The sequence below is a fragment of the Streptomyces sp. NPDC046925 genome (assembly GCF_040644915.1).
In the GTDB taxonomy this organism is placed as follows: Bacteria; Actinomycetota; Actinomycetes; order Streptomycetales; family Streptomycetaceae; genus Streptomyces.
In genome coordinates, this window is sequence record NZ_JBEYWZ010000004.1 from 385,144 (window position 1) to 441,429 (window position 56,286).

Annotated in this window: 53 protein-coding genes and 1 pseudogene (2 of these 54 cut by a window edge); 27 read left to right on the forward strand and 27 right to left on the reverse strand. The window is 70.2% G+C overall.

From position 1 onward, the window contains the following. The 6 genes from ABZ906_RS20200 to ABZ906_RS20225 form a co-directional block, all read left to right on the forward strand. A protein-coding gene (locus ABZ906_RS20200; RefSeq protein WP_361384231.1) for an ABC transporter substrate-binding protein crosses the window boundary here: on the forward strand, positions 1-1,521 show its 3' portion. The gene continues 138 nt to the left of window position 1, outside the view; 1,521 of the gene's 1,659 nt are visible here — the last part of the coding sequence; its start codon lies off the left edge, out of view; the stop codon is at positions 1,519-1,521. Next, positions 1,518-2,477 carry an ABC transporter permease gene (locus tag ABZ906_RS20205; protein ID WP_361384234.1) on the forward strand — a complete coding sequence of 320 codons (960 nt, stop codon included), beginning with the start codon at positions 1,518-1,520 and terminating at the stop codon, positions 2,475-2,477. The genes ABZ906_RS20200 and ABZ906_RS20205 overlap by 4 nt, the downstream gene beginning before the upstream one ends. After that, entirely contained in the window at positions 2,474-3,328 is an 855-nt protein-coding gene (locus tag ABZ906_RS20210; protein WP_361384237.1) for an ABC transporter permease, read from the forward strand. The genes ABZ906_RS20205 and ABZ906_RS20210 overlap by 4 nt, the downstream gene beginning before the upstream one ends. After that, entirely contained in the window at positions 3,325-4,311 is a 987-nt protein-coding gene (locus ABZ906_RS20215) for an ABC transporter ATP-binding protein (protein ID WP_361384240.1), read from the forward strand. The genes ABZ906_RS20210 and ABZ906_RS20215 overlap by 4 nt, the downstream gene beginning before the upstream one ends. Next, complete coding sequence (locus ABZ906_RS20220) at positions 4,304-5,101, forward strand: ABC transporter ATP-binding protein (RefSeq protein ID WP_361384243.1); 798 nt, start codon at positions 4,304-4,306, stop codon at positions 5,099-5,101. Before ABZ906_RS20215 ends, ABZ906_RS20220 begins: the two co-directional genes overlap by 8 nt. A gap of 100 nt (positions 5,102-5,201) precedes the next feature. Then, positions 5,202-6,347 (forward strand): agmatine deiminase family protein, encoded by a 1,146-nt coding sequence (locus ABZ906_RS20225; RefSeq protein ID WP_361384246.1) that lies wholly within the window; start codon positions 5,202-5,204, stop codon positions 6,345-6,347. 13 nt (positions 6,348-6,360) lie between these two features. On the opposite strand, the gene ABZ906_RS20230 is transcribed toward ABZ906_RS20225, so the two are convergent. Both ABZ906_RS20230 and ABZ906_RS20235 read right to left on the reverse strand, forming a co-directional pair. Next, positions 6,361-7,236, reverse strand: coding sequence for a DUF4436 domain-containing protein (locus ABZ906_RS20230; RefSeq protein ID WP_361384859.1), 876 nt, complete (start codon positions 7,234-7,236; stop codon positions 6,361-6,363). A 65-nt stretch (positions 7,237-7,301) separates the two neighbouring features. Next, the gene (locus tag ABZ906_RS20235; protein WP_361384249.1) at positions 7,302-8,450 is read right to left on the reverse strand and encodes an agmatine deiminase family protein; all 1,149 of its coding nucleotides are present in this window, start codon (positions 8,448-8,450) and stop codon (positions 7,302-7,304) included. Positions 8,451-8,771: 321 nt separating this feature from the next. Here ABZ906_RS20235 and ABZ906_RS20240 point away from each other — a divergent pair, with 321 nt between their 5' ends. Next, positions 8,772-10,421, forward strand: a complete 1,650-nt coding sequence (locus ABZ906_RS20240; protein WP_361384252.1) for a serine/threonine-protein kinase — start codon at positions 8,772-8,774, stop codon at positions 10,419-10,421. A gap of 21 nt (positions 10,422-10,442) precedes the next feature. Here the strand turns inward: ABZ906_RS20240 and ABZ906_RS20245 are convergent. From ABZ906_RS20245 to ABZ906_RS20255, 3 genes and pseudogenes are all read right to left on the reverse strand, one after another. Further along, positions 10,443-11,405, reverse strand: a pseudogene (locus ABZ906_RS20245) (pirin family protein). 162 nt (positions 11,406-11,567) lie between these two features. Beyond that, positions 11,568-11,873, reverse strand: a complete 306-nt coding sequence (locus tag ABZ906_RS20250) for a GNAT family N-acetyltransferase (RefSeq protein ID WP_361187132.1) — start codon at positions 11,871-11,873, stop codon at positions 11,568-11,570. A 319-nt stretch (positions 11,874-12,192) separates the two neighbouring features. Further along, complete coding sequence (locus ABZ906_RS20255; RefSeq protein ID WP_361384255.1) at positions 12,193-12,660, reverse strand: MarR family winged helix-turn-helix transcriptional regulator; 468 nt, start codon at positions 12,658-12,660, stop codon at positions 12,193-12,195. Between the two features lie 466 nt (positions 12,661-13,126). On the opposite strand from ABZ906_RS20255, the gene ABZ906_RS20260 reads away from it, so the two are divergent. The 3 genes from ABZ906_RS20260 to ABZ906_RS20270 all read left to right on the forward strand — a co-directional run bounded on the left by ABZ906_RS20260 (position 13,127) and on the right by ABZ906_RS20270 (position 15,312). After that, positions 13,127-13,783, forward strand: a complete 657-nt coding sequence (locus ABZ906_RS20260; protein WP_361384862.1) for a hydrolase — start codon at positions 13,127-13,129, stop codon at positions 13,781-13,783. A gap of 291 nt (positions 13,784-14,074) precedes the next feature. Beyond that, entirely contained in the window at positions 14,075-14,383 is a 309-nt protein-coding gene (locus ABZ906_RS20265; protein WP_361384258.1) for a GNAT family N-acetyltransferase, read from the forward strand. 89 nt (positions 14,384-14,472) lie between these two features. Further along, positions 14,473-15,312 carry an alpha/beta hydrolase gene (locus ABZ906_RS20270; protein WP_361187122.1) on the forward strand — a complete coding sequence of 280 codons (840 nt, stop codon included), beginning with the start codon at positions 14,473-14,475 and terminating at the stop codon, positions 15,310-15,312. 56 nt (positions 15,313-15,368) lie between these two features. Here ABZ906_RS20270 and ABZ906_RS20275 read toward each other — a convergent pair whose 3' ends face one another. The 4 genes from ABZ906_RS20275 to ABZ906_RS20290 form a co-directional block, all read right to left on the reverse strand. Beyond that, positions 15,369-15,569 (reverse strand): hypothetical protein, encoded by a 201-nt coding sequence (locus ABZ906_RS20275; protein WP_361384261.1) that lies wholly within the window; start codon positions 15,567-15,569, stop codon positions 15,369-15,371. A 427-nt stretch (positions 15,570-15,996) separates the two neighbouring features. Further along, positions 15,997-16,764 (reverse strand): SDR family oxidoreductase, encoded by a 768-nt coding sequence (locus ABZ906_RS20280; RefSeq protein WP_361384264.1) that lies wholly within the window; start codon positions 16,762-16,764, stop codon positions 15,997-15,999. Positions 16,765-16,966: 202 nt separating this feature from the next. Further along, complete coding sequence (locus tag ABZ906_RS20285) at positions 16,967-17,956, reverse strand: AraC family transcriptional regulator (RefSeq protein WP_361384267.1); 990 nt, start codon at positions 17,954-17,956, stop codon at positions 16,967-16,969. A 97-nt stretch (positions 17,957-18,053) separates the two neighbouring features. Next, positions 18,054-18,854, reverse strand: a complete 801-nt coding sequence (locus ABZ906_RS20290) for an NADPH-dependent F420 reductase (protein ID WP_361187111.1) — start codon at positions 18,852-18,854, stop codon at positions 18,054-18,056. Positions 18,855-19,024: 170 nt separating this feature from the next. Here ABZ906_RS20290 and ABZ906_RS20295 point away from each other — a divergent pair, with 170 nt between their 5' ends. Beyond that, positions 19,025-19,876, forward strand: coding sequence for a helix-turn-helix transcriptional regulator (locus tag ABZ906_RS20295; RefSeq protein WP_361384269.1), 852 nt, complete (start codon positions 19,025-19,027; stop codon positions 19,874-19,876). 56 nt (positions 19,877-19,932) lie between these two features. Then, positions 19,933-20,832: an LLM class F420-dependent oxidoreductase gene (locus ABZ906_RS20300; protein ID WP_361384272.1), complete on the forward strand. Its 900-nt coding sequence runs from the start codon at positions 19,933-19,935 to the stop codon at positions 20,830-20,832. A 21-nt stretch (positions 20,833-20,853) separates the two neighbouring features. Here the strand turns inward: ABZ906_RS20300 and ABZ906_RS20305 are convergent, their stop codons facing one another. Continuing rightward, positions 20,854-21,363, reverse strand: a complete 510-nt coding sequence (locus ABZ906_RS20305; protein ID WP_361187104.1) for a nucleoside deaminase — start codon at positions 21,361-21,363, stop codon at positions 20,854-20,856. Positions 21,364-21,499: 136 nt separating this feature from the next. On the opposite strand from ABZ906_RS20305, the gene cynR reads away from it, so the two are divergent. After that, positions 21,500-22,417, forward strand: coding sequence for a transcriptional regulator CynR (gene cynR, locus ABZ906_RS20310; RefSeq protein ID WP_361384275.1), 918 nt, complete (start codon positions 21,500-21,502; stop codon positions 22,415-22,417). Positions 22,418-22,476: 59 nt separating this feature from the next. Here the strand turns inward: cynR and ABZ906_RS20315 are convergent, their stop codons facing one another. The 5 genes from ABZ906_RS20315 to ABZ906_RS20335 form a co-directional block, all read right to left on the reverse strand. Beyond that, the gene (locus ABZ906_RS20315; protein ID WP_361384278.1) at positions 22,477-23,703 is read right to left on the reverse strand and encodes an FAD-dependent monooxygenase; all 1,227 of its coding nucleotides are present in this window, start codon (positions 23,701-23,703) and stop codon (positions 22,477-22,479) included. 137 nt (positions 23,704-23,840) lie between these two features. Beyond that, a complete protein-coding gene (locus tag ABZ906_RS20320) occupies positions 23,841-24,944 on the reverse strand; it encodes an FAD-dependent oxidoreductase (RefSeq protein WP_361384281.1) in 1,104 nt (367 codons plus the stop codon). Positions 24,945-25,169: 225 nt separating this feature from the next. Beyond that, on the reverse strand, positions 25,170-26,447 hold the full coding sequence (locus ABZ906_RS20325) for a PAS domain-containing protein (RefSeq protein ID WP_361384284.1): 1,278 nt from the start codon (positions 26,445-26,447) through the stop codon (positions 25,170-25,172). Between the two features lie 227 nt (positions 26,448-26,674). Next, on the reverse strand, positions 26,675-27,145 hold the full coding sequence (locus ABZ906_RS20330) for a hypothetical protein (RefSeq protein ID WP_361384287.1): 471 nt from the start codon (positions 27,143-27,145) through the stop codon (positions 26,675-26,677). A gap of 96 nt (positions 27,146-27,241) precedes the next feature. After that, positions 27,242-28,084: an IclR family transcriptional regulator gene (locus ABZ906_RS20335; RefSeq protein ID WP_361384290.1), complete on the reverse strand. Its 843-nt coding sequence runs from the start codon at positions 28,082-28,084 to the stop codon at positions 27,242-27,244. 71 nt (positions 28,085-28,155) lie between these two features. Between ABZ906_RS20335 and ABZ906_RS20340 the strand changes: the two genes are divergently transcribed. Together ABZ906_RS20340 and ABZ906_RS20345 are read left to right on the forward strand one after the other, a co-directional pair. Then, a complete protein-coding gene (locus tag ABZ906_RS20340) occupies positions 28,156-29,106 on the forward strand; it encodes an amidohydrolase family protein (protein WP_361384292.1) in 951 nt (316 codons plus the stop codon). 46 nt (positions 29,107-29,152) lie between these two features. Next, entirely contained in the window at positions 29,153-30,598 is a 1,446-nt protein-coding gene (locus ABZ906_RS20345; RefSeq protein ID WP_361384295.1) for an amidohydrolase family protein, read from the forward strand. 29 nt (positions 30,599-30,627) lie between these two features. On the opposite strand, the gene ABZ906_RS20350 is transcribed toward ABZ906_RS20345, so the two are convergent. Next, positions 30,628-31,053 carry an FKBP-type peptidyl-prolyl cis-trans isomerase gene (locus tag ABZ906_RS20350; RefSeq protein WP_361187080.1) on the reverse strand — a complete coding sequence of 142 codons (426 nt, stop codon included), beginning with the start codon at positions 31,051-31,053 and terminating at the stop codon, positions 30,628-30,630. A 124-nt stretch (positions 31,054-31,177) separates the two neighbouring features. Continuing rightward, a complete protein-coding gene (locus tag ABZ906_RS20355; RefSeq protein WP_361384298.1) occupies positions 31,178-31,774 on the reverse strand; it encodes a TetR/AcrR family transcriptional regulator in 597 nt (198 codons plus the stop codon). Between the two features lie 169 nt (positions 31,775-31,943). Here ABZ906_RS20355 and ABZ906_RS20360 point away from each other — a divergent pair, with 169 nt between their 5' ends. Continuing rightward, the gene (locus tag ABZ906_RS20360; RefSeq protein WP_361384301.1) at positions 31,944-32,897 is read left to right on the forward strand and encodes an alpha/beta hydrolase; all 954 of its coding nucleotides are present in this window, start codon (positions 31,944-31,946) and stop codon (positions 32,895-32,897) included. Here the strand turns inward: ABZ906_RS20360 and ABZ906_RS20365 are convergent. From ABZ906_RS20365 to ABZ906_RS20385, 5 genes are all read right to left on the reverse strand, one after another. Continuing rightward, positions 32,868-35,102, reverse strand: coding sequence for a M20/M25/M40 family metallo-hydrolase (locus tag ABZ906_RS20365; protein WP_361187073.1), 2,235 nt, complete (start codon positions 35,100-35,102; stop codon positions 32,868-32,870). The two genes, ABZ906_RS20360 and ABZ906_RS20365, sit on opposite strands and share 30 nt — an antisense overlap. Further along, positions 35,099-35,947 carry an SDR family oxidoreductase gene (locus ABZ906_RS20370; RefSeq protein ID WP_361187071.1) on the reverse strand — a complete coding sequence of 283 codons (849 nt, stop codon included), beginning with the start codon at positions 35,945-35,947 and terminating at the stop codon, positions 35,099-35,101. Before ABZ906_RS20370 ends, ABZ906_RS20365 begins: the two co-directional genes overlap by 4 nt. After that, positions 35,947-37,242 carry an MFS transporter gene (locus ABZ906_RS20375; RefSeq protein WP_361187987.1) on the reverse strand — a complete coding sequence of 432 codons (1,296 nt, stop codon included), beginning with the start codon at positions 37,240-37,242 and terminating at the stop codon, positions 35,947-35,949. The genes ABZ906_RS20370 and ABZ906_RS20375 overlap by 1 nt, the downstream gene beginning before the upstream one ends. A gap of 29 nt (positions 37,243-37,271) precedes the next feature. Then, positions 37,272-38,228, reverse strand: a complete 957-nt coding sequence (locus ABZ906_RS20380) for a polysaccharide deacetylase (protein ID WP_361384304.1) — start codon at positions 38,226-38,228, stop codon at positions 37,272-37,274. A 112-nt stretch (positions 38,229-38,340) separates the two neighbouring features. After that, complete coding sequence (locus ABZ906_RS20385; protein ID WP_361384307.1) at positions 38,341-39,348, reverse strand: Lrp/AsnC family transcriptional regulator; 1,008 nt, start codon at positions 39,346-39,348, stop codon at positions 38,341-38,343. Between the two features lie 255 nt (positions 39,349-39,603). On the opposite strand from ABZ906_RS20385, the gene ABZ906_RS20390 reads away from it, so the two are divergent. Together ABZ906_RS20390 and ABZ906_RS20395 are read left to right on the forward strand one after the other, a co-directional pair. Beyond that, positions 39,604-39,978, forward strand: a complete 375-nt coding sequence (locus tag ABZ906_RS20390) for a VOC family protein (RefSeq protein ID WP_361384310.1) — start codon at positions 39,604-39,606, stop codon at positions 39,976-39,978. 112 nt (positions 39,979-40,090) lie between these two features. Continuing rightward, complete coding sequence (locus ABZ906_RS20395; protein ID WP_361384313.1) at positions 40,091-40,957, forward strand: GNAT family N-acetyltransferase; 867 nt, start codon at positions 40,091-40,093, stop codon at positions 40,955-40,957. A gap of 447 nt (positions 40,958-41,404) precedes the next feature. Here the strand turns inward: ABZ906_RS20395 and ABZ906_RS20400 are convergent, their stop codons facing one another. Next, positions 41,405-42,544: a helix-turn-helix domain-containing protein gene (locus tag ABZ906_RS20400; RefSeq protein ID WP_361187058.1), complete on the reverse strand. Its 1,140-nt coding sequence runs from the start codon at positions 42,542-42,544 to the stop codon at positions 41,405-41,407. Between the two features lie 132 nt (positions 42,545-42,676). Here ABZ906_RS20400 and ABZ906_RS20405 point away from each other — a divergent pair, with 132 nt between their 5' ends. Beyond that, positions 42,677-43,687, forward strand: coding sequence for a ferredoxin reductase (locus ABZ906_RS20405; protein WP_361384865.1), 1,011 nt, complete (start codon positions 42,677-42,679; stop codon positions 43,685-43,687). A gap of 7 nt (positions 43,688-43,694) precedes the next feature. Further along, the gene (locus ABZ906_RS20410) at positions 43,695-44,822 is read left to right on the forward strand and encodes an acyl-CoA desaturase (RefSeq protein WP_361384316.1); all 1,128 of its coding nucleotides are present in this window, start codon (positions 43,695-43,697) and stop codon (positions 44,820-44,822) included. Here ABZ906_RS20410 and ABZ906_RS20415 read toward each other — a convergent pair. Continuing rightward, positions 44,782-45,024 (reverse strand): hypothetical protein, encoded by a 243-nt coding sequence (locus ABZ906_RS20415; protein WP_361384319.1) that lies wholly within the window; start codon positions 45,022-45,024, stop codon positions 44,782-44,784. The genes ABZ906_RS20410 and ABZ906_RS20415 overlap by 41 nt on opposite strands. Before the next feature lie 46 nt (positions 45,025-45,070). Further along, the gene (locus tag ABZ906_RS20420; RefSeq protein WP_361384322.1) at positions 45,071-45,751 is read right to left on the reverse strand and encodes a GntR family transcriptional regulator; all 681 of its coding nucleotides are present in this window, start codon (positions 45,749-45,751) and stop codon (positions 45,071-45,073) included. 168 nt (positions 45,752-45,919) lie between these two features. On the opposite strand from ABZ906_RS20420, the gene ABZ906_RS20425 reads away from it, so the two are divergent. The 7 genes from ABZ906_RS20425 to ABZ906_RS20455 all read left to right on the forward strand — a co-directional run bounded on the left by ABZ906_RS20425 (position 45,920) and on the right by ABZ906_RS20455 (position 54,814). After that, positions 45,920-47,116, forward strand: a complete 1,197-nt coding sequence (locus ABZ906_RS20425; protein WP_361384325.1) for a 4-oxalomesaconate tautomerase — start codon at positions 45,920-45,922, stop codon at positions 47,114-47,116. Further along, positions 47,113-48,138 carry an amidohydrolase family protein gene (locus tag ABZ906_RS20430; protein ID WP_361384328.1) on the forward strand — a complete coding sequence of 342 codons (1,026 nt, stop codon included), beginning with the start codon at positions 47,113-47,115 and terminating at the stop codon, positions 48,136-48,138. The genes ABZ906_RS20425 and ABZ906_RS20430 overlap by 4 nt, the downstream gene beginning before the upstream one ends. Before the next feature lie 81 nt (positions 48,139-48,219). Beyond that, positions 48,220-48,903 (forward strand): 4-carboxy-4-hydroxy-2-oxoadipate aldolase/oxaloacetate decarboxylase, encoded by a 684-nt coding sequence (gene ligK, locus ABZ906_RS20435; RefSeq protein ID WP_361384331.1) that lies wholly within the window; start codon positions 48,220-48,222, stop codon positions 48,901-48,903. Positions 48,904-48,929: 26 nt separating this feature from the next. After that, on the forward strand, positions 48,930-49,859 hold the full coding sequence (locus tag ABZ906_RS20440; RefSeq protein ID WP_361384333.1) for an amidohydrolase family protein: 930 nt from the start codon (positions 48,930-48,932) through the stop codon (positions 49,857-49,859). A 53-nt stretch (positions 49,860-49,912) separates the two neighbouring features. Next, positions 49,913-51,295: an MFS transporter gene (locus tag ABZ906_RS20445; protein WP_361384336.1), complete on the forward strand. Its 1,383-nt coding sequence runs from the start codon at positions 49,913-49,915 to the stop codon at positions 51,293-51,295. Between the two features lie 254 nt (positions 51,296-51,549). Continuing rightward, entirely contained in the window at positions 51,550-52,494 is a 945-nt protein-coding gene (locus ABZ906_RS20450; protein ID WP_361384339.1) for a hypothetical protein, read from the forward strand. A gap of 217 nt (positions 52,495-52,711) precedes the next feature. Further along, entirely contained in the window at positions 52,712-54,814 is a 2,103-nt protein-coding gene (locus tag ABZ906_RS20455; protein ID WP_361384342.1) for a PQQ-dependent sugar dehydrogenase, read from the forward strand. An 81-nt stretch (positions 54,815-54,895) separates the two neighbouring features. On the opposite strand, the gene pepE is transcribed toward ABZ906_RS20455, so the two are convergent. Together pepE and ABZ906_RS20465 are read right to left on the reverse strand one after the other, a co-directional pair. After that, a complete protein-coding gene (gene pepE, locus ABZ906_RS20460) occupies positions 54,896-55,627 on the reverse strand; it encodes a dipeptidase PepE (RefSeq protein ID WP_361384345.1) in 732 nt (243 codons plus the stop codon). 56 nt (positions 55,628-55,683) lie between these two features. After that, a protein-coding gene (locus ABZ906_RS20465; RefSeq protein ID WP_361384348.1) for an IclR family transcriptional regulator crosses the window boundary here: on the reverse strand, positions 55,684-56,286 show its 3' portion. 189 nt of this gene lie beyond the right edge of the window; the window shows 603 of its 792 coding nt (coding positions 190-792); the start codon falls outside the window, past its right edge; its stop codon occupies positions 55,684-55,686.

Sequence of the window (56,286 nt, forward strand, 5' to 3'; positions counted from 1 at the left end):
AGGGTCAAGCTCTCGGCTTCCACACCCCCGGCCCGCGGCGAGATCGACTCCTTCACCTGGGCCGTCTACGCCGAACCGCCCACCCTCGACTACACGATGGCGTTCGACTACCCGCAGAACACCATCCTGTCCAATGTGTGCGAGAGCCTGATGCGCTGGACACCAGGGCTCACCACCCGGCCGGGCTTGGCGAAGAAGGCATCCAACCCCGACCCCCGGACCTGGGTCTACGACCTGCGCGAGGGCGTGCGCTTCCACAACGGCGAAACGATGACCGCCGACGACGCGGTGTTCAGCCTGGAGAGGCAGCGGGACCCGGACAACGCCGCCGCCTGGGCGCAGGTGTTCCAGAACGTCGCCTCCGTGAAGAAGACCGGCACGCTCCAGGTCACCGTCAAACTGAAGCAGCCCGACTCCCAGTTCCCGCAGTACATGGCGACCGCCGCGGGCGTGGTCGCCTCGAAGACCGGCGTCAGGGCGGTGGGCAAGGACTACGGAACCAGCGGTGACCTCGCCTGCACCGGGCCGTTCAAGCTCGGCGCGTGGGACAAGGGCCAGTCGATCCGACTCGACCGCTTCGACGGCTACTGGGGAAGGAAGGCCAAGGCCGAGAAGGCCGTCTTCCGGATCCTCACCGACCCGTCATCACGCACCAACGCCATGCTCAGCGGGGAGGCGGACGGCGGCTATCTGATCCCCACCGAGAGCTACGGCCGCCTGCGCGAAAGCGGCGCGGGCAAGCTGTACTTCGGCGAGGGACTGACCACGGTCAACGTCAACGTCACCAACATGAAGGGCCCGCTCGGTGACGTCCGCGTACGCCGCGCGCTGTCCCTGGCCCTGGACCGCTCCGGGTTCGTCAAGGCCGGACTCGCCGGTGCGGGCACCCCCACCACCTCGCTCACCCCGCGCGCCGCCTGGGCCGGAGCCTCCGCACACACCCGCAAGGCAGCCTTCGGCGCGCTGGCGCCCACCAAGCGGGACATCGAGCAGGCCACCAAACTCGTCAAGCAGGCCGGTGCCACCGGTAAGACGCTGACCGTCGCCACCAGTTCCATCGGCCAGGATGTCTCGCTCCTGGCCACCGCGGTCCAGGCAGCGGGCACCCAGATCGGCCTGGACATCCGCCTCAAGTCCATCGCGCCGAACGCCTTCACCGCGCTGTTCACCGACGCCGAGGCACGCCAGGGCATCGACCTGTTCCCGTACACCTCGTACCAGAACATCACCGACCCGCTCGACCTGCTGGCGAACTTCAAGACCGGCGCCTACCTGAACTTCGCCGGGTACAGCGACAAGGGCTACGACCGCCTCGTGGACCGGGCCACCGCCGTCTACGAGCCGGACAAGCGGACGCGGATCGAGGCCGAACTGCAGAAACACGCGGCCGAGCAGGTCCTGTGGATCCCCGTCGCGGAGTGGCCCACCGCGGTGTTCCTCAACAAGAGGGTCACCGGCGCCCCCACCACCATCTCGTACATGTACTACCCGTGGGCCGCCGACGTGGGGGCCGCGCAGTGAACTTCCTGAGATTCGCCGCCCGCCGGATGGCGGAGATGGCCGCGACCCTGCTCGCCGCGTCGTTCGTGGTGTTCGGCGCCATGTACCTGGCGCCGGGCAGCCCAGCGGGATTCCTGCTCTCGGGACGTTCGGCCTCGCCGGAGGCCGTCGCCTCCATCAAAGCCCAGTACCACCTGGACGATCCCTTCTTCGTCCGGTACCTCAGCTGGCTCGGCGACATGGTCCGGGGCGACTTCGGACGGTCCATCACCTACCGCACCGACGTCTCACGGCTCCTCGCCGACCGCCTGCCCACCACCCTGCTGCTCGTCGTGATGGCCCTGGTCGCGGTCGCCGTCATCGGCCTGCTCCTCGGATGCGTCGGCGCCGTACGGGGCGGTGCCACCGACTCCGCCATCCTGGTCGCCACCACGTTCGCCGTCGGCACCCCCTCCTTCGTCGCGGCCGTGCTTCTCCAGGGCCTGTTCGCCGTCAGACTCGGCTGGTTCCCCAGCAGCGGAGCCGGCGACGGCTTCGGCGACATGCTCTGGCACCTGACCCTCCCCGCGATCGCCCTCGCGCTCTATCTGATCGGCATGCTCGCCCGGGTCACCCGCTCGGCCATGCTCGAAGCCCTCGACAGCGAGCACGTCACCGTCGCCCGCAGCCGCGGCGTCCCCGAACGCCAGGTCATCCGCCGCCACGTGCTCCGCAACTCCCTGGGCACGATCCTGACCACCGGAGGCCTGATCATCTCCACGCTCCTGGTCTGCACGATCCTCGTGGAGACCGCCTTCAGCATCGGCGGCATCGGCCAGCTCCTCGAACTGTCCACCACCACCAAGGACTTCCCGACCGTCCAGGCGATCTCACTGATCATCGTCGCCCTGTTCATGGCCGTGAACCTCGTCGTCGACCTGCTCCTCCCGCTGGTCGACCCGAGGATCACACTCGGCACGAGGGGGGCCGCCGCATGACCGCCGTCCTCACCCGCCGCCCCGGCCTCGCCAAGATCCGCACCGCCGGGTCCCCGCTGTATCTGCTCTGCCTCGGCTTCGTCGCCCTCATCACCGCCGCGGCGCTCCTCGCACCGTGGGCGGTGCCCCACGACCCCAACACGGTCGACCTCGGCAACGCGCTGGCCGCTCCGTCCGCGGAGCACCTGTTCGGTGTCGACGCCGCCGGGCGCGACACCCTCTCCCGACTGCTCCTCGGTGCCCGCACCTCGCTCCTGGGGCCCCTCGGGGTCGTGGCCTTCTCCACGATCGCCGGTGTCGCGGTCGGCATGACCGCGGCCTGGCGGAGTGGCTGGCTCGACTCCGTCCTGTCACGCAGCACCGAACTCGTCTTCGCCTTCCCCGGCATGCTCCTCGCGATCCTGATCATCTCGGTCTACGGCGAAGGACTGCTCGCCCCCGTCATCGCGCTCTCCATCGCCTACCTGCCCTACGTCAGCAGGCTCACCCGCTCCCTCGTCCTGGCCGAACGCGAACGCCCCTACGTCAGCGCCTACCAGGTCCAGGGCCACTCGGCGCTCCAGATCTGCCTGCGCCACATTCTGCCCAACATCGCCCCCGTCGTCCTCGCCCAGTCCACCATCAACTTCGGCTACGCACTCATGGACCTCGCCAGCCTGTCCTTCCTGGGCCTCGGGGTACCCGCGCTCACCCCCGACTGGGGCCGCATGGTCTTCGACGGACAGACGGCCATCCAGCACGGCTACCCGCTCTCGGCGATCCTGCCCTGCGTGTTCATCGTGCTGACCGTCGTCGCCTTCAACGTGGTCGGCGAACGCTGGGCCGACCGCGTAGCCCGGAGGGACCGATGAATCCTCTGCCCGCACTCGATGTCCAAGGCCTGCGCATCACCCTGCACGGCACCGCACGTCCCGTCCTCGACGGCGTCGACCTCCACGTCGGCGCCCGCGAGACCGTCGCCCTCGTCGGCGAGTCCGGCTCGGGCAAGACCCTCACCTCGCGCAGCGCGCTGAACCTGCTGCCGCCCGGCGCCGCCGTCGAGGGCGCCGTACGCGTCAGCGGCCAGGACGTGCTCACCCTGAACGCCGCCCAGTTGCGCGCCGTGCGCACCGGCACGGTCGCCATGATCTTCCAGGACCCGCGGGCCGCCCTCAACCCGCTGCGCCGCATCGGCGATTTCCTCACCGAGAGCGTCACCCTGACCAAGAGCATGAGCCGGGCGGACGCCACCGCACGGGCCACCCAACTCCTCCAGGCCGTCGGCCTCGACGACTCAGCCCTGCACAAGTACCCCGGCCAGGTCTCCGGGGGCATGCTCCAGCGCGTCATGATCGCGGCCGCGCTGATGGGGGAGCCCGCCCTCCTCCTCGCCGACGAACCGACCACCGCCCTGGATGTCACCACCCAGGCCGAGGTCATCGCCCTCCTGGCCCGACTCCGCGAACGCTTCGGCACAGGCCTGCTGTTCGTCACCCACGACCTCGACCTCGCCGCCGTCATCAGCGACCGCGTCTACGTCATGTACGCCGGGCGGATCGTGGAAAGCGGACCGGCGAAAGCTCTCTTCGCGCGGCCCCGGCACCCCTACACCGCGGCGCTGCTTGCCTCCACGCCCCGCCTGGAAGCGCCGCAGGGCAGGCTTGCCGCCATCGAGGGCCAGCCCCCCGATCTGCGCGAGGAACTGCACGGCTGCCCGTTTGCCGCCCGCTGCCCCCTGGCCACGGAGATCTGCGGCCGGCGGGCCCCCGAGGCGCTGCCCGCCCCCGGCCTTCCGCACCACCGGGCCGCCTGCCATCACACCGACCGCCTGGAGGGGAGCCCCGTCGATGCCTGAGCACGCACTGGAGGCCGTCGGCCTGCACCGCACCTTCGGACATGTCCGCGCCGTCGACGACGTGTCCTTCACTCTGCCCGAAGGCGGATCCCTGGGCATCGTCGGTGAATCCGGGTCGGGCAAGACCACCGCCGCCCGGATCGTCGTCGGCCTGGAACGGGCCGACGCCGGGCAAGTCCTCGTACGCGGAAAGGTCCGCGGCGCGCGAAGCCGTGGCCGGGCCGAGCGCCTGGCACGGGCGCGCGAGGTCCAGATGGTCTTCCAGGACCCGTATCTCTCCCTCGATCCCCGCACCAGCGTCGAGGGGGTCCTGAGCGAAACCCTGCGCCTGCACTTCCCCGGCACGGACCACGACCGGCGCGTCAGCGAACTCCTCGACCAGGTCGGCCTGGGCACCCGCGCCGCCGAAGCACGGCCGCGGCAGCTCTCCGGCGGACAGCGCCAGCGCGTCGCCATCGCCAGGGCGCTCGCCGTGGAACCGGCCGTCCTCGTCCTGGACGAGGCGGTCGCCGCGCTCGATGTCTCCGTGCAGGCCCAGATCCTCAATCTGCTCGCCGACATCCGCGAGCAGACCCGGATCGGCTACCTCTTCATCACCCACGACCTCGGCGTGGTCCGCTGCGTCACCGACGACGTCATCGTCATGCGCACGGGCCGCATCGTCGAGTCGGGCCGCACGGCGGAGGTGCTCGCCGCGCCCCAACACCCCTATACGCGCCTGCTGCTGGAGTCCGTGCCCCGCCCCGGCTGGGACCCCGAGGCGATCGCCGCCGCCCGCCGGGCACTCTGACGCCCCGGGACGGGGCCGGACACCCGCGTCGAACGGCGCGGCATTCATGCCGCTTGCCAACCCCCACATGGCTAGAGCCAGTTGACACAGGAGGTCAACCATGAACGAGCGCACCACCGGCCGTCACGCTCGCCGGTTTCTGAACCGGCGAGCATTCCTCGCGGCGGCCGCAGCGACCGCCGCAGGGGCCGCCGTCGCAACGACCGCACAGGGATGGGCCGGCGACAACAAGGCCGCCGGTACCTTGCGGGTCCCGATCGAGGACGTCCGGCACACCCGTACGTGGATGGCGTGGCCGGACCGCACCGCGATCTGGGGCCGCGACCTGAGCGGCGTCCAGGCGAACATCGCCCTGATCGCCCGCACGATCGCGACGTATGAGCCGGTCGTCATGTGCGCCAACGCAGCGAGCGCCGCCAAGGCCCGCTCGATGTGCGGCTCCTCGGTCACTGTCATCGACTCCATCCCCGTCGACGACTGCTGGATGCGCGACACCGGCCCGGTGTTCCGCACCGACGGGGCCGGCGGCCTGGACGCCGTGGGCCTCGGCTTCAACGGGTGGGGCGACAAGCAGGCCCACGCCAGGGACGCCCGCGTCGCCGAGGGGATCGCCTCCTACGCCGAGGTGCCCTTCACCCGGGCCGACTTCGTGGGCGAGGGCGGCGCGATCGAGCAGGACGGCGCGGGCACCCTGATGGCCACCCGCAGCAGCCTGGTGAACAAGAACCGCAACCCCGGCGTGTCCGAGGGTGAACTGGAGAAGGCGATGTGCGCCGCATACGGCGCCTCCAAGGTCATCTGGTTCGACGGCGTCTACGGCCAGGACATCACCGACGATCACGTCGACGCCACGTCGCGCTTCCTGGCTCCCGGCAAGGCGCTCGTCCAGATGCCCCTGGCGTCGGACAACGACGCGTACGCGAAGGACGCGCGACAGCAGTACCAGATCCTGTCCACGTCCACGACGGCCGACGGCAGCGCGATGACGGCGGAGAAGCTCCAAGGCCCCGACTACAGCAAGATCCGCTCCACCGACGAGAACTTCCTCGCCGCGTACGCCAACTACTACCTCTGCAACGGCGCCGTCATCTCCGCCCACTTCGGCGACCGGGACGCGGACGCGGCAGCCAAGGCGACCCTGGCCCGCCTCTACCCGGACCGCGTCATCGAACAGCTCGACATCGACAGCCTGGGCACCGGAGGCGGCGGCATCCACTGCGTCACCCAGCAGCAGCCCGTGGCCTGACGGCAGCCGGCGTTCACGGCGATCCCTGAGACGCCTCCGACGGGTGGGCCTCCTGGCGCATGCCCATGACGACCACGGTGATGAGGCAGAACGCGATGAGCGACTCGGCCCACAGGAAGGCGATGTAGTCGAGGAGGGAGCCGATGGGTGGTGTGCCCGGTGCGGTGTTGCGGAAGGCCGCGAGGGCGAACAGGGTGGCGGCCATCCAGCCCAGGGCGGGCCATGTCAGGCCCTTGCGGCGGGTGATCAGGAACCAGGCCCCGATCAGTACGGCCACGGCGAGCGCCCACATGGCGGCCATCATGAACACGGCGAAGATGAGGACGCTGGTGGAGCGCTCCAGGTCGATGCCGAACACCGCGGCGCCGTCCGCCTGGTACGCGTCGACCGTGGCAGCGAAGAGCGCGTCGCTGTTCGTGAGGGTCATACGGACGGGGACGGGCTCGTCGCCCTGTACGGCACCGAATTCGAGTGCCGCCTCGTAGGCATCGAAGGGGTAGTCGGTGATCGAGCCCGCGGTGAGGGCGACGGGTACGTCCACGGTGGCGATCCGGCTGTGGGCCGGGAAGGTCAGATCGCCGCGGACCGAGGGCGAGGTCTGCAGCGTGAGGGTCCGCGTGGGGGAGATGCCGCCCGCTTCCCCCAGGCTGCCGCGTGGGGTGACCAGGACGCGCAGCACCAGCTCCCTGCCCGCCGCGTCGACACGCTGGACGGACGCGGTGATGTCCACCCGGTCCGCGGCGGAGGTGCCGCCCGCCCGGTAGCGGGTGTCCAGGGCCTGGCGCTCGCCGAACTGGAGCCAGATCCCCACGGCTGCGGCCGATGCGACGGCGAGGAGCACCAGCCCCGCGGCCAGCAATCTGGCGCGGGAAACGGGGAGGCGCCGCATCGTGACCACAGCCGTTTCGTCCGTTCCGTTCGATACGTTTTCCCGGTCAGCGAGGGCCGGTCGGGTCAGTCGACCGGCTTGCCGGGCTCGTCGTGCGTGGAGCAGTGGATGCCGCCGCCGCCGGAGGCGACGGTGTCGATGTTGACCGGCACGATGTCGCGCTTGGGGAAGTGCTCTTGGAGGATGCTCTTGGCGCGCTTGTCGGCCTTGCGGTCGCCGAACTTGGGCATGAAGACCGAGTCGTTGGCGACGTAGAAGTTGGCGTACGTCGACACGAAGTCGTCGCCCTCGCCGGTGATCTCGTACAGATCGGGCTGCGGCAGGTCGATGATTTCGAAGGGGCGGCCCTTGGCGTCGGTCGCCTCGCTGAGTACGGCTTTAGCCTGGTCGGCGGCGCGGGACCAGGAGTCGGCGGGGGTGTCGGGGTGTGCCCGGTCCAGGAGCACCACGCCGGGCGCGGTGAAGCGTACGAGGCTGTCCACGTGCGCGTCGGTGATGTCCTGGCCGCGTACGCCCTTCAGCCAGATGACCTTCTTGATGCCGAGCGTCTTCTTGATCTCGGCCTCGAGCTGGTCCCGGCTCTTCCCGCGGTTGCGGTTGTCGTTGACGATCGAGCTCTCGGTGATGAGGAGGGTGCCTTCGCCGTCGGTCTCGAAGGAGCCGCCCTCGGCGACGAAGGGGGCCTTCCGGCGGGGGAGGCCGTACTCGGCGAGCAGGGTGCGGCCGACCTTGGCGTCGTTGGTGTGGGTCTGCTTGTTGCCCCAGCCGTTGAAGTTGAGGTCGACGCCGGTGACCTTGCCGTCGTCCTCGACGAAGACGGGGACGGTGTCGCGGGCCCACAGGTCGTCGACGGCAAGCGGGATGACCTCGACGTCGCGCCCGCACGCCTTCTGGGCTGCCTTGACCTGGTCGGGCCTCGCCATCATCACGACGTACTCGTACTCGCCGATGGCGCGGGCGATGCGCGCGATGTCCTCGCGCACGTAGCGGAGGTCCTCTGCCCATACGGATTCCAGCGCGGGCCAGGACATGAACGTGCGCGCGTGGCTCTCCCACTCAGCGCCCATGCGCAGCCCCTTCGCCGCCGTGTCCTCGTTGCCGGACGCGTTCATCAGATCGTCTCCGGGGCCGCAGGCCGATGCGCCCAGGACGACGGCGCCGATTCCGCCGAGGGTGCGCAGGGCCGAGCGGCGGGTGGGAAGGAGTGGGGGCACGGTGAGCTCCGATCGTGGTGGGGTCAACGTATTCGTCCGCATGGCGTGACGCCCGACGGGCGCGGCGACGGAGTGACGCGGTCACGGGCGCCGAGCGTCACGGGTGCGATGCGGAGGAAACCGGTCGGTGACTCGACTCTGGCACAAACTGAAAATTCAGTCAAAGATGGGGTGGGCGCGCACCTGCCGGCTTCGGCTTTGCGGCGGTGCTGCTGGCGAGGCCGGTTCGAAGGTCACATTGACTGAAACTTTAGTTAGCGCCACGATCGTCTCCCAGGGGCGGGCCCGCGCCCCGGCCCCTCACGCCGAAAGAGTCACCGCATGCCCACTCAGCCTCCCGGGGCGCAGTCCGCCCACGCCCTCCTGTCGGCCGACGACCCCCGCGAGATCGGCGGCTACCGACTGCACGCCCGGCTCGGCGCCGGCGGGATGGGGATCGTGTACCTGGCCCATACGCCGGGTGGGCGGCCCATCGCTTTGAAGGCGGTGCGCGGAGAGTTCGCCGCCGATCCGGAATTCCGTCGGCGTTTCGCCGACGAGGTGGCGAGCGCCCGGAGCATCCATGGCCTGTTCACCGCCCAGGTGGTGGATTCGGGCGTGGATGCTCCCACGCCGTGGCTGGCCACCGCGTACGTACCCGGGCCTTCCCTGCAACAGGTGGTCGAGCGCCATGGCCCGCTGCCGACGAGCACGGTGCTGCTGCTGGTGGCCGGCATCGCCGAAGCGCTCCAGGCCATTCACCGGGCCGGGGTCGTACACCGCGACCTCAAGCCCGCCAACGTTCTGATCGCCGAGGACGGCCCCCGCGTCATCGACTTCGGCATCGCCCGCGCCGCCGACGCCACCGGCCTGACGGGCACCGGGCTGCGCATCGGTACCGCCGCCTACATGGCGCCGGAGCAGGCGCAGGGCCTCTCGGTGACCCCGGCGACCGACGTCTTCGCCCTCGGCTCGCTCGCCGCGTACGTGGCCGGGGGAGTGCTCCCCTTCGGGGGCGGGCCCGAGTCCGGCGCGCTGTACCGGGTGGTCCACGAGGAGCCGGATCTCTCCATGGTTCCGGGGGATCTGTACGACCTGCTGCGGTGCTGTCTGGCCAAGCGGCCCGGAGAACGGCCGGTCCCCGGCGAGCTGATCGACGCCGTGCGTGCCCATCCCGTCGTAGGTGCACGGCTGGAGTTCACCGACGGCTGGCTGCCGCGCGGGGTCAGCAGCGACATCGCGGCCCACGGCGAACCGCCGGGGGTCGGCGGCTACGGCACAGGCGGGCACCTCGCCCCCGAACAGGTCCACGCCCAGCCCACACGTGCGGCGGTCCCGACACCCACCGCCCCAGCCCTCCCGACTCCCGACAACACGGGCGACCGAACCGCTCCCGCCCCGCGCCGGGCCCGCGGCCGGCGCCGATGGCCGGTTGCCGTACTGACGCTGGCGCTGCTCGCAGGCCTGGGCGCAACGGCGTACTACGTCCACGACCACCGCCAGAGCACAGCGGCCGACACTTCCTCCGGTGCCTCTGCCCGCCCGCACACACCCGAGTCGAAGCCGTCCTCGCCGTCCTCCTCGGATTCCGCGTCGTCCTCCGCCTCGCCCGATCCCGTGTACGTGCCGGACTACGCGGATGCCGAACTCACCGTGCCGGACCCCGACTACGAGTTCGATCTCGCGGCCGGAAAGGTCGTCCCGGTGGAGACCGCCGACTGGTATCTGGAGGTGGCCGACGGCGAGTTCGTCCTTCCCGAGGACAGCGACGCGTTCGTCGCCGCCGGATACGTGCTGAGCCCCGCCGACTGCGTACGGGGCATCGAGCGGGAGCCGGTCACCGAGCTTCCCTACGACGAGCTGGCCGACGAACGCCCCTTCTGCGTCCGCAGCCCGGACGGGAAGAGCATCGTGATCGTGCGGCTGCTCGAGGCGGTACCGGGGGAGGGGCCGGTCACGGTCGTGATGAGCCGCCACCGCGAAGGCGGCTGACGGTGGGGGCGTCGAGAACGGTCAGCGCGTACGGCCGCGGGGCTTGAGCGGGGTCACCGGCAGGGCGGGTGCGGGCAACGGCGAGCCGTCGTAGCCGTGGACCGTCCCGAAACGCTCACCTGACATCCAGGCCGCACGCCCCTCGGTGATCTCCTCCTGCGTGCGTCCGATGAGGTTCCATCACATCATGATCTTCTCTTCGAACGGTTCTCCTCCGATCAGCATCAGCCCGGCGTTGCTGAGGGCGCGCAGCGGTAGTTCGGAGCGTCCGGAGCCCAGGTAGAGCATGGCGCCGGGTTCGAGACGTACCCCGTCGACCTCGGTGGCCCCGGACATCGTCAGGACGGCGTACTCGAAGTCCGGCTCCACGGGCAGCCGTACGTCCGCGCCTTCGGTGAGCGTGAGGTCCGCGCCGACCAGCGGCGTATACGTGCTGCCCGGCGAAACGGCGCCGTCGAGTGCGCCCAGGATGACGGTGGCCGTCAGCCCGGGGGCGGTGACGATCGGCAGGTCGGTGTGGTGTTCGAAGGCGGGCGCGGTGTGCCGGTGGGCGTCGGGCAGCGCGACCCACAGTTGAGCGCCATGGAGCAGCCGGGGATGGGGCACGGTGCTCTGCTCGGAATGCGCGATACCCCGTCCCGACGTCATCAGGCCGAGCTGGCGAGGGTGCAGGACCTGCGTGCTGCCGACGCTGTCGCGGTGCAGAATCTCGCCCTCGTGCAGCCAACTCACCGTCTGCAGGCCCATGTGCGGGTGGGGCGGCATCTGCATGCCGGGCTCGTCGGCAATGTCGTCAGGACCGTAGTGGTCGACGAAACACCAGGCGCCCACCATCCGTCGCCCCAGGTTCGGCAGCAGCCTGCGCACGACCGTACTGCCCAGGCTCGCCTCACGCGGGTTCAGCAGCTCCCTGACGGGCCGCGCGGACACATCGGCGCGGCCTCCGCACTCACGGAGGTTGGGCTGGAGGTCGGTGTCACTCATGACGTCTGCGTCCCTTCTGTCGCGGCGGGCCGCCGCGGTACGGAGTTGTGCCGCCGCGGGCGCTCGGGCGCGGGCACGATGCACGTCACCCCGTACCGCGCGCGTGACGGGTGTCCGGTCGGCGATCTCCAGCAGCCGCGCCTGCTTCAGCTGGGGGAGGAGTCAAAGCCCGAACCGGGCCCGTTGCTCCTGCGGCACCAGGTCGGCGTAGTCGGAGTGCTTGGTGATCCAGCCGCGGATGAAGGGGCAGAAGGGAAGCACCCCGAGTCCTTGCTCCCTGGCCGTACCGAGGGCCGCGCGGGCGAGTACGCCGCCGAGGCCCCTGCCTTCGAACCGCGGATCTATCTCCGTGTGAATGAAGGCGATCTCGTCCTGGTACCGGTGGTACTCGGTGAAGCCGGCGAGTTCGTCGCCGTCGAAGACCTCGAAACGCGATCGGTCGGGATTGTCCGCCACGCGGGATTCCATCGCTCCTCCTCGGGATGGTCACTGCGCCGCCGTTCCTCCACGCGAGGAGGAGGCTTCGGCGGCAAGACAACCATCAGGGTAGTTGACAAGTCAACCGAAGCGGCGGAGGTGGTCGCGAGGTGCCTGATCTGCCTGCTGGGCACCGGGTCACGCAGGTCGGGACCGCTCACCGTCGGCGCCAAGTTCCCCAGTCACGTTGCTCAGTTGACGACTCGACGACCTTGCCTTACGGTCACTGGTGATACGTTAACTACCTTCGCAGTCTTCCCCTGGGGGCGTGGGTAGCGAGGCGGCCGGAACCGGTCGAGATCCGGAGCGGTCAGTCAGGCTGCTTCTTCATGTGCTCGAGGACGCGGTTCGAGATCCGGCCGAGCGCATCCAGCTCTTCCTGGGTGAGCGCATCGATGAACAGTCGGCGGACGTGCGCGACGTGCATGGGCGCGGCGTCTTCAATCGCCTTGTAACCGGCCGGGGTTGCGACGATAAACGCTCCGCGTCCGTCGTCGGGGCACTCTTCCCTGTCCACAAGGCCGCGCTTCATCATCCGCCTGACCTGGTGGGACATGCGGCTCTTCTCCCACTCCACCATTTTCGCCAGGTCCAGGAAGCGCATCCGTCCGCCGCCCCGCTCGGTAAGACTCACCAGCACGATGTAGTCGGCGGCGGACATCTGTGAGTCGGCCTGGACTCGGCGGGAGAGCCGCCCGATGAGCGTCTCCTGCATGCGGATGAAGCTGTCCCAGGCGGCCTTCTGCTCCGAGGTCAGCCAGCGAGGCGTTGCGTTCATCGATGGAGTGTAGCGAAAACGTTGACAGCTCATCTATCTCGTTGACGCGCTTCTCGCGGTCTCGCGGTCTCGCGGCCTGCCGACCGCCTGTCTGCGCCGCGTTGGGTGTGTCAGGGCGACTCCGCCATCTGTTCCGCGTAAGTCGCCGCGCCAAGCGGCCAGTTGAGCCTCCGAACGGCCTGGGGCGGGCAGGCCTCGGCATCTAGTTGACGCGTCAACCTGACGACCCTAATGTAGGTGACACGTCATCCAGTCGGGCCTGAGGGGGGCCTCTACCGCTGCGGCGAACCGCCACTGATGCGAAGGCCGCGCCAGGTAGTGAGGCCGCGTCAACCGATGGGGCGTGTTGTTCGGCCGACTCGGCCTTGGGGGTGCCGACGAGGACATGTGCGGCTGTTTCGCCGGCGTCGAGATCGACGGTGTCCCGTTTGTCCCCGCAGACACGAAGCACCCGGAGAGGGATCTCATGAGCAATGAAGCGAAGTCCGGCCTGCAGGCACTGCTGACGCCCGAGGAGAGCGTCGTCGTCCTGATCGACCACCAGCCCTTCCAGTTCGCCAACTTGCACAGCCACGAGCCCACGATGGTCGTGAACAACGCTGTCGGACTCGCCAAGGCCGCCAAGGTGTTCGACGTACCGACCATCCTGACGACCGTCCTGGAAGAGCGCGGCGGCAACCTCATCAAGGGCTTGCAGGATGTGTTCCCGGAGCAGAAGCCGATCAACAGGACGTTCATCAATACCTGGGAGGACGAGCGCGTCGTCGATGCCGTCAAGGCGACCGGGCGCAAGAAGCTGATCATCGCCGGCCTCTGGACGGAGATCTGTGTCGCGATGCCGGCGATACAGGCGGCGGGCGAGGGCTTCGAGGTCTTTGCCGTCACCGATGCCTCGGGCGGTGCCTCGAAAGAAGCCCATGACATGGCCGTGCGGCGCATGGTCCAGGCGGGCGTGGTGCCGATCACCTGGATGGCCGTGCTGGGGGAGTGGCAGCGCGACTGGGCCCGTGAGAAGACCGTGCCGGGCGTCTCCGAGGTCCAGGCGGAGCACGGTGGTGCCAGCGGTGTGGCCTTCGCATGGGAGATGCAGCTCTTGGCCACGCCTGCCGGAAGCGAGGCCTGACACCGCCCCCGCGCGGCACCGACGGGCAGTGGGGAGTGCTTTGTCGCTGACCGGTCCGCTCGCGGGACAACACCCGGTCGGCCCGTCTCGCTCATGAGATCCGGCGGGAAGACATCAACAGTCGGGGCGGCCCGCTCGGCCACCCCGACTGTTGATGTCAGGTGCCCTTCTCCGTGCTGCGGGCGACAGCGATGTTCCGGGCGGCGGTCGGCCGGAACCCGGAAAGTTGATGCTTCAACCAAGTAGGGCTAATGTGCAACCAGGCCCACGCCGAGCCCGTATGGAGGACACATGGCAGTCGTAGTGAGTGACGTTCCCGAAGCCAATCGGTACGAGGCCCGGGTCGACGGAGAGTCCAAGGTCGCGGGCGTCGCGGAGTACATCCGTACGACGGAACTCGTCGCGTTCGTCCATACCGAGGTCTCGCCGGAGCGCGAGGGCAGGGGCGTGGGTTCGGCGCTGGCCCGCACCGCCCTCGACGGGGCGCGCGCCGCGAACCTGCGGGTGCTGGCCACCTGCCCGTTCTTCGCGGGGTGGATCGCCCGCCACCCCGAGTACGAGGACCTGCTGTACCAGTCCCGCAGCAAGGTCAGCGACTGAATCACGCAGGTCCGACAACAAGCATGAAACCCGGGGGAATTGATCCTCCGGGCCTCGACGCCCACAGCGACCCGGAAAGGGACGAGCACATGGGGTACATCACCGTAGGGAACGAAAACAGCACGCAGGTCGAGCTCTACTACGAGGATCAGGGCGCAGGCCAGCCCGTCGTCCTCATTCACGGATACCCGCTGAACGGCCACAGCTGGGAGCGGCAGACGCGACATCTCCTTGCCGCCGGATACCGCGTCATCACCTACGACCGTCGTGGCTTCGGCAAGTCGTCGAAGGTGAACTCCGGTTATGACTACGACACCTTCGCCGCGGACCTGAACACCGTCCTGGAGACGCTCGACCTGCGCGACGTCGTCCTGGTGGGCTTCTCGATGGGTACGGGCGAGCTCGCCCGTTACGTCTCGCAGTTCGGACATGACAGGGTCGCCAAGCTCGCGTTCCTGGCCTCGCTGGAGCCCTTCCTCGTCGCCCGGGACGACAACCCCGAGGGTGTGCCGCAGAAGGTCTTCGACGGAATCGAGGCAGCGGCGAAGGACGATCGGTACGCCTGGTACACGCAGTTCTTCTCGGACTTCTACAACCTCGAGGACAACCTCGGCAATCGGATCAGCCAGGAAGCCGTCACCGCGAGCTGGAACGTGGCGACGTCAAGTGCCCCCGTCGCGGCCTACGCGGTCGTTTCCGCGTGGATCGAAGACTTCCGCGCCGACGTCGAAGCGGTCCGCGACAGCGGCAAGCCCGTCCTGATCCTGCACGGCACGGCCGACAAGATTCTGCCCATCGACGCTACCGCCCGCCGCTTTCGACGGGCCGTGCCCGAGGCGCAGTACGTGGAGATCGAGGGCGCCCCGCACGGGTTGCTCTGGACGCACGCGGATGAGGTCAACTCGGCCCTGCGCTCCTTCCTCGGCTAGCAGGACACCATCGGCAGGCAGGCGGAGCTCCCCACCCCGTGAGGGTGGGGAGAGCGTCAACCACTGTCCCGGCCGGCCGCCAGACGCCGGCGCCACCACCGATCGGACCGCCACGGGCGTCGGTCGGCGAATGGGTCGGGCAGGGTGCGCGCCCGGTACGTGTCGTCCAGCCGGGCCACGTGCCGCCGCAGCTCGCCGCGGGCGCGGGCCGGCAGCTGCTGCAGGACGTCCGCGAGTACGTCGCGCGCGTGTCGCACGTCGTCGAAGGAGCAACCGCGGCAACAACACTGCGAGTTCTGCGGATACCGGGGCTTACGCCCTGGTGGTTCAAGGAACGAGCGATACCGCCGCAATGCCCGGTCGGTGGCACCGGGGTAGACGTAGTAGTCGCCCGAGAGCTTCTCCACCCGGTCTATCGTCGCGCTGGTACGAGCCGAGAGCCCGTGGATCCGGTCCGGCGGCGGGTCCGTCCGGGCACGCCAACCTAGCTGTTCGGCGCGTAGAGCGCCGGGCCGTCTACGCGGCATCTGCCTTTCGGTATGCAGTCATGGCCGACATCATGCCAGCCCTCCCGCCCTGGCAGCCAGGAGTCACGGACAGTCCTTGGACGAGGAGGCCCGCACGCGATCGTGTGCGGGCCTCACTCTGATCAAGCGTCAGTCAGGCGGCTACCGGCTTGCGTGGTCAGAGCTTGTAACCGCCGCTCGCCTCAATCACCTGAGCCGTCACCCAGCGCCCCTCCTCGGAGGCCAGGAAGGCCACCACTGCGGTGATGTCGGCAGTTTCGCCGAAGCGTCCCAGTGCCGTGTCCGCTTCGATGGCCGCAGTCATGTCGGCGTTCTCGCGGACGGCGGCGTTCATGTCGGTTCGTACCCAGCCGGGCGCCACCGCGTTGACCGTGATGTCGCGCGGCCCCAACTCCATGGCGAGCGCATGGGTCAGGTTGTTGATGCCTGCCTTCGCCATGGAGTAGATGGGGACCGCCTGCATCGGCCGCCAGCCTGCCGCGGAGGAGACGTTCACGATCCGTCCGCCATCGGAGAGGCGGCTCAGTGCTGATTGCACGACAAAGAAGGGGGCGCGGGCATGCACGGCGAACATGGTGTCCCAGCTGTCCGGCGTGGCGTCCGCGATGCCGCCCCATCCTGAGTTTCCCGCGTTATTGACCAGCAGGTTCAGGGCTGTTGTTCCCTGGCGCCGACTGAGTTCGGCGTCGAGTCGAGTGAACAAGTCCGGGATGGACTGTGCGTCGGTGAGGTCCGCGCGGAGCGCGAAAGCGCTGCCGCCGGCCTGCTCGATAGCCGCGACCGTCTCGTCGGCGCCGTGCTTGCTCGCGTTGTAGGTGAGCGCGACGGTCGCGCCGTCCTTCGCGAGACGTTCGGCTATCGCGCGTCCGATGCCCCGCGATCCTCCGGTGACGAGGGCGGTCTTTCCAGCAAGCGGCCGTGACATTCAAAGCTCCTTGGCAGATGAGGGAGTCGTGGTTGCAGGGCGCCGCGCTTGGCTGCGCTGCCCTTTCCCTCACTGTGCAGGGCCAGTCGAGTACGTTCCATAACGTATGGTCCGAAGATCATTACTGATCGTCCAGGCTGCTGCGTGCTGCTGTCGCCGACGCGGTCATGGCCGTCTGCCCGGGGTTCGATCGGGGTCTGCCTCAACCCGCCGATGCCTGCTGGAGCGACTTTTCCCGGAAGTGCCGGGGCGACAGGCCGACCACGCGCCGGAATGCCGTACTGAAGGCGCTCTCGGACTCGTAGCCTGTCGCCGCGGCGAGCTCCGTGATGGAGCGGGTGTCGCTGCGCAGGGCATCCCGGGCCAGGCTCATCCGCCATTCGATCAGGTAGGTGAGCGGGGCTGTGCCGACCTTGGCCTTGAACGACGCGGCAAACGCCGACCGTGACATGTGGCTGATCGCAGCGAGTTCGTCGAGCGTCCAGCGCCGGGCCACGTCCGCGTGCATCGCCCGCAGCGCCGCCCCGACGCCGTCTTCCACCAGGGCCCCGAGCCAGCCGCCGGGCCGTTCGGTCTGGTCGGCGTGCACCCGCAGCATGTGAACAAGGATCACTTGCGCAAGGTGCTCCAGCACGAGGGATCGCCCGACGCCGGCCGACTCCATCTCGGCGACCGTGAGCGCGGAGAGATTGGTGAGGAGTGCTCCGCGCGGGTCGCCGGCCCGGACCAGTACGACGGGCGGAAGTACGTCGAACAGCACCGAGGTGTTGGTCTGCTCGAACACGAAGTCGATGCAGCACACGTAGGTGTCCTCGTCGGCCTCGGCTCCGATGCGCACCTGCCCGCCGTCCTCGCCCTCCTGGACGGCGGCGGCATCGTGCGGTGCCACATCGAGCGCGCTGGCCAGGGTGTAGGCCGGCGGGTTGTTCAGCAGGAAGAAGTCCCCCTTGCGCAGGAGTACCGGCTCGCATCCGGCGAGGTCGATCCAGCACTCGCCCTCGAGCACGACGCCCAGCTTCACGTACGAGTAGGGATCGAAGCGCACTGCCCACGGTGAGGCGGCGTGTACCGGTGCCGCAACGACCTTCTGTGTGCGCAGCAGTTTCAGGACGTCGACGATCGGATCGCCGGAGCCGACACCTGCACCTCGCGTGGACGATGGGTAATGTTTATCGGGCTTCACATTATTCATCTTACTGTCTCGCGTTCCTGTGGTTCACTCAGATCCGCGATGCGGCCAGGCGCAGGCGCACCGGGTGCCGGGTGGCGGCACCCGGTGCGCCAGGGCACTACTTCTGGACGGTGTTCGCGCTCGCCTGGTCCATGAAGATGGCGACGTGGGCCGGGGGCATGCCGGCGAGCGTGCCCCCGACGGGCGACGGCCGCTCCGCGCCGTCGATCATCTTGCGGGCCGCGTCACGGGAGAGGGGCGGGACCGGGTGGCTGAGGTAGGCGCTCTTCTCCTCGTCCGCGGTCAGCCCGTCCGGGACGGTGGGGGCGTACGGCCAGAAGTAGATGGGGGTGTCGGGCTCGATGCGCCAGCTCTCGGCAAGCGGGCCGGCATCGACCACGTCATAGCCGACTGCTTCCAGGAACTGCGTCACGGTCTTCTTGGCGGCGGCGTCGTTGCCGGCGATGGGCATGGTCGTCCGTGCGGGATCGCCCTGGGGGCGGGCATTGGAGTACATGTGGTTCCAATCCAGGTTGTGCAGCCCTTTGACGACCAGGGAGTCCTTGAGGTGCCGCTGCACGAGCTCGCTCGAGGTGAGCTCGCCGTTGTCGAGCTCCGTGTTGCGCCAGAACTCGGGGTAGTAGTTCGTCTGGTCGATGACCACCTTTCCGGCGAGCTTGTCGGCCGGCAGCGCCTCGAAGTTCGCCAGGGGGAGGGGCAGGGCGACGATGTCACCGGCCGCGATCGCCTCGTCGACGGTTCCGGCGCGTGCGAGCGGGCCGAGCTCCTGAATGAGTTGCGCGATGGTCTCCGGGCCGCGTGAGTTGCTGAGCACGACGTGGTAGCCCGCGTCGACGGCCAGGCGGGCCACCGCGCCGCCGACCAGGCCGGAGCCGATAATTCCGATGGTCTGTGTCATCACCGATATCTCTCTCGTCAGGGTGGGGGTCCGCTGCAAGGTGTCAGGCGTCCCACGGACTTGGACCCACGAGCCGATATTCGGCCTGCCTGCGCAGGTGCACCAGGCGCCGCTGTCCCTGGTACTCCCGGTACCACCCGGCTCCTGACGCCGCGGCGCATACTGGAGCCATGAGCACCCCTACTGAGCTGGGCACCGCCCTGCGCGCCTGGCGAGAGGCCATCGGCCCGGCCGACGTGGGCCTGCCGGTCACGGCCAATCGCCGGGTCCCGGGTCTGCGACGCGAGGAACTGGCCGTCATGGCCGGCATCTCGGTCGACTACCTCGTGCAGCTCGAACAGGGCCGTGCCGGGAACCCGTCGCCCCAGGTGCTCGGGGCCTTCGCGCAGACGCTGCGGTTGAATGCCGTGGATCGCGAGCTTCTCTACCGGCTGGCCGGTTCGGTGGTCCCTCCGTCGGGTTCGGTGCCACGTGAGGTGCCGCCCGGCGTGCAGCGCATGATCGACCGGATGAGCGACACCCCGCTGGCCGTCTTCACCGCGGCCTGGGACGTCGTGCAGACGAACGCGCTGTGGGGCGAGCTGTTCGGCGGTCCTGTCGAGCTCGGTGCCCGGCGGGCCAATCTGATCTGGGGCCATTTCGCCGCCCCGACTCCCGCCGGGGCATCGCGCATCGAACGCGACGCCGCGCACGCCGACGCGTTCGAACGCATGATGGTGTCCGACCTGCGGCGGGCTGCCGACCGCTACCCGGACGACCGCGCCGTCATCGAACTGATCGGCGGACTTCGCGAGGCCAATCCGCGCTTCGCCGACCTCTGGACCCGCTACGAGACGGTGCCGATCGGGCGCTCGCGCAAAACGGTCGTCCACGCCGAGCTTGGCGAGATCATCCTGGACTGCGACATCCTGACCATCGAACGTGCCGACCTGCACATCGTGCTGAACTGGGCCGCTCCCGACACCGGCGCCGCCGAGAAACTTGCCGTGCTGCGCGATCGGGTGGCCGCAGCGGCACACTGATCAGCCAGTACTGCCGGGAACGGATCATGTGCGGGCCTGCGGGGTAGCCTCGCCGTATGGTCAACATCAACTTCAGCTCTTCGGTCGGTGTCTGGTGGACCAGCGATCGGTGGCCGATCGCCGACGTGATCGCCCGGGCACGCGAGATGGAGCAACTCGGGTACGGCTCGCTGTTCTACGGCGAGGCCGGAGGCAAGGAGGCCCTGACCCAGGCCGCCGCTCTGCTGGGCGGTACCGAGCGGCTGGTGGTCGGGACGGGCATCGCAAACATCCACGCCCGCAGCGCTCCGGCCAGCGAAGCGGGCGCCCGTACGCTGGGGGCGCTGCATCCGGGCCGGTTCGTGCTCGGGCTGGGCGTCAGCCACGCTCCGCTGGTGGAGCATAGCTATGCGGGCTATTATGAGAAGCCGTTGAGCACCATGCGGGAGTACTTGCGGGTCATGGACGCGGTGCCGGACGAGATCGAGCCGGGAGGAGCGCGCCCGGCCCGGCTGCTGGCCGCGCTGGGCCCGAAGATGATCGAGCTGTCCGCCACGGCCGCCGACGGGGCGCACCCCTACCTGGTGACCCCGGAGCAGACCGCGAGGACGCGCGAACGGGTGGGGACCGGCAAGTGGGTCGTCAGCGAGCAGGCCGTCGCACTCACCACCGACCGTGAAGAGGGTCTGCGGCGGGCACACCAGCACCTGCACATGTACTCGCAGCTGCCGAACTACCGCAATTCCTGGCTGCGTCAGGGCTTCGACGAGTCCGACGTGGTTGTGGGCGGCTCGGACAAGCTGGCCGACGGCATGGTCGCCATCGGTGACACACAGGAACTGGCCGCGCGGGTGCAGCAGCACCTGGACGCGGGCGCCGACCACGTGCTCGTACAGGTGCTGGGCGAGGATGCCTCGTCCGACCCGATGCCCACGCTGCGCGAACTCGCTCCGGCCCTCAAGCTGAGCAGCACATAGCCGGGCGCGGCGGCGCCCGTCTCAGCGGGCGTCGTGGGCCCCCGGTGCGCCCGGGACGTGGCGGTCGCCGCCGTTGCGGTCCTGCCACAGGCGGTATACGTCCACGGCGCTCTCGCGCGGCTCGTGGCGCATCGGCAGCCGGCGTTCGTTCCAGGGCTTGGCGTACTCGTCGTAGAACGTGCTCAGTTCGAAGTACTTGCGGTCGTCGACGTAGTGCGGCTCGTAGGCCTCGCGGGTCGTGACGAAGACGACCTCGTCGGGGGAGCAGTAGTAGAGGGCGCCCAGGCACATGGGGCACGGCTGCGCCAGTACGTAGATGGTGGTGCCCGTCAGGTGTTCGGTGCCGAGCTGCACGCACGCGTCGCGGATGGCCAGCACTTCGGCGTGGGCGGTGGGGTCGTGGGTCTGGGCGACCTGGTTGGCGCGCTCGGCGATGATCTCGCCGTCCCTGACGATGACGGTGGCGAAGGGGCGGCCGCCCTCCTGGACGTTGGTGCGGGCCAGGTCGATCGTGCGCTGGACGAAGTCCACGGGGTGCCTCCGGGTCGGATCATTTCGGCTGCTTTTGGATCTTTAGCCAGTGTGGCGGAGCTGCAGCTATAGCGTCCAAGACGTACTGCCCATGCCACGTATAGATGCGATCTATACCCGGCGTTACGCTCGCGGTATGGCTCCCGTGGAACTGCGCCACCTGCGCTACCTCCTCGCCGTCGTCGAGTACGGCACCTTCACCGGCGCTGCCGAGGCGCTGCACGTCTCGCAGCCGACGCTCTCGCAGCAGATCCGGGCGCTGGAGCGGACCGTCGGACTGCCGCTGCTCGACCGGGCCGGGCGCACCGTGCGGCCCACCGACGCGGGCGAGGTGTACGCCGACCACGCGCGCCGGGCGCTGCGCGAGATCACCGCGGCCGAACGGGCCGTGCAGGACGTGGCAGACCTCTCGCGCGGGCAGCTGCGGCTCGGGGTCACGCCCACCTTCACCGCCTATCTCGTCGGACCGCTCATGGGCGCCCTGCATGCCCGGCATCCCGGGCTCGACCTGAGTGTCCGGGAGGCGACGCAGGAGCGGATCGGGGCGGCGCTGATCGCTGACGAGCTGGACGCGGGGATCGGCTTCGCCGGTGACTGCGTGCCCGGCACGGCGGCCGAGCCGCTGTTCACCGAGACGCTCGCCCTGGTCACGGGCGGCGGAGCCGGTGTCGGGGCCGCGCCGCTGCCGGTCGCCGAGCTGGCCGGACGGGACCTGGCGCTGCTCGCCGGCGACTTCGCGACCCGCGCCCGCATCGACGCCTACTTCGCCGCCGAGGGTGTCGCGCCGCGGGTGGCCGTCGAGGCGGACTCGGCGCTGGCGCTCCTTGAGATCGTGCGGGGCGGAGCGCTGGCCACCGTACTGCCCACCGCCGTGGCCCTGGACCGGCCGGGACTGGCGCAGGTGCCGCTGCGGCCGCCGCTGCCGCACCGCACGGCCGCGCTGCTTACCCGCTCCGGCGGCCACCGCTCGGCGGCCGTGCACGCCTTCGTGGCCCTGCTGCGGGCGCAGGTGACCGAGCGGGGCCTGCCGCCCGCCGGACCGGGGGAGGAGTGAGGCCGTCCCTGGGTCCGGTGCGCCGGCTGCCGGACAACGGGTCGTAGCGCCGGAAGAGATCAGGCCCGGGGCGCGGCGACATCCATGTTCTTCGCCCGCATGTCCTTGCTGTCGAGCAGCTTTCGGCAGATGGCCTTGCCCAGGCCGGGCATGCGCATCAGCTGTCTCATCCCGGCGCGTACGGCCAGCTCTTTGCGGTCCAGCGGGGTGAACATCCGCCGCCCGCTGACCAGCGCGCTGTCCTGCTGGGCCCGGATGAAGGGCCGCATCCGGGCTTCCCAGGCCCGCAGCGCGCCGTTCACCTCGCCGGGGTGGCGTTGCAGCATGGTGCCCAGCAGCTCCCCGCCCGCGATTCCGGCGGACACGCCCATGCCGGAGTACAGCGTCATGCACCAGGCGGCATCACCGGTCAGGACGACTCGGCCGCTGTGCCAGCTGGGCATCTTCACCTGCTGCACCGAGTCGAACAAGGCGTCAGGGGCCTGCGCGTAGCGGTCGAGCAGGCCCTCCAGGAGCGGGCCGGTCGGTTCCGGTCCGAAGGCGGCGCGGATGGACTCGACGGGCGGTCGGCCGAACTCGGCGTCGACGTCTCGGGTGCGGTAGGAGAACAGCAGGCTCGGCGGCCGGTCGGCGAAGGGAAAGGCCCATGCCGAACGCCCCGGCTCGGCCAGGATGAGCCCCTCGGACGGCCCGAATCCATCGACCGGCCTGTCCAGGAGCGTGACGCCGATCATGTAGTTGAGGGGGTGGAGATCGTATTGATGGGCGAAGGCCAGTCTCCGCACGGTGGAGCGCATGCCGTCGGCGCCCACGACGAGGTCGAAGCGTTCGTCGACCGACGTGTCGGCCGCGGTGTCGCGCAGCGAGACGTGTGCGCCGGACGCGTCCTGGGTGATGCGGGTGGGCACGGTTGCGTAGCGGATCTCCACGTCCTCGGGCAGCGCGGCGAACAGCCCCTGCTCCACGTCGCCGCGCAGCAGCGGGCGGGGGCCACCGGCCAGAGAGCCGAGATTCACCCGGGGACGGCGGTTCCCGCCGCGGTCCACGTCGTACAGGGCGATCTCCGGGCCGCCGCGGTCGCCGATGTGCTCCAGCACGCCCAGCCGCCGTGCCGAGGCGATGCCCGAACCGAACAGGGCGATGTAGTAGCCGCCCTCGCGCCGGGCGGGTGCCCGCTCGACCACGACGGGCTCCCATCCGATCTGCCGGAGGCGCACCGCGGTGGCGATGCCCGCTATCCCCAGGCCGACCACCAGTGCCCGGCCTCCCTTTGCTGCATTCGACATGGCAGTTCCTTCTCCTTGGCTTGCATGGAACGTCGGCCCGGCGCGAACGGCGGCACGCGGTGCCGCAGGTGCCGCCGCGCACAATGTGCTGCATGTGCCGCCGTGCGATCAGAGCGTCAAAGCGGGCTGCGCGGTGCTTACTTCGCGCCGGACAGCCAGGTGATGGTGGCGGTGCGAGAGCCGTACTTGGCGCCCAGCGTGGCGGCTTCCTTGAGGGCGATGGCCGGGCGGCCCGCGAGGTATTGCCGCCGCGCGCTGTCATCGCGCCGGGACAGCTGGATGACACCATCGTGTCGGCCCAGAGTGAGTCCCGTCCCGAAGTACCCCATGGAGTACGGCCGGGGCTCGCGGCCCCGGATCAACCGGGCCAGTGTGTCGGCGGCGTGGGCGCCCTGCGGGCCCGCTGTCTGACAGGCCGCGCGGGAGCCGGGGACGGCGGCACAATCGCCCACAACGAAGATCCGCGCATCGCTCACGCTGCGCAAATACGGGTCGACGAGGGCGCGGCCACGCTCATCGACCGCCAAGCCGCTGCGCTGGGCGAGGTCGGGAATGGTGCCCAGGACGGCCCACAGCGTCAGATCGGAACTCAACGGCCGGTCGGGGTCCGACCGCAGCCGCACCCGGTCGCCCCCCGGTTCCTCTGCGGACGCCAGCACCTCTGTCACGGTGTCCTCGAGCACCGACACCTCCAAGCGCTCCAGGCCGGTGCGCACCCTGCGGCGGGCTCCCTCGGAGAAGGAGGCCGCCAACCGGCTGCCCACCAGACGTACGTGCAGGTCGGGCCGCGCGTCGGCGATCTCGGCGGCGGTCTCGATGCCGGTCGGGCCCGTGCCGATGACGCTCACCGTGGAGCCCGCAGCAAGACTCGACAGCCGCGCACGGGCCCGCTGTGCCCCCTCCCATGTGCCCACCGGAACCGTTCCCGGCAGAGGCGAGACCGTGCTCCCCACGGCCAGGACCAGGTGGTCGAACCCGGCCAACTCTCCCGTGTCCAGGACCACGCTGCCGTCGCCTATCTTCGTGACGGCCGCCAGCCGCGTGGTGATGCCCTCCCGCAGCATGTCCGCGAGCGGGGCCGCGACCTTGCCGGTGCGGGCGATCTGCTGGTGCAGCCGCACCCGTTCGATGAAGTCCGGGCGCGGATTGATGACGGTGATCTCCGCTTCCGGCACCTTCTTCGCCAGGCGGTTCGCTGCCAGGGTTCCGGCGTATCCGGCACCTGCCACGACGAGTCTCACGGCTGCCTCCTGCGTCGACACGGGGCGGCCGGTCCGGGTGGTCCGGGGTGGTCCGCCGTACGGGGGTGATGCGCTGATCCCGCTGCTGCCGGGGGTGTTCGCGGGGTGGCAGTCGCGGTCCCGTGTACTACGACGAGGCAGGCCGTCGGTTTGTGAGGGGCAAGGTCACCCGGCAGTACTCATCGGCCCGCTGAAGTGCTCGGTGTCAATGACGGTGACAGTTGCTTACCGGGGAGCCGGGGGAGGCCGCCGGGCGAGGATCTCGCGGGCGAAGTCGGCAAGGGACATCGACTTGGCCCGGGCGGTGGTGCGCAGCCAGGCGAGGGCGTCGTTCGTGCTCATCTGCTGGGCGACGGCCAGGATGCCGATGGCGGTGTTGATGTCGCTCTGATCGGCGGTGGCCCTTACCTGTTCGCTGATCTCGCCCTCCAGGTCGGCCAGCAGCACAGCGGTCGCGATCTGGGCGAATACCTCGGCGTCGGCGGGTGGTTGTGTGCCCCCTCTGCCGCGGTGGTAGAGGGTGAGGGTGCCCACGGTCGTGGTGGCGGTGGACAGGGGGTAGGCGAACGCGGCACCGACGCCGATACGGCACGCGGCCTCCGTGAACAGCGGCCAGCTGGAGCTGGGCTGGTCAAGCCGGGGCACCAGAACGGGCTCGCCGGTGGTGAACGCGGCCAGCGACGGGCCGCTGCCGATGATCCACTGCAATTCCTCGGCCTGCTGCCCCCACGAGGACGTGACAGCGAGCTGGATGTTCTGAGACCCGTTGCCGTGCAGGGTGATCACGGCGGCGTCGGCACCGGGCAACTCCCGTACCGCACAGTCGCACACCGCGGCGAGGCATCCACGGCCGGGCGGGCCCTGACGGGCGGCATGGGTGATCCTGTGCCACAACGCGTCCCGCCGGGCAAGACCGGCCGCCGACACGCCACCGGCGCCGCCCACACCCGTCGGCACGTCGGCCGACTTTCCAAGTCCGGTCGCCTGCAGGGCGCGCTGGTGGAAGGCGAGGGCCAGCATCGCGCCGCGCAGCAGCGCGGTCGGCTGCCCCGCACCTTCCGTGGCCCCGCTCCCGCGCAGCGACTCGTACACCGTGGTGATGTCCTCGACATGATGCACGGCGCCCACGACGCGGCCATCGGCGTCGATCAGCGGGGAGTTGACAGGACTCCAGGCCTTGACGCGGAAGATGCCGGGGGATTGGGGGTCGGGGATGTCGTAGCGTTGGATCCCCATGTCGTGAGGGGTGCCGCTGCGCATGACCCGCTCCAGCGACGCGGTGAGGTTGCGCACGCCGGTCGAATCCGAGTCCCGGGGGTTGTCCGGGAAGGCGTCGAAGAGGAACGCGCCGTGCAGTTCGTCGAGTGAGCGTCCGGTGGCACGCAGGTAGGCCGGGTTGACGCCACGGATGTAGAGGTCTGTATCGAGCAGCAGATACGGCGCCGTGGTTACCTTGAACAAGAGACTGTCGGACGTGGCCCGCAGCGCGTCATGCACCGGCACACACCTCCCGGAATCGACTGAAGACGGCCGCTTGCAAAGCGTAGCCAGTCGAGCCGAGCGTCAGCAGCCGTATGCAACAGCGGGCACCTGTCCGTGTGCCGGCTCGAGCGAGACACATACGGCGCAGGCCCACCGGATTCGACAACGCGCACTACAGAAGGCGAACATCGCCGAACGTGCCTCCGCTCAGGGCGACTTGCCCGGTGCGGAACTCATCACCCGCCGTGCTACCGCCAGATGGTGGCGCGGGCGCACGGAACCAGGCCGGCGTCGCCTTTGACGCCGGCTCCGCCGGAGATGCGGCCGATGCACCAGCCGCGATGGCGAGCGCTTTCCAGGCGCACTCCTGTGGTGGCGTTCCTCCTGATCCACTTCTGTGCCGTGCCGCCGTCGCAGGGCGAGGTGTTGGGCTGGGTGTGGTGTCCGTTGGTGACCAGGCAGGCGTCGTTGAACCTGTTGCGGTAGGTGGTGATCGTCGAGTTCGGCCGGCGCCATTTGTCGTCGGGCATGTCCGGTGTGCAGATGTCGATGACCACCGGGAGCCGGTCGATGTCGCTGCCTCCGGCCACGGCCAGGCATCCGCCGTAGCGGGTGTCGCTGATCTGCACGGTACCGGCGGCCGAGGCGGGTGCCGCGGCGAGGCAGAAGAAGAGGGCCGCACTACAGGCCAGTGCGAGCGGGGTCTTGGCTGTGCGCATGGGCAGTTCGTAGCACGCACCGGCGTCGGCGGGGCCTCGGCGGCTCCGTCGGCGCCTGCCCGGTCACCTCAACGGCAGGCAACGTGTGTCGCGGACTCAGTGAGCGGTGCGGGCGTCGCCGGGACGCGTCGTCCGCCGGCCCTCCTCCTCCAGCCGACGGGAGATCGCACGGGCTGTGGCCCGCACGGCCGGCCCGTAGCCCGCTTCGGCGAAGCCGGTGCTGGGCGCCACGACCGACAACGCTGCCACCACCTCGTTGCCGTCCCGCACCGGCGCGGCCACGGTGGTCACCGGGTAGGGACGGCTCTGGCTGCCGTAGGCGTGGTCGCCGCGCCTCACCTCCGCGAGCACGCGGCGCAGGTCGGCGGGGGTGGCGATGTCGTCATGGCCCTGTCCGGGCTCGTAGCAGGCGATGGCGTGGTCCTGGACGGCCGTCGGGGCGAAGGCGAGCAGCACCAGTCCGGCACCGGTGGACGCGAGCGGAAGGCGGCCTCCCACGCGGTAGCGCACGGGACTGGCGTCGAGTGCCGAAAGCCGTTCGACGAGCAGCGCCTCCTGCTGCTCGCGCACGGCGAGCAGGACGTGCTGTCGCGTGACGTGGAAGAGATCCTCCATGTACGGCATGGCCACCGACCGCAGCCCGTGGCCCCGAGGCGCCAGGGACGCGGTTTCCAGCAGGCGCAGCCCCACGACGTAGCGGCCGTCCTGGAGACGTTCCAGGGCGCCGACGTGGACGAGGGACCGGGCGAGCCGCAGAGCGGTGCTGCGGGGCGTACCGCTTCGCTGCGCGAGTTCCCCGAGGGTCTGCGCACGATGATCGCTGTCGAACGTGCCGAGCAGGGCGAACGCCCGGTCGATCACCGGCTGCCCGGTGTCGGGCTTGCCGCCGCGTCTTGGCCGGGGACCACCGTCGGAACTCGGCGTTTCATTCATCGGCATCACGCGTGCCACCTTACGGCGCGCTTCCTACGCTCGTTGATGTACGGAGCCGCACAGCAGGGAGCCCCCGCATGACCCCGACCGGCCTCATCGACATCCACGCCCACTTCGTCACCGACGCCTATGTCGCCGCGGCCCGGTCCGCGGGGATCGAGCACCCCGACGGAATGCCCGGCTGGCCCGCGTGGAGCATCGAACACCACCTCGGCCTCATGGAACGCGCGGGGATCGAGAAGTCCTACCTGTCGATCTCCTCGCCGGGCGTGCACTTCGGGGACGACGCAGCCGCACGGGCCCTGGCGCGCGAGGTCAACACGTTCGGCGCCCGGGTCCGTGGTGAACATCCGGGGCGGTTCGGCCACTTCGCCTCCCTGCCGCTGCCCGACGTCGCGGGCTCGCTCGCGGAGGCCGCCCACGCCCTGGATGTGCTCGGTGCGGACGGTGTGGCCGTGGAGACCAACCACCACGGCCGCTATCTCGGGGACCCCGTGTTCGCGCCGCTGTGGGAGGACCTCGATCGCCGCGGGGCCGTCGTCTTCGTCCACCCCACGTCCCCGCCCCACGCCGAGGACGTCTCCCTCGGCCGGCCGCGGCCGATGCTGGAGTTCCTCTTCGACACCGCCCGCACCGCGAGCGACCTGCTCCTGGGCGGCGTCCTGACCCGTCACCCCCGGATTCGCTGGGTGCTGACCCACGGCGGGGGAGCGCTGCCCCTGCTCGCCGACCGCATGGACCTGTTCGGCGTCATGGTGGGCGGCCGCTCCCCGGACACGCCCAGCGCCGTGGAGCAGCTCGGGCGCCTCTGGTACGACATGGCCGGGACGCCCTTCCCGCGACAGATCCCGGCGCTCGGGGCCGCGTTCGGCACCGACCGCCTCGTGTACGGCAGCGACTACTGCTGGACACCCGCGGAGGCGGCGCTCGCCCAGGTCGTGTCCGTCGACTCGGCGGCACAGCCGTCCGCCACCGACACCTGGCGAGACCTCACCACGCGCAACGCGGGCCGGCTGTTCGCCGGGTGATGGCCTTGCACCGGCGCGCTGATCGCAAGCACACACAAGGAGAACCATGAGCAGGTACGTCGAGCCGTCCGCGATCCACGGACACGTGGTGGTCAGGGACGTCACCGTGATCGATCCGCTGGACGGGCGCGGCAGCTCCGGCCAGGACGTGGTGATCGAAGGCAACCGGATCACGTCGGTGACGGCGACCGGCGCCGCGGTCGGGGGCGCGCATGTCGTGGAGGGGCGGGGCCGGTTCGCCGTACCGGCGTACTCGGACATGCACCTGCACGCCCTCAACACCCCGGACGACGTGGACGGCACGTATGCGCTGATGCTCGCCAACGGCGTGGTCGGCTTCCGTCAGATGTCCGGGAACCGGGCACTGCTGAAGTCGCGGCGCGAGGACACGCTGCCCCGGCCGACCGGCGCACCGGCGCTCAAGGCGACCGCCGGTGACCTGCTCACCCCGCTGAACGCGAGCACCGTCGACGGCGCGGTCAAGGCCGTGCGGGAGCAGCACCGGGACGGCGCCGACTTCGTCAAGGCGGCGATGACGACCCGGGCCACCTTCCTTGCCGCCCTCGAAGAGGCGAACCGGCTCGGTATCCGACTGGGCGGCCACCTGCCCGCGGACCTCGATCCACGGGAGGCCGCACGCGCCGGAGTGTGGTCGATCGAGCACCTCGGCCCCGGCGTCACCGTGTTCGCCGCGGCGTCCTCCAAGGAGGGCGAGGTCCGCGCCACGAACGCCGCCCGCAAGCTCCCTCCGATCCCCAAGGTCAGGATTCCCGGTGCGGAGAAGCTGGCCATGAAGCTGATCAAGGGCATGGTCACGAACCCCGCCACGAGCACGTCCGAGCGGGAAGCGCACGCCTACGATCTTGCGGACGGCTCCTACGACCAGCAGAAGGCGGAGGAGTTGGCCGCCCTGTTCGTCGAACACTCCACCTGGCAGTGCCCGACCCTGATCCGCGTCCGCACCCAGCAGTTCGGCGACGCGCCCGAATACACCCAAGACCCCCGGCGCCGCTTCATGGCCGCCGGGGAACTGCGCACCTGGGACAAGTCGGCGAGGAAGTTCGCGAAACTGCCTCCGGCGACCCGCGATGCCCTGCGCCACCACTGGGCCGCGCAGCTGCGCATGACCAAGACGTTCGCCGATGCCGGAGTCCCCATGGTCGCCGGCACCGATGCGTGCGGAGCCGCGGGAATCATCCCCGGCTTCGCCCTCCACGACGAGTTCGACCTGCTCGCCGAAGCCGGTCTCGACCCGCTGACCATCCTGCGCATGACGACGACGGAACCGGCCCGGTTCCTGGGCGAGAAAGGCGCCTTCGGGCAGGTCGCCCCCGGCATGCCCGCCGACCTGGTGCTCCTGGACGAGGACCCGCTGGGCGACCACACCGCCCTGCGCAAGATCGCGGGCGTGATGCGGGACGGTCACTGGTGGTCCGGCGCCGACCTCGCCGCCGTTCTGGAACGCGTCGCTGCCGACCCTGGCGCGCACTGAGGTGTCCGTCGGCGGGCAGGGAGTGCCGCTCACCGCTCACTGCCGACCGCTGGCGCACCGCTCCCGGCTGAGCCCGCCGAGGCGACCGAGAGCAGGTCCACGACGAAGATCAGCGTCGAGTTGGGCGGGATCAACGTGGAGGGCGACTGCTTGCCGTAACCAAGACGCGGGGGAACGATGATCTCGCGCCGGCCGCCGACCTTCATTCCCCGCACGCCCCGGTCCCATCCCTTGATGGCCCTGCCGCCGCCCACGGCGAACTTGAACGGCCGGTCCTCCTCCCAGGAGGAGTCGAACTCCTTTCCTGAGGCGAAGGTGACTCCTACGTAGTGGAGTCGGATGACCCTGCCCGGCTGCGCCTCGGGGCCGTCCCCCACCACGAGGTCCCGGGTCGTCAGCTCGGTGGGCGCGTCACCCTCCGGAACCTCGACGGTGGGCTTCGTCAGTTCGCTCATCACGGTCCCATCGCTCGCCGCCGGAATCCCTCACACGGGCCGGCCGGACACATGGACCTTCCATGCGGCAGACGATCACGCTACCGGCCCTGTCCGTGCTCCTGGGCGCACGGCCCCTGGTTTCCTAAGCGCGCCGGGTTGCGCTCAGCGCGTGCGAGAGCGCGTCAACGGCGACTCCCACTACGGCCCGGAGCTGCGCCGGGCTCGCCCCGGCTCTGCTCATGACGGCGAGGGACTGGTTCACGGCCGCCGCGTGCTCGGCGAAGGCGTCGGCGTCCTGGTCGGTCAGTCGTCCGGCCTTCAACGCGGTGCGCAGGCGCAGACGCTGGAAGCCGAGCGCCTTCTTGGCGTGCTCCGCGACGGCCGGGCTCAGTACCGGAATGGCCATGGCCGACTGGGCAATCAGGCATCCGTCGGGCAGTTCGGGATCGGCGATGCGCTTGAGGGTGACGTCGAAGAATGCACGAACAGCTGCCAGGGGTTCCGAGGCCGCGCTCAACAGGGCGGCGTCGTACTGGTCGCCGTAGCGCGCGGCGTAGCGATCCAGGCAGCGCAGGAAGAGGGTGTCCTTGCCGCCGAGCGAGGAGTAGATGGAACTGCGGTTCAGGCCGGTTGCCCGTGACAGGTCGTCCAATGAGGTGTCGGCGTAGCCGGCGCGCCAGAACTGGATCATCGCGGCGTCGAGTGCCGTATCCATGTCGAACTGCTTCTTGCCTGCCACGTGGCACTTCCTTGCCGGTGCGTTGATGTCCTGGGCTGTGCTGCACGCCATTCTATCTTGAACTGATCAGTTCAAGATATGTTAGGTTGCAGACGTGATCACGATCGCGGGCCCGGCCCCCTGGGGCGTAGCACCGAACCACCAGACCCCACACCGACGAAGGACTCCCGTGACTGACTCCGCGACCACCACGCAGCACGTCTCCGAAGCCAACCCCGTCCCCGACCTGCCCCTGCATGACCTGCCCCTGCACGACCTGGACGGGTTCGCCCACCGCTGGGTCGACGCGGACGGCATCCGCCTTCATGCCGTCGAAGGCGGCCAGCCGTCGGGCCCGGCTGTCGTCCTGCTCGCCGGGTTCCCGCAGTCCTGGCAGGCCTGGCGCAAGGTCATGCCACGTCTCGCCGACCGGTTCCGCGTCATAGCCATCGACCTGCCGGGACAGGGCCACTCCGAGCGCCCGGAGCGCGGCTACGACACCCACACGGTCGCCGCCCACGTCCACGCCGCCGCCCAGGCACTCGGAGTGCCGCAGTACTGGCTGGCCGCCCACGACATAGGCGCCTGGGTCGCCTTCTCCCTGGCCCTCAACCACGAGAGCCAGCTGCGCGGGGTCGCCCTGCTCGACGCCGGAATCCCCGGCATCACCCTCCCGGAAACGATTCCCATCGACCCGGCCCGGGCGTACAAGACCTGGCATTTCGCGTTCCACCTCGTGCCCGACCTGCCCGAGATCCTGCTCACCGGCCGCGAACGGGACTATGTCAGCTGGTTCCTGAAAACGAAGGCCCTCTCTCCCGACGCGTTCGACGAGACCGACCTCGACCACTACGCGGCGGCCCTCGCCGCAGACGGCGGCCTCCGCGCCTCCCTCGCCTACTACCGGGACGCCGCCGAGTCGGCGCGCAAGAACCACCAGGCGCTCGACCGACAGCACCTGACCGTGCCCGTCCTCGGCATCTCCGGCAGCCACGGCTCCATCCCGGACATGGCAGCCTCCCTCCGCCCATGGGCCGCCAACACCACCGGCGTCGTCGTGCCCGACACCGGACACTTCATCCCCGACGAGCAGCCCGAAGCCGTCGCCGCCGCCCTAGCCGACTTCATCACCGGCGGCGAGTGACGCCAGCACCACAGCTGCCAGTGCGGCGCGTGCGGTCATGCCTGATGCCGAGGTGTTTTCCGAGCGAGCGTGGGCGCCCGAGCCGACCGCGCCGATGCCGTCCAGGACCGGCGTCCCCGCGGCCACCACGAAGTTGCCGTCGCTGGCTCCGCCGACGGACGTCTCGCGCAGGTCCTCCCCGAGCAGCGACGCGCACCGCTGGGCCAGCTCCGCGTAGGCGGCGACGTGTGCGGTGCGCTCGAAGACGGGGCGGTTCCAGTCCCCGCCGACCTCCACGCGGGTGCGCGGGTCCACCGGGCGCAGTGCATCAAGGGCCTTGGTGATGCGCTGCTGCTCGGACGTGGAGGCGACCCGTACGTCGATATGGGCGACGGCGCGTCCCGCGGTGACGTTGCTGCGGGTGCCGCCCTCCACTACGCCCACGTTGAGCGACGTACCGGCGTCAGTGTCGCGCAGGCCGGTCAAGTGCAGGACCTGGTGGGCCAGTTCGTCGATCGCGCTCGCTCCGGCGGTCGGATCGAGCCCGGCGTGGGCTTCCTTGCCGGTGACCGTGAGCGTGAAGAGGCCCACTCCCTTGCGGGCCGTTTTGATCGCGCCGTCGGCGGCCGCCTCGAAGACCATGGCGAGCCTGCTGGCGCGGGACTCCGCGACGATGGCCTCGTGGGAGCTGAGGCTGCCGGTCTCCTCGTCGCCGTTGAGCATCAGGGTGCAGGCAGGGCGGGGCAGGCCCAGCGCGTCGAGCGCCCGCAGCGCCCATACGGCCTGCACCAGACCGGCCTTCATGTCGAAAACACCAGGCCCGCTGATGTGGTCGCCGTCCCGCAGGAAGGGCCACTCTTCGAGGGTGCCGGTCGGCCAGACGGTGTCGTAGTGGCCCAGGAGCAGGACCGGCCGGGTGTCCTGGCAGTCCGCGTCACGGGCGGGGTAGCGGCGTACGAGGATGTCCCCGGTGCTCGCGCGGGGCAGGATCTCCTCGGCGTCCGGTGCGCCCAGGCGCTGGTCGAGCCAGGCGCGCAACCAGCCCAGGCAGGCGTCGAGTTCGCCGCGGTCGTCGCTGGCGCTCCCCCGGGAGGTGTACGCGGCGAGGTCGGCGATCATGTCCTCGCGGTGTTCGTCGAGCCAGCGCCGTACCGCATCGGCCTGCTCCGCCTGCGGCAGGCGCGCACGTATCGGGCGCTCGGCGAGGCGGTCGAGGTCCGCCAGGCGCGACTCCGACATCTGCTCCGGCGCGCCCTCCAGTTCGAGCAGGCCGTCCACGACCGTGCGCAGGAGCGTGGTGGGCAGCCCCTCGCGCGCCGCGTGGTCGAAGATGTCGGTGTAGTGGGTGGTGACTTCCACGGGCCGGTGGCGTACGGCCAGGTCGCGCCAGATGCCGCTGCGGTCCTTCGACTGGGTGCGCAGCCAGGCGGTCAGGCGGTCGAAGGCGGCCTCGCGTGCGGCCGGGTCCTGCCCGGGCCGCAGCGGGTGCGGATCGAAGGCGTCGAACGCTTCCAGACTGACGCCCAGGCGGTCGGATACGGCGAAGATCTCCCCGGTCAGTCCGGTCATGGCGGCCCGGTGCCGGTCGATGAGGTCGGCCATGGGGGCATCGGCGAGGGCGGTGGCGGCCAGCATCGCGCCGAAGCCGGCCTTGGCCCACAGATAGCCCTCGACGTTGTCGCTGGCCACCGCGGGACCCCAGCTGTGCAGGTCGGACACGAGGGAGCGGACGCGATCGCTGACCGGGGCGCCGCCGGGCTCGCCGATGACGAGGGCGCCGGCGCCGCCGTCCTGGATGACGCCCGGCGCGATGACGTCGGCGAAGATGTTGACGAACGCGGCCACGGTGCGCTCGGCGCCCACGTGCCGGGCGATGAGGTCTTCGTTGAAGCCGTTCTGGAGGGAGACCACATAGCCGTCCGGGGCCAGGCGCGGCGCGATCCAGGCTGCGGCGGTCGCGGTGGCCTGGGCCTTGACGGCCAGCAGCACCCGTCCGAGCGTTCCTTCGAACGCGTCGGGCGTGGTCGCGGTGACCGGGACGGCGGTACGGGTGGTGCCGTGCGCGACGACAAGTCCCTCGGCGCGGATCGCCGCCACGTGGGCCGGGTCGGTGTCGACGACGGTGACGGGGTGGCCGGCCCGGGCGAGGGCGAAGGCGAGCGTGCCGCCGATCGCGCCCCCGCCGACGACGGTGTAGGCGGCCCGCTGCGGGGAGGGGGCGGTCATGGGGTGGGTCCTTCCGTCGGGGCGGCCGGTGTCGCGGGCGGTTCGGTGGGGGAAGCGGTGGCGGTGGCAGCGAGGGCCGGGGTGTCGCCGGGCTGCCAGATGCGGGGCAGGTGCAGGGCGCCCGTACTGGATCCGCCGTCAACGCGCAGTACCTCGCCGGTGATCCAGGAGGCGTCCGGGCCCGCGATCCAGCACACGGCGCGGGCGATGTCGTCGGGGCTGCCGGGGCGGCCGAGGGGGTTGGCGCCGATGGCCGCCGCGTACCGGGCGGATACGGGGTTGCAGTCGCTGGCGACCTGGACGAAGCCGGGGCTGACGGCGTTGACGCGGATGCCGTACGGGCCCAGTTCCAGGGCGGCGGCGCGCGTGGCCATCTCCAGGGCGGCCTTGGAACTGGCGTAGGGGCCGCCGCCGGGGCGGGCCCGCAGGGCGGATCCGGAGGAGATGTTGACGACCGCGCCGGGCCGGCCGGCCGCCATGGCGAGGCGGGCGAACGCGGCGGTGGCCAGGACCGGGGCGCGCAGGTTGACGGCGAACAGCCGGTCCCAGGCGCGGGCGTCGACGTCTGCCATGTCCAGGGACGGGTAGACACCGGCCGCGTTGACCAGGACGTCCACGGGACCGTGCCCCGCCCAGGCCTGCTCGACCAGGGCGGCGGGGGCATCCGGGTCGGTCAGGTCCGCGGCGTGCACCGCCGGGTCACCGCCGAGGCGTGCCGCGGTCCGCTCAAGGGCCGCGGGGTCGCGGTCGGCGAGGGTGAGCAGGGAGCCTTGCGCGGCGAACTGCGCGGCGATCGCCCCGCCGATGCCGCCCGCGGCGCCGGTGACCAGCACGTGCGGCGTCATCAGTCGAACTCCTTGTCCTTGGTCTCCGGCATCGTGAGGTAGACGACGAGGGAGACCAGCGCCGCGGCGGAGACGTAGATCCACAGCAGGTCGCTGTGGCCGCTCTCGTGCAGCCAGGTGGTCAGGTAGGGCGCCGTGCCGCCGAAGACGGCGACGGCCAGGGCGTAGGGCAGCGCGATGCCGGTGGCGCGCACCTCCGGCGGGAACTGTTCGGCCATGATGACCGCGCAGTTGGCGGAGTAGCCCAGGATCAGCAGCATGCCGGTGAGCTGGACCACGAACAGGCTGAGGAAGCTGCCGTTGAGCAGGTGCAGCAGCGGCCAGGCCAGGACGACGAACCCGGCGGCGAAGCCCGCCATGGTCGGTTTGCGGCCGATCCGGTCCGAGAGCAGCCCCGCGAACGGCAGCGCGACGACGAAGACGATCAGACACAGCGTCTGCGAGAGCAGGGCGGTCTTCAGTGGGATGCCGGTGGTCAGATTCGCGTACGTGGGAAGGTAGTTGACCCAGATGTAGTAGGTCAGGGTGCCCGCGATGGTGATGCCCGCGACGCGCAGTGTCGCCGCGGGATGTTCGACGAACATGGCCTTGACGGGGTTGGTACGGGTGCGGCCCGACCCCCGGGCCTGAGTGAAGGACTCGGTGTCGGAGACCGAGACCCGCAGCCACAGACCGACCAGGCCCAGGAGCCCGCCGAAGACGAACGCGGCCCGCCAGCCCCACGAATGCACGGCATCATCGCTCAGCAGCGAGGTGGTGAGGGTGCCCAGAAGCGAGGCGATCAGGACGCCGCCGGCCACCGAGACCTGCTGCCAGGAGCCGGCGAACGCGCGCCTGCCCCGCGCGGCGGACTCCACGAGGAAGGCGGAGGAGGAACCGAACTCGCCGCCCGCCGAGAAGCCCTGTACGAGGCGTGCGACGAGCAGGATGAGCGGGGAGAAGACGCCGATGGTGTCGTAGTTGGGGGTGATGGCGATGGCGAACCCGGCGCCCGCCATCAGCGCGACGGTGAGGGTCATGCCCTTCTTGCGGCCGTGGCGGTCGGCGTAGGCGCCGAGCACGGCGGCGCCCACCGGGCGCATCACGAAGCCGACGGCGAACACGGCGAGCGTGGACAGCAGGGCCACCGCTCCGTTGCCCTTGGGGAAGAACTCGTCGGCGATGACCTTGGCGAAGATGGAGTACAGGGCCCAGTCGACCCACTCGACGGTGTTGCCGATGGTGCCGGCGACGATGGCCTTGCGCTGGGCGCCGCTGAGTCTGCCGGGGGAGGGGGAGTTGCCGTCCCGGGACAGCGGACCGGCGGGTGCGGCGGATCCTTGGTTCATGGTGTGTGCTCCGGGGCGTCGGGGACGGAACGGGAGGCGGTCGGGCCGCTCAGCACGGTGCGGGCCGCGTCGGCGAGCTGGGCGTGCGTGGCGAACCAGACGTCGGCGTGGGCGCTGATGTGGTCGAGGAGTTCGCGCAGCGCCACCAGGCGTGAACGGTGGCCGATGACGTGCGGGTGCAGGGTGAGCTGGAAGACGCCGCCGTCGCGGTAGGCGGCGTCGAACTCGTCGGTCCAGATCTCCAGGACGTCGCGCGGACGGCTGTGCGGGCGCACGGAGCCGTAGCGGTCCATCGTGAAGTAGGGGGCGTCATCCCGGATCCAGTCCACGGGAATCTCGACCAGACCGGTCGGGCTGCCCCCGGCGAGGATCTCGTACGGCTCGTCGTCGGCCATCAGCGAGGAGTCGTAGGCGAAGCCGAGTTCGAGCATGATGTCGAGGGTGGAGTCCGAGAAGTCCCAGGAGGGCGTGCGGATTCCCACCGGCCGCTGCCCGGTCAGGGTCTCCAGGGTGTCCAGGGCGCGGGCGGTCAACTCCCGCTCGTCGTCCCGGCCCAGGAGCATGTTGCGTTCGTGGATCCAGCCGTGGACGGCCAGTTCGTGCCCGTCGCGGGTATACGCGCGTGCCTCCTCGGGGTGCAGCAGGGCGGAGACGGCGGGCATGAAGAACGTCGCGGGGACGCGGTGGCGGGCGAGCAGGTCCAGGATCCGCGCCGCGCCGACGCGTGCCCCGTACTCGCCCTGGGCGAGCCGGCCGGGACTGGTCTCGCCGTCGCGCAGCGGGATCGTCTCGTGGTCGGAGTCGAAGGACAGGGCGACCGCGACCCGGGCCTCGCCGGGCCAGCGATCAGGGACCAGCTGCCGTCCGGCGCGCACCGCGTCCACATGGCCGCGCCAGGTCTGTTCGGTCCAGCGCCAGCTCTCCGCGGGCAGGCCGGTGTCGTCTGGGGGCATGGTGACTCCACGAGGGTCGGGGGAGGTACGGGGGACGTGGGGGAGGGAAGCAGGAACCGCGCGCGGGCTGGTGTGCGCCGACGCGGTACAGGGGGAGCCCGATGGAGCCCGCTCAGACGGGGCGGACCATCCGGTGCCAGGAGTACTTCATGGTGACCAGATGCAGGGTCACGTCGGAGGCGATCAGGCCGGGCAGCCTGCCGATGACGTCGCTGGTGTAGCGCAGCAGGTCGGCGCGGCGGGGCAGCACCATGTGCCCGACGAGGTTGAAGCGGCCGGTCGCCGCGCCGAGAAACTTGGTCCCCGGATGTCGTGCGAGCTGCCGTCCCGCCGCTTCGAGCCGGTCGGGCTCGATCGAGAGCCAGACCATGAACTCCGCGTCGTACCCCAGCAACGAGGGGTCGACCAGGGTGCGGAACTGCAGGACCCCGCGGGCGATGAGCCGTTCCATGGCCCGCGCGATCCCGGACTCGGTGTGGCCGAGTTGCCGGGCCAGCGCGCTGACCTGCGTACGGCCGTCCTGTTTGAGCACCGCGACGAGGTCCTGCTCCAGGGGCGTGAGCGGTTGCGGCGTCATGTCCCAGTCGTCCCGGTCGCACGACAGGGCCAGGGACGCGGGCCGCAGATCGGCCGCCGCCTCGGCGGACAGCAGTCCGGGGTCCCACATGGACGCCGAGGTGAAGGCGCGGATGACCGGTACGGCCTCGGTGCCCGCGATGAGGTCGGCCGCGGGCAGGTCGGTGTAGAGGATCCGCATCATCTCCTCGTTGTCGCGGGCGACGAAGTCGACGATCAGGTCGGCGGCGCCGGTGACCACGGCCACGAAGCGGACGTCCGGACTCTCGGTGAGCCGGTCGGCGACGGCAAGACCCTGGCCCGGCCTGGCCTGTACCCGGACGAGCATGGAGGATCCCTCCCGCGTCCGGTCCAGCTCCAGGGTGCCGACGACCCGCAGCAGGCCCCGCTCGAGCAGCGAGCGGTAGCGCCGCTGGGCGGTTGTCTCGCTGGCACCCACCCAGCGAGCCAGAGCGCTCCACGGGGCACGACCGTTGAGCTGGAGCGCGGCGATGATGCGCTGGTCCAGCTCGTCGATGGTGCCCGTGGGGGCTCTGTGCGTCATGGTGGCGAAGGTATCGAGTGCCCTGACCGCGGTCAATGATGGAATCCTGCATCGCTGCTGCTCAGGGCGCTGTAATCCCGCGACGGGGGTGTTACGGAGCGAGAAACGACGCAGCTCGGATGCGCGTGTGCCGGGTGGCTGCGGCGTGACGGATTACGCCACGGGGTGTCTGAAAAAGTTCCCCGGTCGTGTGTGCCTGGCGTGGGCGGGGGCCCGGGAGGCATGGGGGAGGGTGTTGGGGCAATGCTGGGAACCATGACTGCCACGCTCGGTGCCTTCGTTCTCGGTACTCCCGATCCTTGCGCGCTTGCCGACTTCTACCGGGCCCTGCTCGGCTGGCAGGAAGTCGAACGAAGCCCGGAGTGGGTTCGGCTCAAGCCGCCGGACCGAGAACGTCCCGGTCTCAGCTTTCAGCTGGAGAGCGATCACCTTGCTCCGATGTGGCCGCAGCGCCCTGGCTCTCAGCAGATGCAGGCGCACTTGGACCTGCAGGTCGACGACTTGCAGGCGGAGACCGAACGGGCTTGCGCTCTGGGTGCGACATTGCAGGAGCATCAGCCCCAGCAGGACGTGCGGGTCCTGAGCGACCCGCACGGTCACCCGTTCTGCCTCTTTCTTCCGGGTGCCTGAACGCCGCTGTTCGGCAGAGCTGGACAACTCCCAGCCCTCATCAGGGCGTTCGTATGACTCGCTGGGGAAAACCAGGTGCGGACCGTTGCCGCGATGGTGTGAGATGCGGGGCATGACGATCGTTCTGCATGAGCCCGGTGTCGACGAGTTGGCCGGGGCCGTGGATGCCCTGCGCGTATGGCAGGACGACCGCACGCCGCTGCAACTCCATCCGGGAGACCTGGGCTGGGCCTGGGCACTGGGCGCGGAGAGGCTGGCCGCGGCCGTCCGTACCTGGAACGCGGACGGACGGATCATTGCCGTCGGATACCTGGACGGCCCTGATGTGCTGCGCCTGACGACCGCGCCGGACCTGCGGCAGGACGCTAATTTGGCGCGCCGGTTGCTGGCGGACCTCAATGATCCGGAGCGCGGGGTCCTGCCGCCCGGGAAGGTCGGCCTCGAAATCCCCGACGGTGCCTTGCTCCGCGAGGTCCTCGTGGAGGCGGGCTGGCATCTGGACGAGCCGTGGACGCCGCTGCGCCGCGACCTCTCCGAGCCGGTGGAGGACTCCGGCCTGCGGATCGAGGTGGCCGGTCCGGCGACGGCGGGGGTGCGGACCGCGGTGCACCGCTCGGCGTTCAACAGCCCGGCGTTCACCGAAGAGGTGTGGCACGTCCTCGCCGCCGGGCCGGTCTACGCCGACGCCCGCTGCCTGATCGGCTACGACGGCCAGGGCGACGCGGTGGCTGCGGCGACGGTCTGGTCGGCCGGGCCCGGCAGGCCTGGCCTGCTGGAGCCGGTGGGCGTGCACGCCGACCACCGCGGTCGCGGCTACGGGACGGCGATCAGCGTCGCCGCTGCGGCGGCGCTGCGTGAACTGGGTGCATCGAGCGCACTGGTCTGCACCCCGAGCTCGAACGCTGCCGCCGTCGCCACCTACAGGGCGGCTGGATACGAGCCGTCGCCCGAACGCCTGGACGTCAGCCGAGCCGCCTGAAGTTGATCAGACGGCGGTATCGGACAGGTCCCGTAGCTGACTCCGGCCGGGGGTGTTTGGTCAACGGTTGTCTGGTCGTGGCCGTGCTGCTGGTGTGCTTCATCGGGGTGTGGGTCTGGGCGGCCACGGCCGATGACCGCGCGGAGGCAAAGGCCCGCGCCGACATGCGCCGTGGGGTGGGTGGAGGCTCGGCAAAAGGGGCTTGCCGGGGCGGCGGCCGACGGTGTGTTCGAGGACGGTGGGATTGCCGCGCTTTTCCCCGGAGCAACCCGGCTCGTGGCCTGGTCGGGATCGAGCGGCGCCACAGGAGTGCCGTCTCCCGGCGCACCCCCCGCCCGCTGACGGAGGGGAGTCCGCACCGCCCGAGCCAGCCGAACGCACCGCGAACGAGGCACGTTCCCGGACCGCTCGCGGACGTGACGCGTTCGTGGACGGTCCACGTACGCGTCAGCTGCCCGGAAGACCGACCGCCAGCGTCAGTGCAAGGACGCGGTGGGGCGATGCGAGGTCCGGGAACAGCTCCCGCAGCTGCGACATCCGGTAGCGGACTGTCTGGGGGTGGACGAACAGCGCCGCCGCCACCTCGTCCCGCCGGCCCTGGTGCAGCAGCCACGCCCGCAGCGTCTCCTCAAGCCGCCGTGCGGTCGCGGCGGGCAAGGCCCGCAACGGGGCGAGGGCGCGGGCACGCAGGTCCGCGAACGCGTCCGTGTCGGCGCTCAGCACCAGCTCGGGCAGGTGGTCCTCGGTGTCGCGGATATCGGAGGAGAGGGAGCGTGCGCGTACGGCTCGCGCGTACGAGGCGGACGCACGAGTCCACGGCCGGGCCGGGCCGACCACGGCGGTGCGGTCGGTCAGCTGCCGCAGGAGACGTGATCGGTCGGCATCGGGGACGAGCAGCACGCCGGTGGCGTCCGGCAGATCGTCGAGGACGAGGGTGCTCGGGTCGAGCGCGCGATAGGCAGGCCGGGCCTGGGCGGCGGGGAGCAGGACCGCGGTCAGCGATACCGGGGGCTGCCAACCGGCCCGTTGGACAGAGGCAAGGAGCACGTCCGGGCTCGCGCCGGCGAGGAGGTCGCGGGCCAGGTGTTCCAGGTGGAGCTCGTGGGCCCTGCCCCGGGCGGCCAGTTCGTCGGCGTGGCCCGCGGCGCTCGCGGCGGAGAGCTCGTCGATGTAGGCGAAGGTCAGCTCGGCGAATTTGGCGACCTCGGCGGCGGGCAGACCTGCGGGTACGGCACCGGCTGCCAGGCATCGCCAGGCCACGCGGGCGCCGACGCGGTAGGCGCCGAGCAGGGCGTCCATCGAACGGCCGTCGCGCACCTCGCCGCGGCCCAGCTCGTAGGCCGCGTCACCGGCGTCGCCTCCGGTGGCTTTCCCGCTCGCGAGGTCCAGGTAGTGCCCCAGGGCGGTACGGACGGCCCGGCGGATGGTGCCGCCCATGCGGCCCGAAAGGGCGTTGGCGTAGGGAGGGACCTCGTCGATGATCGCCTGGACGACCTCGTCGGCGGTGGTCTTCAGTGTGGCCCGAAGTGCGGTGACCGTCGTCTCGTCCAGGGCCAGTTCGCTGGCCCTCCGGATTGCATGGCTCACGTTTTTATTCCCTGCGAACAACTCAGTCGACCAGATTTACGTCCTGCGGTCAGGACTTTACGCCTTGAGGCACAGCAGGCTGGAGCCATGACGAGTACAGCCCTCCGCAGCAGGGCGTGGAAACTGCTGGAGATGGTCACGACGCCGCTGCTGCCGTCGGACTACCTCGACCTGGTCAGCCCGCTGCGTGCGGGCGCTGACCTGCGTGGGCGCATCGAGGCCGTGCACCCCGAGACGGGTGACGCCGCGACCATCGTGATCAGGCCGGGACGGGGCTGGCGCGGCCACACGGCCGGTCAGTACGTGCGGATCGGGGTCGACGTCGACGGGGTGCGGCTGTGGCGTGCCTACTCCCTCACCTCGCCGACACACCGCCAGGACGGCCGCGTCACGATCACCGTGAAGGCGATCCCGGACGGCAAGGTCAGCAACCACCTGGTCCGCAGGGCGCAACCCGGCACGCTGATCCACCTCGACCAGCCGACCGGCGACTTCGTACTGCCGGAGGCCAAGCCCGCCAAGGTGCTCTACCTGACGGCCGGCAGCGGCATCACGCCGGTGATGGGCATGCTGCGCGACACCGAGTTCGACGACGTCGTCATGGTCCACTGCGCGCCAAAGCCGCAAGACGTGATCTTCCGCAACGAACTGCACGGCCTGGTCGCGGACAAGAAGCTGCGGCTCACCGAGGTGCACACCGACACGGACGGCATGCTCGACATCGCCCGTCTCGACGAACTCGTGCCCGACTGGACCGAGCGCGAGACCTGGGCTTGCGGGCCCGCGGGCCTGCTCGACGCCGCCGAAAAGCACTGGAGCGAGCACGGCGTCCCAGAGCGCCTGCACACCGAACGCTTCCGCGCCGGCGTCGTCGTCGCCGGTGACGGCGGCGAGGTCACCTTCAGCGCCACCGGCAAGACCGTCGACGCGGACGGCGCCACGCCGCTGCTGGACATCGGCGAGGAGGCCGGCGTACTCATGCCCTCCGGGTGCCGTATGGGCATCTGCTTCGGCTGCGTCTCGCCGCTCAAGGCGGGCGCCGTCCGCGACCTGCGCACCGGCGAGATCACCGAGGCCGATCCGGGCGTCCTCATCCAGACCTGCGTGTCCGCCGCGGCGGGCCCGTGCGACATCGAACGGTAGGAGCACCTTGACCGCCATCGACCCCACCGCCCACCTGACCGCGGAGCAGATCGAGGAGCTCGGCCGCGAGCTGGACGCGATCCGCGACGAGGTGATCGCCGGCCGCGGCGAGAAGGACGCCGCCTACATCCGGAAGGTCATCTCGGCGCAGCGCAAGCTCGAGCTGGTCAGCCGGGGCGTACTGCTGTTCTCGATCTTCCCGCCCGCGTGGCTGATCGGCACCGCAGGTCTTTCCGTGGCGAAGATCATGGACAACATGGAGATCGGACACAACATCCTGCACGGCCAGTGGGACTGGATGCGGGACCCGAAGATCCACTCCACCACCTGGGAGTGGGACCACGTCTCGCCGTCCGATCAGTGGAAGCACTCGCACAACGAGCTGCACCACACGTACACCAACGTGATCGGCAAGGACAACGACCTCGGCTACGGCATCATGCGCGTCGACGAGGACCAGAAGTGGCACCCCTTCCACCTGGGCCAGCCGCTGTGGAACTTCCTCAACGCCTGCTTCTTCGAGTACGGCATCGCGGCGTACGACCTGGAGCTCGGCAAGAACCTGCACAAGCGCCGCCGCAAGAACCCGGAGTTCCGCGCCCGGGCCAAGGCCGTGGGCCGCAAGATCCGCAAGCAGGTGCTCAAGGACTACGTGATCCACCCGGCGCTCTCGGGCCCCTCGTTCCTCCCCACGCTCGCCGCCACGTTCACCGCGAACCTGGTCCGCAACATCTGGTCCCACTCGGTGATCATGTGCGGGCACTTCCCCGAGGGCGTGCAGGTCTTCGAGCGCCGGTCGATCAAGGGCGAGACGCGCGGCCAGTGGTACCTGCGCCAGATGATGGGCTCGGCGAACATCAGCGGCAGCAAGGCCATGCACTTCATGACCGGCAACCTGTCGCACCAGATCGAGCACCACCTGTTCCCGGACCTGCCGAGCAATCGGTACGCCGAGGTCGCGGTGAAGGTGCGCGCGCTGTTCGAGAAGTACGAGCTGGACTACGTCACCGGGCCCCTGCCCAAGCAGGTGTTCTCCGCGTGGCACAAGGTCTTCCGCCTCTCGCTGCCGAACAAGAAGTCCAAGAAGCCCCTCGTCAAGACGTCGGACCGCGAGCAGGAGCTCGTCGCGGCCTGATCTTCGGTACGGGCTCAGATCTTCCGGCCGCGGTGGCACCGCCGGGTTCGGTGGAGTTGTGGGGGCGGTAGTCGAGGGCGGTGTCCGCGCCGGGTTCCTGGCCCGCCTCGCTGCCGTCGAGGGCCCGCGCCGCGACGTCGGGGTCAAAGAGCCTCTGGTCGGGGTCGGCGGGGCCCTCGACGGCCATATCCGTGGATCCCACGTGCAGCGCGGCAACGGTGATGCCGCGCTGCGCCGGCTTTGTGCGGTCAGGTGCGGGTCGGTACCGGTGTGGACGGTGCGGCGGCCGACGACCGCAATTGTTCGATCACGTCGTCCAGGTGCGCGGCCACGGCCCGCGCCGCTGCCGGGGCGTCACCGCTGACGATGCCGTCGATGATGTCCAGGTGCTGCTGCAGGGACTGGGCGGGACGGCCGGGGCGCAGGGCCAGCCGGAACTGGAAACGCACCATCGGTCCGTTGAGTCGTTCGAGCTGGCGCCTGGCCACCTCCTGACCGCTGGCCTCGACCACCAGTTCGTGCAGGCGCTGGTTGAGGGCGGAGTAGGTGTGCACCGCTCCGTCCGCGACGGCCTGCCGCATGTCCGTGCCGATCCCGCGCAGCTCCGCACGCTGCGCCTCGTTCGCCTGCGTCGCGGCCCTCTTGGCGCACAGTTGCTCCAGCGCGGAGCGGCACTCCGTGATCTGGATGGCCTCGTCGACGGAGACGGCCCGGATGCGTGCGCCGCGGCGCGGGATGATCTCGACGATCTCCTCGGCGGCGAGGTCCTGCAGGGCTTCGCGGACGGCGCTGCGGGTCGTCCCGTAGGACTCGGCGAGGTCGTTTTCCACGAGCCGCTGGCCGGGCACCAGGTCCCCGGAGCGCAGGGCATGCCTGATGGCGTCGGTCACGTGCTGGCGTCCGGCGGCGCCCGTCAGCTTGTCCGTCAACTCGTTCGACCTCTTTCGTCGGCAGGTCCGTGCAGGTGAAGCCTAGAGCCGCGGTGGCTCCGGCCGGGCCGTGGGGGACTTCTTTTGTAATTTCTTCAAACATCTTGTCAACAATCTGGTCAATGATCTAGCTTCCTCTGCGTAACCCCAGTTCGCGAAGGAGCACCGATGTCTGCCGAAGCAGTCGCCCGGACCCGCGGTGCGCACCGCCGCGGCTCCCAGACCGCGATTCCGTGCCTGTTCATGCGCGGCGGTACGTCGCGGGGGCCGTTCTTCGACGTGCGAGCACTGCCCGAGGACACCGGGCTCCGCGACGCCGTACTGCTGGCCGCGCTGGGATCTCCCGACCCGCGCCAGATCGACGGGATCGGCGGCGGGCACCCGCTGACCAGCAAGATCGGCATCGTGGAGCCGGGCACGGAACCCGGCATCGATCTGGAGTGGACCTTCGTCCAGGTGCAGCCCGGCGGCGACACCGCCGACACCTCCTCCAACTGCGGCAACATGCTGGCCGCCGTCCTGCCGTTCGCCGTCGAGACCGGCCTGGTCGTCCCCGGCGCCGACCGCACCACCGCCCGCGTACGGACCCGCAACACCGGCATGGTCGCCGAGATCACCGTCGCCACCCCGCTGGGCACGGACGGGGCACGGTACGTCGACTACCAAGGGCAGGCCCGTATCGACGGTGTCCCCGGCACCGCCGCCCCGGTCGAGATCGGCTTCCTGGACACGGCCGGGTCCGTCGCCGGCTCCCTGCTCCCCACCGGGCGTACGCGCGACACCGTCGAGGTTCCCGGAAGCGGCGCCGTCGACGTCACCCTGATCGACAACGGCCAGCCCCTGGTGATCGTGGCGGCCGAGAGCCTGGGCGCCACCGGCTACGAGACGCCGGCCCAGATCGACGCCGACGACCGGCTCAAGGCCCGTGTCGAGGCGCTGCGCCTGATCTGCGGCGAAGCCATGGGCCTGGGCGACGTCACGGAGAAGAACTACCCGAAGATGACGCTGGTGGCGCCACCACGGCACGGCGGCACCCTTTCCACGCGCAGCCTCATCCCGCGGCTGTGCCACCAGTCCATCGGCGTGCTCGCCGCCGTCACGGCCGCGACCGCCTGCGTGCTCGAAGGCAGCGTCGCCCGCGACGTCGCCGCCGACGTGCCCGGCACGGAGCCCACCGTCTCCGTCGAGCACCCGTCCGGAGAGTTCAGCGTCACCCTGGGCCTCGCCCCTGACGCGCCCCAGCGGGTCACGCGCTCCGCGCTGCTGCGCACCGCCCGCCTCATCATGGCCGGCGACCTGCTGGTACCCCGTTCCCTCTGGGACCCCGCCCCCGCCACTCCGGAGAACCAGGAGAACACCGCGTGATCATCGACGTCCACGGCCACTACACGACGGCGCCGAACCCGCTGGGGGAGTGGCGTGAGGCCCAGATCGCCGCACTCACCGACCCGGCACAGGCACCCGACCCCACAGGGCCCGCCATCAGCGACGACCAGATCCGTGAGTCCATCGAGACCAACCAACTGCGCCTCATGGACGAGCGAGGCATCGACGTCACCGTCTTCTCCCCCCGCGCCTCGTTCATGGCCCACCACATCGGTGACTTCGCCACCTCCTCCGCGTGGGCCCGCATCTGCAACGACCTGTGCCACCGCGTCGCCGAGCTGTACCCCGGACGCTTCGCCCCCGGCGCGATGCTGCCGCAGTCACCGGGAACCGACCCGGCCACCGTCATCCCCGAACTCGAACGCGCCGTCCTCGAACTGGGCGCCGTCACCGTCAACATCAACCCGGACCCCTCCGGCGGCCACTGGACCGCACCACCGCTGACCGACCGGTCCTGGTACCCGGTGTGGGAGAAGCTCACCGAGCTGGATGTGCCGGCCATGGTGCACGTCTCCACCAGCTGCAACCCGGCCTTCCACACCACCGGGGCGCACTACCTCAACGCCGACACCACCGCCTTCATGCAGCTGCTGTCGGGAGATCTGTTCGCCGATTTCCCCGAGCTGCGCCTGATCGTCCCGCACGGCGGCGGCGCCGTGCCGTACCACTGGGGCCGCTTCCGGGGCCTGGCGCAGGCGCTGGGCAAGCCCGAGGCGGTGGAGTCACTGCTGCGCAACGTCTTCTTCGACACCTGCGTCTACCACCAGCCCGGCATCGACCTGCTGCTTGAAGTGGTCCCGCACGCCAACATCCTCTTCGCCTCCGAGATGATCGGGGCCGTCCGCGGCATCGACCCGCACACCGGCCACCACTTCGACGACACCCGCCGCTACGTCGAGAACGCGCGCCTTTCCGGCGAACAACTGACCGCGATCGAGGAACGGAACGCCCGGCGTGTCTATCCCCGTCTGGACGCCCGCCTGACCCTCCAAGGCCGCTGAGCCACCCCCGTGCTCCCGCCCGCACCGGCGTAAGAGTCCGCGAGCCGATCCCCCCTCACACACAGCGCAAGGAGCCATTCCATGCACGAACTCGGAGTCGTCCACCGCACCACAGAACGCGCCGACCGCACCGCGGTCGATGCCCTGTCCCGCTTCGGGGTCGCCACGGTCCACGAGGCCATGGGCCGACTAGGCCTGATGCGTCCCTACATCCGGCCCGTCTACGAGGGCGCGAAGCTCTGCGGCACCGCCGTCACCGTGCTGCTGCAGCCCGGCGACAACTGGATGCTGCATGTGGCCGCCGAGCAGGTGCAAGAGGGCGACGTCGTCGTCGCGGGATGCACCACCGAGAGCGAGGACGGCTTCTTCGGCGAGCTGCTCGCCACCTCGCTGCGCGCCCGCGGTGCCAAGGGCCTGGTCATCGACGGCGGCTGCCGCGACGTCGACGAACTGCGGCAGATGGACTTCCCCGTCTTCTCCCGCGCGATCAACGCCAAGGGCACCGTCAAGGCCACGCTCGGTTCGGTCAACGTGCCTGTCGTCGTCGCCAACGCACTGGTCAACCCGGGTGACGTGATCGTCGCTGACGCCGACGGCGTCGTCGTTGTCCCCGCCGCCCGGGCCGCAGCGGTGGCCGAAGCGGCCCTGCGGCGCGAGGCCGCCGAGGAGGCTAAGCGGGAACGGTTCAAGGCGGGCGAGCTGGGCCTGGACATGTATGACATGCGCGGACGCCTGGCCGAACACGGCCTGACCTACGTCGACTGAACGGCACGGCACGAGGAGCACTCCCGATGACTGACCCCGACCAGGCTTTCGCCGTCACCCCCGGCTGGCTCGACTGGTACCGCGGCCCGACCGAGCCCGCCTTCGTCCTGCCCGCGGGGACCGTGGACGCCCACTGCCACGTGTTCGGCCCCGCCGCCGAGTTCCCCTTCGCGGCCGAACGCAAGTACACCCCCGTCGACGCCTCCAAACACGACCTGTTCGCCCTCCGCGACCACCTCGGCGTCGCACGCAACGTCATCGTGCAGGCCACCTGCCACGGCTCCGACAACAGCGCCCTGGTGGACGCCTTGTACACCGCGGGCGGCCGGGCCCGCGGGGTGGCGACCGTACGTCCCGATGCCAGCGACGAAGAACTGCGGCGCCTGCACGACGCCGGAGTGCGCGGGGTGCGCTTCAACTTCGTACGACGCCTGGTGGACGCCGCGCCCACCGAGGCCCTGGCTGCCGTCGCCCGCAGGATCGCACCCCTGGGATGGCACGTCGTCCTCTACTTCGAGGCTCCGGACCTGCCGGACCTGGAAACGTTCTTCGCCTCCCTGCCCGTGCCGCTCGTCATCGACCACATGGGCCGCCCCGACGTCACCCGGAGCCCGGACGGACCCGAGTTCGCCCGCTTCCTGCGCTTCGTCGAGACCAACGACGTCTGGGTCAAGGTCTCCTGCCCCGAGCGCCTGACCGTCACCGGACCGCCCGCCCTGGACGGCGAGCGCCACGCCTACCGTGACGTCGTGCCGTTCGCCCGCAAGGTCGTCGACGAGTTCACCGACCGGGCTCTGTGGGGCACCGACTGGCCCCACCCCAACCTCAAGCACCACATGCCCGACGACGGCCTGCTCGTCGACCACATCCCGCACGTCGCCACGACCCCTGCCCGACAGCAGGCCCTCTTGGTCGACAACCCGCGGCGTCTGTACTGGCCCGAAGAGGCCGGCTGACCGCAAGCCACCGGCCCCGCAACGGTGCCGCGTCCCCATCCCAGGAGCGTGCAGTGCAGCACATCCCCGCCACCAACGCCGCCAACCGGCTCGACCGGTTGCCCATCTCGAAATTCCACAAGACCACCCTCTACGCGGTGGCGTTCGCCTACTTCTTCGAGTTCGCGGACATCAACACCTTCGCCATCACGGCCCCCGTGATCCGCGAACAGTGGGGTGCCGACGTCAACCACGTCGCCTACGTGACGTCGTTGTCCTTCGTCGGCATGTTCCTGGGGGCCGTGGTCGCCGGAGGCCTCGCCGACCGACTGGGACGCAGGCGCACGCTCATCGCGACCACGTTCTGGTACACCGCGTGGTCCTTCGCATGCGTCTTCGCCTGGGACATCTGGTCCCTGGGCGTCTTTCGCGTGCTGACCTCGGCGGGCCTGTCCGCGATGACCGTCGTCGCCGTCGTCTACATCAGCGAGCTCTACCCGCGAGCCAAGCGCGGCAAGTTCCAGGCCTACGCCATCGTCATCGGCATCTGCGGCACCCCTGTCACCAACCTCATCGCCTCCGCGGTGGTGCCGATGTCCGACTGGTCCTGGCGCCTGGTCTACCTGTGGGGCTCGATCGGCGTGCTGTTCGTGTTCTTCGTGCGCAGACTCGAGGAGTCTCCGCAGTGGCTCGAGTCCCGCGGCCGCCACGAGGAGGCCGACGTCGTCCTGACGCGCATCGAGGCGGGCGCGGCAGCCGAGCACGGCCCGCTGCCCGCCGCACAGAAGCCGCAGCCGCAGCCGCAGAGCCCGGTCCGCCGGTCCGGCCCGGGCCTGCTCAAGGACAGAAAGTTCCTGTTCCCCACGATCCTGCTGTCGGTCCTGTGGATCACCCAGACCATCGGCTTCTTCGGCTACTCCAGCTGGGCGCCGACACTGCTGGCCGCCGAGGGCGTCAGCGTGGAGGACTCGATCTTCTACGTAGCCCTGACGACAGTCGGGGCGCCGCTCGGCTCCTTCCTCGCGGCGATGGTCACCGACCGGTTCGAGCGCAAATGGTGCCTGGTGGTCTTCGGGCTGATCATCGCCGCGTCCGGTCTGCTGTACGGACTGACGTTCACCCCGGTCCTGATCGTCGTCTTCGGATTCCTGGTCAACCTCTTCGAGCGCGGCTACACCGCCCTGGCCTACGCGTACTCGCCGGAACTCTTCGACACCCGCGGCCGCTCCCTTGGCACCAGCATCGCCTACGGCCTGGGACGGCTGTCGAACGCGGCAGGACCACTGATGATCGCCGGTATCTACAACGGCGTCGGCTACGAGGCGGTCTTCATGTTCATCGCCGGAACCTGGGTTCTCGGAGCCCTCGTGCTGGCCGTCTTCGCCCCGGCCACGCGCCGCCGCCGACTGGCGGCGGAGGCCCGGGAGAAGCAGGAACCGGTTCCGTCGGCATCCTGAGCGCCGGAGTCACCACAGGCGCGGCGCAGGGCGACGATCTCCGCCTCCCAGTCGCGTTCTCCCTCGCTCCCCGGGACATCGGCACGGTAAACGTTGTACAACCTCTTGTCGCCCCCGCCCGATGTTTGTACGTTGCAGCAGACACGACAGGAAGCGCTTTCTTTTGTTTGCCCTCGGGAGGGGACATGACGCCTGGCATTGCCGTGCCGTCGTACCGGCGCAGATCTGCACGGTCGAGGTTATGGCCTGGCGTGATGGCGGCCGGGGCCGCTCTCCTCACCGCCGCGTTCGTTACTCCGCCCGGCGGCTCCTCCGCGCCGGACGACCGGTCGGCAGCCGCCGGGGCAGGCATCCGCAAAAGCCTGGTCGCGGGCTACGACTTCGAGCACCCGGACCCCCGGGACGCCGGGCGCGAACGTGACCTGGGGCCGTCCGGCACCAGCCTGTCCCTCGTCAACGGCGGCGCCGCGATGCGCGTGCGCGACAAAGCCGATCCGCGGCGCGGGCACGTCCTGCAGACCCGGCAGGTGAGTCCGGACGCGGCGGGGAACGACGACTGGAAGGCGGGCGTCTACGACCCGGACGGCGCGGCCTCGCTGCACGCGTTCAACGGAGCCCGCCAGGCCACTGTGATGGGCTGGTTCCGTACCACCGGGCAGAACCCGAGCCCGAATTCAGGTTCGGCCGACCCCGCCGACCGCTACAACGCCATCGGCCTCGCGGGCGTCCTGACCGGGGACTCGAACGGGCACGACGTGCGGGCCCTCCTCGAACTGATCGACGTGAAGGGCGAGTTGCGCCTCGTCGCACTCGGTCGCCGCCTGGACGGCGCCGCGTCCCAGACCTTCGCCGCGGACGGGGACTGGCGTACCCATCTGCCGGACGGCAAGTGGGTCCACCTGGCCGCGACCTTCGACTTCGACACGGGCGAGATGGCGCTCTACCGCAACGGCCGCGCCTTGCCCGGCAGTTACGTACGCGACGACGATCCGTGGGCGCTCGCCGGAGAGCCGGAGCCCGACCTCGCCTCACCGACCGACCCGCGAGGCATCAAAATCGGCGGGAGCTTCCCGCAGAACACCCGCGAAGCCAACCCCTGCAACTGCCGCATGGACGATCTGCTGTTCCTGGACCGGGCCGCCACCCCGGGCCAGGTGAGGGCCGAGTATCGCCGCACCGGTGGCCGACCCGCGTCCTGAGTTCACTCGTGTGCTGGACGTGCTTCCCGGACCGACTTGTCCGCGGGACCCATGTCCAGAGCACACGCCCAGAGCGCACGTCCGTCGCGCACGCCCAGAGTCTCCAGAGCACACCTCCTGAACACGTGTCCTGTGCACGCCGCCCGAACGCACCTCCCGGGCACGCCACACGAAGGGAGCCCCCTTGTCCTCGTCGGCCCCGCACGTCCGGCCCCGTATGAGATCCCTCCTGGTCCAAGTCCTCACCGGCGCCCTGCTCGCCGCAGTGCTCACCGCGGCACCGGCGGGCGCGGTCGAAGCGCCCGCCGCCGATGCCGCGGCGGCCGCTGTCACCGACCCCATCCCCGGCAAACCGGTCACCTCCGGTCTCGGCCTCGAGGTCCAGGAGTTCGCCCAGCTCCCGAAGTCCGAGCCGCGCCCGGGCCCGGTCGAGGACAGCCGCCTCATCCGGCACAACCGGATCAACTACCTGACCCCGTTCCCCGGCGGTTCCGGCCGCCTGGCCGTCGCGGACCAGAACGGCACCCTGTACTCCCTCAACAAGGACGGCTCCGAGCAGCACCCCTACCTGGACCTGTACAAGGAGTTCTCCGCCGCCTACTACGCCAGCCGGGGCCTGGGCACCGGCTTCGGCTACGTCACCTTCGACCCGGACTTCCGGCGCAACGGCCGCTTCTACACGGTCCACACCGAGAAGCCCGAACTGACCGACGCCAAGCCGGACTTCAACCAGCCCAGCGGAAACGGGTTCCACGGCATCATCACCGAGTGGACGGCCGACGACCCGAGCGCCTCCACCTTCTCCGGCACTCACCGGGAGCTGCTCCGCATCGGCTTCAACGGCCAGGTCCACGGCATCCAGCAGCTCGACTTCAACCCGACCGCCAAGCGCGGCGACGCGGACTACGGACTGCTCTACATCGCCGTCGGTGACGGCGGCAAGGGATCCACCACCGGCGACCCGCAGAACCGGGCCCTCCCGCACGGCAAGCTCCTGCGCATCGACCCGCGCGGCCACAACAGCGCGAACGGCAAGTACGGCATCCCGCCCGCCAACCCGTTCGTCGACGAGCCCGGGACCCTCGGCGACATCTACGCGATCGGCATGCGCGACCCGCACCGCTTCAGCTGGGACACACGCGGCAGCCACCGCATGTTCCTCTCCCACGTCGGCGAGCACGCCATCGAGGCCGTCTACGAAGTACGGGCCGGCGACAACTACGGCTGGAGCGAACGCGAGGGAGCCTTCGTCTTCGACAAGAAGGCCACCGACCCGTGCGCCAAGATCCTGCCGCTGCCCGCCGACGACGCGAAGTACGGCTACACCTATCCGGTCGCCGCCTACGACCACGATCCGCCGGCCAACTGGAACTGCAAGTCCGACGTGGGCCGCGGCATCTCCGGCGGCTACGTCTACCGCGGCCACGACCTGCACGGACTGCAGGGCAAGTACGTCTTCGGTGACATCGTCGACGGCCGTCTCCTCTACACGGATGCCGCCGACATGCGCCGCGCGAAGCCGGGCGCCGAACAGCGCCTGGCGCAGACGTACAGCCTCATGGTCTACGACGCGACGTCCGGCAAGCGCGTCTCCATGCAGGAACTCGCCGGTGACAAGCGTGTCGACCTGCGGTTCGGGCAAGACGCCAAGGGCGAGCTGTACATCCTCTCCAAGGCCAACGGCAAGATCTGGAAGGTGACGGGGACGCGCACGTTCGCGAGCTGCGACACCCGCGGGACCACCCTCACCCACGTGATGGGCGCGAAGAACTGGGCGCCCGTCACCCCGTCCAAGTGGCAGTTCAAGGGCGGCCAGGCGGTGATGACGGAGCCGGGCGTCGAGCGGCCCGGACCGCGCCGCCCCTACGAGTACGCGGTGCTCACCACCGGCCCCACGTACCGCAATGTCCGTATCGACGCCGAAGTCCGCATCGATACGCCGACCGACATCGGCAACCGGGATGTGATCGTCATCTTCGGTCATGAGTCGGACACCCGGTTCGGCTACGCGCATCTCTCGCAGGACAACTCCATCTATCCGCACAACGGCGTCTTCACGGTCGACGACGCAGACCGGCTGCGGGTGGAGGACCAGTGGGACGGCGCCACCGGCGCCCCGCCCGCGATCAGCGACGCGGCCTGGCACAAGGTCAGGGTGGTGCGCTGCGGGGACACCGGGGAGACGGCCGTGTACCTGGACGGCTCGTCGCACCCCTTGATGACAGCGGTCAGCGCGCGGCCCGGCGACGGGCGGATCGGGTTCGGTTCGTTCGACAACGCCGGCAGGATCCGTGGACTGAAGGTCTCTGGAAAGTCGTAGCAGCCGTGTGCGGTGGCAGTCCGCGGCCGGCGGAGTCTCCAGCGCCGGCCGCCAGACTCGTGAGCTGCATGAATGACGTGCTTAGGCAGGCGGCGCGTCGAATCGGGCGGGCAGGGTCAGCAGGGTGCTGAGGTCCGCGCCGGGGGCGTATTCCTGCGGGTCCTCGCCTCGCAGGAACAGGCGGGCGCCTGCGGCGGTGCCGCCGAGGTCGAGGCTGTCTCCCCGGCGCCGCAGCCAGGTGCCCTCGCGCAGCCCAAGGACCGGCACGTCGTTCTCCTCGAGGAACTGCCCGAGACGCTCCGCACGCGTCTCGCCCATGTGACTGCTCGCAGGGTCGGGGTCGAGGTAGTGCGGGTTGATCTGGAAGGGGATCAGCCCGAAGGAGGCGAAGTCCGGCGGCTGCACGATGGGCATGTCGTTGGTGGTGCGCAGCGTCGGGCAGGCCATGTTGGTGCCGGCCGATGAGCCCATGTACGGCATCCCCGCGGCGGTGCGTGCCCGTACCGCCGCGATCAGGTCGAGCGCGTGCAGCGCCGCGAGCAGCCGGAAGCTGTTGCCGCCGCCGACGAAGACGGCCTGCGCGTCGGCCACCGTCCCGGCCGGGTCGCCGTCGCTGTGCGCTCCGCGCACGGAGATGCCCAGCGGCTTCATCGCTTGGGCGACCTTGTCGGTGTAGGCGTCGTGATCGGCCAGCGCGTAGGGCACGAAGACGAGTTCGCGTACCCCCGTCAGATGGTCCGCGATCACCTCTGTCGCGTGTTCGAGGTAACCGTGGCCGGGGGCCGCGGAGTTGGACAGTAGGAGCAGCTTCATGTGGAGATGCCTTTCCGGGAGGGGAGGGGAGGGAGGGGCGGCGTCGGGCCCGGGGGTCAGGGGGCCCGGTGGGGCGTCTGCGGGCGGGATCGGCGCGGGGAGAGGAGCTCGCCCAGCTGGTCCGCGGCGGCCTGCAGCGGGCCGAGGAGGTGTTCGTCCGGTCCGGTGACCAGGTCGTGCGGTCCGACGAGCGAGAGCGTGCCGACGGGCTGCGACCGGACGAGCAGCGGCACCGCGAGCCCCGAAGTGGCCGGATCGTATTCGCCCTTGGAGTGGGAGTGTCCGTCCTGGCCCGCGCGGACCATCAGCTCCTCCAGCTCCTCGGGGTCCGTCACGGTCAGCGGGGAGAAGCGCGGCATCGGTCTGCCGTACAGCAGCCGGGCGCGGGTGCCGGGGGTGAGCATGCCGAAGTACGCCCGGGAGGTGGCGCCGGCATGCGCCGGGTAGAGCTCGTCGGTCAGCCGGTACGCGCGCAGCGGCCCGCTGCCGCCGTCGGCCGACTCCACGCAGCGCAGGTGCACCCCGTCCGGGACGGCGAAGAGCGCCGTGGCGCCCGTCTTCATCGCAAGCGCGCGCACGGTGGGCCGTACCAGGGCGGACATGCCGCCGTGCCGTTCCCAGGCGGTCGACATGTGCCACACCGCGGGGCCGAGGCGGTA

What these genes read in the sequence shown, in the direction of transcription:
- ABZ906_RS20210 (WP_361384237.1), top strand. Translation starts at nt 2,474, where the DNA reads ATGACCGCCGTCCTCACCCGCCGCCCCGGCCTCGCCAAGATCCGCACC.
- ABZ906_RS20215 (WP_361384240.1), top strand. Translation starts at nt 3,325, where the DNA reads ATGAATCCTCTGCCCGCACTCGATGTCCAAGGCCTGCGCATCACCCTG.
- ABZ906_RS20220 (WP_361384243.1), top strand. Translation starts at nt 4,304, where the DNA reads ATGCCTGAGCACGCACTGGAGGCCGTCGGCCTGCACCGCACCTTCGGA.
- ABZ906_RS20225 (WP_361384246.1), top strand. Translation starts at nt 5,202, where the DNA reads ATGAACGAGCGCACCACCGGCCGTCACGCTCGCCGGTTTCTGAACCGG.
- ABZ906_RS20230 (WP_361384859.1), bottom strand. Translation starts at nt 7,236, where the DNA reads ATGCGGCGCCTCCCCGTTTCCCGCGCCAGATTGCTGGCCGCGGGGCTG.
- ABZ906_RS20240 (WP_361384252.1), top strand. Translation starts at nt 8,772, where the DNA reads ATGCCCACTCAGCCTCCCGGGGCGCAGTCCGCCCACGCCCTCCTGTCG.
- ABZ906_RS20250 (WP_361187132.1), bottom strand. Translation starts at nt 11,873, where the DNA reads ATGGAATCCCGCGTGGCGGACAATCCCGACCGATCGCGTTTCGAGGTC.
- ABZ906_RS20255 (WP_361384255.1), bottom strand. Translation starts at nt 12,660, where the DNA reads ATGAACGCAACGCCTCGCTGGCTGACCTCGGAGCAGAAGGCCGCCTGG.
- ABZ906_RS20260 (WP_361384862.1), top strand. Translation starts at nt 13,127, where the DNA reads ATGAGCAATGAAGCGAAGTCCGGCCTGCAGGCACTGCTGACGCCCGAG.
- ABZ906_RS20265 (WP_361384258.1), top strand. Translation starts at nt 14,075, where the DNA reads ATGGCAGTCGTAGTGAGTGACGTTCCCGAAGCCAATCGGTACGAGGCC.
- ABZ906_RS20270 (WP_361187122.1), top strand. Translation starts at nt 14,473, where the DNA reads ATGGGGTACATCACCGTAGGGAACGAAAACAGCACGCAGGTCGAGCTC.
- ABZ906_RS20280 (WP_361384264.1), bottom strand. Translation starts at nt 16,764, where the DNA reads ATGTCACGGCCGCTTGCTGGAAAGACCGCCCTCGTCACCGGAGGATCG.
- ABZ906_RS20285 (WP_361384267.1), bottom strand. Translation starts at nt 17,956, where the DNA reads ATGAATAATGTGAAGCCCGATAAACATTACCCATCGTCCACGCGAGGT.
- ABZ906_RS20290 (WP_361187111.1), bottom strand. Translation starts at nt 18,854, where the DNA reads ATGACACAGACCATCGGAATTATCGGCTCCGGCCTGGTCGGCGGCGCG.
- ABZ906_RS20295 (WP_361384269.1), top strand. Translation starts at nt 19,025, where the DNA reads ATGAGCACCCCTACTGAGCTGGGCACCGCCCTGCGCGCCTGGCGAGAG.
- ABZ906_RS20300 (WP_361384272.1), top strand. Translation starts at nt 19,933, where the DNA reads ATGGTCAACATCAACTTCAGCTCTTCGGTCGGTGTCTGGTGGACCAGC.
- cynR (WP_361384275.1), top strand. Translation starts at nt 21,500, where the DNA reads ATGGCTCCCGTGGAACTGCGCCACCTGCGCTACCTCCTCGCCGTCGTC.
- ABZ906_RS20315 (WP_361384278.1), bottom strand. Translation starts at nt 23,703, where the DNA reads ATGTCGAATGCAGCAAAGGGAGGCCGGGCACTGGTGGTCGGCCTGGGG.
- ABZ906_RS20330 (WP_361384287.1), bottom strand. Translation starts at nt 27,145, where the DNA reads ATGCGCACAGCCAAGACCCCGCTCGCACTGGCCTGTAGTGCGGCCCTC.
- ABZ906_RS20335 (WP_361384290.1), bottom strand. Translation starts at nt 28,084, where the DNA reads ATGCCGATGAATGAAACGCCGAGTTCCGACGGTGGTCCCCGGCCAAGA.
- ABZ906_RS20340 (WP_361384292.1), top strand. Translation starts at nt 28,156, where the DNA reads ATGACCCCGACCGGCCTCATCGACATCCACGCCCACTTCGTCACCGAC.
- ABZ906_RS20345 (WP_361384295.1), top strand. Translation starts at nt 29,153, where the DNA reads ATGAGCAGGTACGTCGAGCCGTCCGCGATCCACGGACACGTGGTGGTC.
- ABZ906_RS20350 (WP_361187080.1), bottom strand. Translation starts at nt 31,053, where the DNA reads ATGAGCGAACTGACGAAGCCCACCGTCGAGGTTCCGGAGGGTGACGCG.
- ABZ906_RS20365 (WP_361187073.1), bottom strand. Translation starts at nt 35,102, where the DNA reads ATGACCGCCCCCTCCCCGCAGCGGGCCGCCTACACCGTCGTCGGCGGG.
- ABZ906_RS20370 (WP_361187071.1), bottom strand. Translation starts at nt 35,947, where the DNA reads ATGACGCCGCACGTGCTGGTCACCGGCGCCGCGGGCGGCATCGGCGGG.
- ABZ906_RS20380 (WP_361384304.1), bottom strand. Translation starts at nt 38,228, where the DNA reads ATGCCCCCAGACGACACCGGCCTGCCCGCGGAGAGCTGGCGCTGGACC.
- ABZ906_RS20385 (WP_361384307.1), bottom strand. Translation starts at nt 39,348, where the DNA reads ATGACGCACAGAGCCCCCACGGGCACCATCGACGAGCTGGACCAGCGC.
- ABZ906_RS20390 (WP_361384310.1), top strand. Translation starts at nt 39,604, where the DNA reads ATGACTGCCACGCTCGGTGCCTTCGTTCTCGGTACTCCCGATCCTTGC.
- ABZ906_RS20395 (WP_361384313.1), top strand. Translation starts at nt 40,091, where the DNA reads ATGACGATCGTTCTGCATGAGCCCGGTGTCGACGAGTTGGCCGGGGCC.
- ABZ906_RS20405 (WP_361384865.1), top strand. Translation starts at nt 42,677, where the DNA reads ATGGTCACGACGCCGCTGCTGCCGTCGGACTACCTCGACCTGGTCAGC.
- ABZ906_RS20425 (WP_361384325.1), top strand. Translation starts at nt 45,920, where the DNA reads ATGTCTGCCGAAGCAGTCGCCCGGACCCGCGGTGCGCACCGCCGCGGC.
- ligK (WP_361384331.1), top strand. Translation starts at nt 48,220, where the DNA reads ATGCACGAACTCGGAGTCGTCCACCGCACCACAGAACGCGCCGACCGC.
- ABZ906_RS20440 (WP_361384333.1), top strand. Translation starts at nt 48,930, where the DNA reads ATGACTGACCCCGACCAGGCTTTCGCCGTCACCCCCGGCTGGCTCGAC.
- ABZ906_RS20450 (WP_361384339.1), top strand. Translation starts at nt 51,550, where the DNA reads ATGGCGGCCGGGGCCGCTCTCCTCACCGCCGCGTTCGTTACTCCGCCC.
- ABZ906_RS20455 (WP_361384342.1), top strand. Translation starts at nt 52,712, where the DNA reads ATGAGATCCCTCCTGGTCCAAGTCCTCACCGGCGCCCTGCTCGCCGCA.
- pepE (WP_361384345.1), bottom strand. Translation starts at nt 55,627, where the DNA reads ATGAAGCTGCTCCTACTGTCCAACTCCGCGGCCCCCGGCCACGGTTAC.